60 protein-coding genes and 1 tRNA gene (1 of these 61 only partly in view) are annotated in these 57,381 nt (G+C 53.0%); 41 read left to right on the top strand and 20 right to left on the bottom strand.

Features of this window, described 5'->3' with window-relative positions:
• Positions 1–373, top strand: the 3' portion of a protein-coding gene (locus AC812_RS03165; RefSeq protein WP_061913714.1) for a BtpA/SgcQ family protein. The gene continues 443 nt to the left of window position 1, outside the view; 373 of the gene's 816 nt are visible here — the last part of the coding sequence; its start codon lies off the left edge, out of view; it ends in the stop codon at positions 371–373.
• A gap of 261 nt (positions 374–634) precedes the next feature.
• Here AC812_RS03165 and ptsP read toward each other — a convergent pair whose 3' ends face one another.
• From ptsP to AC812_RS03095, 13 genes are all read right to left on the bottom strand, one after another.
• Positions 635–2,377, bottom strand: coding sequence for a phosphoenolpyruvate--protein phosphotransferase (ptsP, locus tag AC812_RS03160; protein WP_061913716.1), 1,743 nt, complete (start codon positions 2,375–2,377; stop codon positions 635–637).
• Between the two features lie 21 nt (positions 2,378–2,398).
• Positions 2,399–2,689, bottom strand: a complete 291-nt coding sequence (locus tag AC812_RS03155; RefSeq protein WP_061913718.1) for an HPr family phosphocarrier protein — start codon at positions 2,687–2,689, stop codon at positions 2,399–2,401.
• Positions 2,664–3,488 (bottom strand): HAD-IIA family hydrolase, encoded by an 825-nt coding sequence (locus AC812_RS03150; protein WP_061913833.1) that lies wholly within the window; start codon positions 3,486–3,488, stop codon positions 2,664–2,666. The genes AC812_RS03155 and AC812_RS03150 overlap by 26 nt, the downstream gene beginning before the upstream one ends.
• Before the next feature lie 20 nt (positions 3,489–3,508).
• Positions 3,509–4,810, bottom strand: a complete 1,302-nt coding sequence (locus AC812_RS03145) for a ketose-bisphosphate aldolase (protein ID WP_061913720.1) — start codon at positions 4,808–4,810, stop codon at positions 3,509–3,511.
• Entirely contained in the window at positions 4,804–6,246 is a 1,443-nt protein-coding gene (locus AC812_RS03140) for a hypothetical protein (protein ID WP_145962503.1), read from the bottom strand. Before AC812_RS03140 ends, AC812_RS03145 begins: the two co-directional genes overlap by 7 nt.
• Positions 6,247–6,260: 14 nt before the next feature.
• Positions 6,261–7,949, bottom strand: coding sequence for a dihydroxyacetone kinase subunit DhaL (dhaL, locus tag AC812_RS03135; RefSeq protein WP_061913724.1), 1,689 nt, complete (start codon positions 7,947–7,949; stop codon positions 6,261–6,263).
• Positions 7,942–8,787, bottom strand: a complete 846-nt coding sequence (locus AC812_RS03130; protein WP_061913726.1) for a sugar phosphate isomerase/epimerase family protein — start codon at positions 8,785–8,787, stop codon at positions 7,942–7,944. The genes dhaL and AC812_RS03130 overlap by 8 nt, the downstream gene beginning before the upstream one ends.
• Positions 8,788–8,860: 73 nt before the next feature.
• On the bottom strand, positions 8,861–10,141 hold the full coding sequence (gene ulaA, locus AC812_RS03125; RefSeq protein WP_082148928.1) for a PTS ascorbate transporter subunit IIC: 1,281 nt from the start codon (positions 10,139–10,141) through the stop codon (positions 8,861–8,863).
• A 64-nt stretch (positions 10,142–10,205) separates the two neighbouring features.
• The gene (locus AC812_RS03120) at positions 10,206–12,380 is read right to left on the bottom strand and encodes a beta-galactosidase (protein WP_061913728.1); all 2,175 of its coding nucleotides are present in this window, start codon (positions 12,378–12,380) and stop codon (positions 10,206–10,208) included.
• Positions 12,377–12,676 carry a PTS sugar transporter subunit IIB gene (locus AC812_RS03115; RefSeq protein WP_061913730.1) on the bottom strand — a complete coding sequence of 100 codons (300 nt, stop codon included), beginning with the start codon at positions 12,674–12,676 and terminating at the stop codon, positions 12,377–12,379. Before AC812_RS03115 ends, AC812_RS03120 begins: the two co-directional genes overlap by 4 nt.
• A gap of 30 nt (positions 12,677–12,706) precedes the next feature.
• Complete coding sequence (locus tag AC812_RS03110; RefSeq protein ID WP_061913732.1) at positions 12,707–13,144, bottom strand: PTS sugar transporter subunit IIA; 438 nt, start codon at positions 13,142–13,144, stop codon at positions 12,707–12,709.
• 4 nt (positions 13,145–13,148) lie between these two features.
• Positions 13,149–14,105: a sugar-binding transcriptional regulator gene (locus AC812_RS03105; protein WP_061913734.1), complete on the bottom strand. Its 957-nt coding sequence runs from the start codon at positions 14,103–14,105 to the stop codon at positions 13,149–13,151.
• A gap of 1,278 nt (positions 14,106–15,383) precedes the next feature.
• Positions 15,384–15,457 (bottom strand) — tRNA-Arg (locus AC812_RS03095).
• Positions 15,458–15,648: 191 nt separating this feature from the next.
• On the opposite strand from AC812_RS03095, the gene AC812_RS03090 reads away from it, so the two are divergent.
• Positions 15,649–17,970 carry a methyl-accepting chemotaxis protein gene (locus tag AC812_RS03090; RefSeq protein ID WP_061913739.1) on the top strand — a complete coding sequence of 774 codons (2,322 nt, stop codon included), beginning with the start codon at positions 15,649–15,651 and terminating at the stop codon, positions 17,968–17,970.
• A gap of 70 nt (positions 17,971–18,040) precedes the next feature.
• Here the strand turns inward: AC812_RS03090 and AC812_RS03085 are convergent, their stop codons facing one another.
• Both AC812_RS03085 and AC812_RS03080 read right to left on the bottom strand, forming a co-directional pair.
• Positions 18,041–18,892: a PilZ domain-containing protein gene (locus AC812_RS03085; RefSeq protein WP_061913741.1), complete on the bottom strand. Its 852-nt coding sequence runs from the start codon at positions 18,890–18,892 to the stop codon at positions 18,041–18,043.
• 30 nt (positions 18,893–18,922) lie between these two features.
• Positions 18,923–19,564: a M23 family metallopeptidase gene (locus tag AC812_RS03080; protein ID WP_061913743.1), complete on the bottom strand. Its 642-nt coding sequence runs from the start codon at positions 19,562–19,564 to the stop codon at positions 18,923–18,925.
• A 283-nt stretch (positions 19,565–19,847) separates the two neighbouring features.
• Between AC812_RS03080 and AC812_RS03075 the strand changes: the two genes are divergently transcribed.
• From AC812_RS03075 to AC812_RS03065, 3 genes are read left to right on the top strand one after another with little or no spacing between them, the layout of a single operon-like run.
• Positions 19,848–21,524: a tetratricopeptide repeat protein gene (locus AC812_RS03075; protein WP_061913745.1), complete on the top strand. Its 1,677-nt coding sequence runs from the start codon at positions 19,848–19,850 to the stop codon at positions 21,522–21,524.
• On the top strand, positions 21,521–22,600 hold the full coding sequence (locus AC812_RS03070; RefSeq protein WP_061913747.1) for a glycosyltransferase: 1,080 nt from the start codon (positions 21,521–21,523) through the stop codon (positions 22,598–22,600). Before AC812_RS03075 ends, AC812_RS03070 begins: the two co-directional genes overlap by 4 nt.
• Positions 22,600–23,418, top strand: coding sequence for a formylglycine-generating enzyme family protein (locus tag AC812_RS03065; RefSeq protein WP_061913749.1), 819 nt, complete (start codon positions 22,600–22,602; stop codon positions 23,416–23,418). The genes AC812_RS03070 and AC812_RS03065 overlap by 1 nt, the downstream gene beginning before the upstream one ends.
• 4 nt (positions 23,419–23,422) lie before the next feature.
• Here the strand turns inward: AC812_RS03065 and AC812_RS03060 are convergent, their stop codons facing one another.
• The 3 genes from AC812_RS03060 to AC812_RS03050 are packed head-to-tail and all read right to left on the bottom strand — an operon-like array spanning position 23,423 to position 28,168.
• Positions 23,423–25,498 carry an ATP-binding protein gene (locus AC812_RS03060; RefSeq protein ID WP_061913751.1) on the bottom strand — a complete coding sequence of 692 codons (2,076 nt, stop codon included), beginning with the start codon at positions 25,496–25,498 and terminating at the stop codon, positions 23,423–23,425.
• A gap of 17 nt (positions 25,499–25,515) precedes the next feature.
• Positions 25,516–26,280, bottom strand: a complete 765-nt coding sequence (locus AC812_RS17450) for a response regulator transcription factor (protein ID WP_061913753.1) — start codon at positions 26,278–26,280, stop codon at positions 25,516–25,518.
• Positions 26,252–28,168, bottom strand: a complete 1,917-nt coding sequence (locus AC812_RS03050) for a PAS domain S-box protein (protein WP_061913755.1) — start codon at positions 28,166–28,168, stop codon at positions 26,252–26,254. Before AC812_RS03050 ends, AC812_RS17450 begins: the two co-directional genes overlap by 29 nt.
• A gap of 225 nt (positions 28,169–28,393) precedes the next feature.
• Between AC812_RS03050 and AC812_RS03045 the strand changes: the two genes are divergently transcribed.
• The 36 genes from AC812_RS03045 (at position 28,394) to AC812_RS17945 (ending at position 56,274) form a co-directional block, all read left to right on the top strand.
• Entirely contained in the window at positions 28,394–28,600 is a 207-nt protein-coding gene (locus AC812_RS03045) for a flagellar FlbD family protein (protein WP_061913757.1), read from the top strand.
• Between the two features lie 12 nt (positions 28,601–28,612).
• On the top strand, positions 28,613–29,440 hold the full coding sequence (locus AC812_RS03040) for a motility protein A (RefSeq protein ID WP_061913759.1): 828 nt from the start codon (positions 28,613–28,615) through the stop codon (positions 29,438–29,440).
• Between the two features lie 3 nt (positions 29,441–29,443).
• Complete coding sequence (locus AC812_RS03035) at positions 29,444–30,229, top strand: OmpA/MotB family protein (protein WP_061913761.1); 786 nt, start codon at positions 29,444–29,446, stop codon at positions 30,227–30,229.
• 17 nt (positions 30,230–30,246) lie between these two features.
• The gene (locus AC812_RS03030) at positions 30,247–30,852 is read left to right on the top strand and encodes a flagellar basal body-associated FliL family protein (RefSeq protein WP_061913763.1); all 606 of its coding nucleotides are present in this window, start codon (positions 30,247–30,249) and stop codon (positions 30,850–30,852) included.
• 3 nt (positions 30,853–30,855) lie between these two features.
• Positions 30,856–31,908 carry a flagellar motor switch protein FliM gene (gene fliM, locus AC812_RS03025; RefSeq protein ID WP_061913765.1) on the top strand — a complete coding sequence of 351 codons (1,053 nt, stop codon included), beginning with the start codon at positions 30,856–30,858 and terminating at the stop codon, positions 31,906–31,908.
• Between the two features lie 3 nt (positions 31,909–31,911).
• A complete protein-coding gene (fliN, locus tag AC812_RS03020) occupies positions 31,912–32,259 on the top strand; it encodes a flagellar motor switch protein FliN (protein WP_061913767.1) in 348 nt (115 codons plus the stop codon).
• Positions 32,259–32,759: a flagellar biosynthetic protein FliO gene (gene fliO, locus AC812_RS03015; RefSeq protein ID WP_061913769.1), complete on the top strand. Its 501-nt coding sequence runs from the start codon at positions 32,259–32,261 to the stop codon at positions 32,757–32,759. Before fliN ends, fliO begins: the two co-directional genes overlap by 1 nt.
• 7 nt (positions 32,760–32,766) lie before the next feature.
• On the top strand, positions 32,767–33,561 hold the full coding sequence (gene fliP, locus AC812_RS03010) for a flagellar type III secretion system pore protein FliP (protein ID WP_061913770.1): 795 nt from the start codon (positions 32,767–32,769) through the stop codon (positions 33,559–33,561).
• A gap of 10 nt (positions 33,562–33,571) precedes the next feature.
• Entirely contained in the window at positions 33,572–33,841 is a 270-nt protein-coding gene (gene fliQ, locus AC812_RS03005) for a flagellar biosynthesis protein FliQ (RefSeq protein ID WP_061913772.1), read from the top strand.
• Between the two features lie 22 nt (positions 33,842–33,863).
• Complete coding sequence (locus tag AC812_RS03000) at positions 33,864–34,700, top strand: HDOD domain-containing protein (protein ID WP_061913774.1); 837 nt, start codon at positions 33,864–33,866, stop codon at positions 34,698–34,700.
• 8 nt (positions 34,701–34,708) lie between these two features.
• The gene (locus tag AC812_RS02995; protein ID WP_169787250.1) at positions 34,709–35,089 is read left to right on the top strand and encodes a response regulator; all 381 of its coding nucleotides are present in this window, start codon (positions 34,709–34,711) and stop codon (positions 35,087–35,089) included.
• A gap of 106 nt (positions 35,090–35,195) precedes the next feature.
• Entirely contained in the window at positions 35,196–35,954 is a 759-nt protein-coding gene (gene fliR / locus AC812_RS02990) for a flagellar biosynthetic protein FliR (protein ID WP_061913778.1), read from the top strand.
• A gap of 3 nt (positions 35,955–35,957) precedes the next feature.
• Entirely contained in the window at positions 35,958–37,031 is a 1,074-nt protein-coding gene (gene flhB / locus AC812_RS02985; protein WP_061913780.1) for a flagellar biosynthesis protein FlhB, read from the top strand.
• A gap of 10 nt (positions 37,032–37,041) precedes the next feature.
• Positions 37,042–39,153, top strand: coding sequence for a flagellar biosynthesis protein FlhA (gene flhA, locus AC812_RS02980; RefSeq protein WP_061913782.1), 2,112 nt, complete (start codon positions 37,042–37,044; stop codon positions 39,151–39,153).
• Positions 39,154–39,169: 16 nt separating this feature from the next.
• Positions 39,170–40,441 (top strand): flagellar biosynthesis protein FlhF, encoded by a 1,272-nt coding sequence (locus AC812_RS02975; protein ID WP_062158781.1) that lies wholly within the window; start codon positions 39,170–39,172, stop codon positions 40,439–40,441.
• Positions 40,441–40,842 carry a hypothetical protein gene (locus AC812_RS02970; RefSeq protein ID WP_062158779.1) on the top strand — a complete coding sequence of 134 codons (402 nt, stop codon included), beginning with the start codon at positions 40,441–40,443 and terminating at the stop codon, positions 40,840–40,842. Before AC812_RS02975 ends, AC812_RS02970 begins: the two co-directional genes overlap by 1 nt.
• 17 nt (positions 40,843–40,859) lie before the next feature.
• Entirely contained in the window at positions 40,860–41,612 is a 753-nt protein-coding gene (locus AC812_RS02965; protein WP_061913787.1) for a sigma-70 family RNA polymerase sigma factor, read from the top strand.
• Positions 41,605–42,045, top strand: coding sequence for a hypothetical protein (locus AC812_RS02960; RefSeq protein WP_061913789.1), 441 nt, complete (start codon positions 41,605–41,607; stop codon positions 42,043–42,045). The genes AC812_RS02965 and AC812_RS02960 overlap by 8 nt, the downstream gene beginning before the upstream one ends.
• Positions 42,042–42,803, top strand: a complete 762-nt coding sequence (locus AC812_RS02955; RefSeq protein WP_061913791.1) for a flagellar hook-basal body protein — start codon at positions 42,042–42,044, stop codon at positions 42,801–42,803. Before AC812_RS02960 ends, AC812_RS02955 begins: the two co-directional genes overlap by 4 nt.
• Before the next feature lie 13 nt (positions 42,804–42,816).
• On the top strand, positions 42,817–43,560 hold the full coding sequence (locus AC812_RS02950) for a flagellar hook-basal body protein (protein WP_061913793.1): 744 nt from the start codon (positions 42,817–42,819) through the stop codon (positions 43,558–43,560).
• 73 nt (positions 43,561–43,633) lie between these two features.
• A complete protein-coding gene (gene flgM / locus AC812_RS02945; protein ID WP_061913795.1) occupies positions 43,634–43,930 on the top strand; it encodes a flagellar biosynthesis anti-sigma factor FlgM in 297 nt (98 codons plus the stop codon).
• Positions 43,931–43,956: 26 nt separating this feature from the next.
• Positions 43,957–44,475, top strand: a complete 519-nt coding sequence (locus AC812_RS02940) for a flagellar protein FlgN (protein ID WP_061913797.1) — start codon at positions 43,957–43,959, stop codon at positions 44,473–44,475.
• Positions 44,476–44,488: 13 nt separating this feature from the next.
• Positions 44,489–45,898: a flagellar hook-associated protein FlgK gene (flgK, locus tag AC812_RS02935; protein WP_061913799.1), complete on the top strand. Its 1,410-nt coding sequence runs from the start codon at positions 44,489–44,491 to the stop codon at positions 45,896–45,898.
• Positions 45,899–45,920: 22 nt separating this feature from the next.
• Positions 45,921–46,811, top strand: a complete 891-nt coding sequence (flgL, locus tag AC812_RS02930; protein ID WP_061913801.1) for a flagellar hook-associated protein FlgL — start codon at positions 45,921–45,923, stop codon at positions 46,809–46,811.
• Between the two features lie 65 nt (positions 46,812–46,876).
• Positions 46,877–47,167: a carbon storage regulator CsrA gene (csrA, locus tag AC812_RS18250; protein WP_082148933.1), complete on the top strand. Its 291-nt coding sequence runs from the start codon at positions 46,877–46,879 to the stop codon at positions 47,165–47,167.
• A 168-nt stretch (positions 47,168–47,335) separates the two neighbouring features.
• Positions 47,336–49,402, top strand: coding sequence for a chemotaxis protein CheA (locus AC812_RS02920; protein WP_169787249.1), 2,067 nt, complete (start codon positions 47,336–47,338; stop codon positions 49,400–49,402).
• Between the two features lie 10 nt (positions 49,403–49,412).
• Positions 49,413–50,027 carry a chemotaxis protein CheC gene (locus AC812_RS02915; RefSeq protein ID WP_061913803.1) on the top strand — a complete coding sequence of 205 codons (615 nt, stop codon included), beginning with the start codon at positions 49,413–49,415 and terminating at the stop codon, positions 50,025–50,027.
• Positions 50,024–50,509 carry a chemotaxis protein CheD gene (locus AC812_RS02910; protein ID WP_061913805.1) on the top strand — a complete coding sequence of 162 codons (486 nt, stop codon included), beginning with the start codon at positions 50,024–50,026 and terminating at the stop codon, positions 50,507–50,509. Before AC812_RS02915 ends, AC812_RS02910 begins: the two co-directional genes overlap by 4 nt.
• A gap of 21 nt (positions 50,510–50,530) precedes the next feature.
• The gene (locus AC812_RS02905; protein ID WP_061913808.1) at positions 50,531–50,887 is read left to right on the top strand and encodes a response regulator; all 357 of its coding nucleotides are present in this window, start codon (positions 50,531–50,533) and stop codon (positions 50,885–50,887) included.
• A gap of 9 nt (positions 50,888–50,896) precedes the next feature.
• Positions 50,897–52,000, top strand: a complete 1,104-nt coding sequence (locus tag AC812_RS02900; RefSeq protein WP_061913810.1) for a protein-glutamate methylesterase/protein-glutamine glutaminase — start codon at positions 50,897–50,899, stop codon at positions 51,998–52,000.
• Positions 52,001–52,006: 6 nt separating this feature from the next.
• Positions 52,007–52,804, top strand: a complete 798-nt coding sequence (locus tag AC812_RS02895) for a CheR family methyltransferase (RefSeq protein WP_061913812.1) — start codon at positions 52,007–52,009, stop codon at positions 52,802–52,804.
• A gap of 9 nt (positions 52,805–52,813) precedes the next feature.
• Complete coding sequence (locus AC812_RS02890) at positions 52,814–53,668, top strand: HDOD domain-containing protein (protein WP_061913814.1); 855 nt, start codon at positions 52,814–52,816, stop codon at positions 53,666–53,668.
• Positions 53,669–53,702: 34 nt separating this feature from the next.
• The gene (locus tag AC812_RS02885) at positions 53,703–54,218 is read left to right on the top strand and encodes a chemotaxis protein CheX (protein WP_061913815.1); all 516 of its coding nucleotides are present in this window, start codon (positions 53,703–53,705) and stop codon (positions 54,216–54,218) included.
• A 16-nt stretch (positions 54,219–54,234) separates the two neighbouring features.
• The gene (locus tag AC812_RS02880; protein ID WP_061913817.1) at positions 54,235–54,753 is read left to right on the top strand and encodes a chemotaxis protein CheX; all 519 of its coding nucleotides are present in this window, start codon (positions 54,235–54,237) and stop codon (positions 54,751–54,753) included.
• Between the two features lie 40 nt (positions 54,754–54,793).
• Positions 54,794–55,243 carry a chemotaxis protein CheW gene (locus AC812_RS02875; protein ID WP_061913819.1) on the top strand — a complete coding sequence of 150 codons (450 nt, stop codon included), beginning with the start codon at positions 54,794–54,796 and terminating at the stop codon, positions 55,241–55,243.
• Entirely contained in the window at positions 55,240–56,274 is a 1,035-nt protein-coding gene (locus AC812_RS17945) for an HD domain-containing phosphohydrolase (protein ID WP_061913821.1), read from the top strand. Before AC812_RS02875 ends, AC812_RS17945 begins: the two co-directional genes overlap by 4 nt.
• A 100-nt stretch (positions 56,275–56,374) precedes the next feature.
• On the opposite strand, the gene AC812_RS02865 is transcribed toward AC812_RS17945, so the two are convergent.
• Positions 56,375–56,809 (bottom strand): hypothetical protein, encoded by a 435-nt coding sequence (locus AC812_RS02865; RefSeq protein ID WP_061913823.1) that lies wholly within the window; start codon positions 56,807–56,809, stop codon positions 56,375–56,377.
• A 203-nt stretch (positions 56,810–57,012) separates the two neighbouring features.
• On the bottom strand, positions 57,013–57,381 hold a 369-nt coding region (locus AC812_RS02860; RefSeq protein ID WP_062158777.1), incomplete at its 5' end, for a transposase.

Here is a 57,381-nt window from a genome sequence, read left to right as displayed (position 1 = left end):
CGCAAGGAATGTAAAACTGCTTTTCAATATCGTGCCTGAGGCTGCAAAATATCTTGCTGATCGGGATGTGGTGGAAATTGCCCGTTCCACAGTTTTCAATCATCGGCCGGATGGATTATGCGTCTCTGGTTTGACGGCGGGAACTCAAACGGATGTCAGTGTTCTACAAAAGGTGAAAGAAGCCGTTGGCGACACCCCTGTTTTTGCCAACACAGGTGTTCGTCTGGAAAATGTGCGTGAACAATTAAGAATTGCTGATGGTGCAGTAGTTGGCACTACTTTCAAAGTTGATGGATGTTTTGAGAACCACGTTGATCCAACGAGGGTGAAAGTGTTTATGGAGACGGTGAGAGAGTTTAGAAAGAATCTCTAAAATTCACCGAATTCTTCTTTCAGGGATGAGATTACGCTGCGCCATCTTGTTGGCTGTTAATAAAGAGTGCTTAACTAACCCGAATTCGGAATAAAAGGAAGATCTCCAAAATATAGTAGACTTCTTTCACCAAAAAACAAATTAAAATCGTAACATTCTCTCGAGTTCGCTTCAGACAGGAAACGCCGGTCATCGCTCACCGGCGTTTCCTCTTGCAAGGAGAGATCGTCTGTCCCCAGCAATGGCAACTGAGGCGAATTTTCAACGTGGTGTCTGGCTCTTCAAATACTCAATCACATCCGCCGCCAGCCCAAAGCGCAGGCACCCCTGCGCCACTTCCTCCGCTCCTTTCAAACTCCACCGACGAATCAAGTCCTTGATCGTCGGAATGGATGACGGCACCATGCTGAACTCATCCAGCCGCAGCCCCAACAGCAGCGGCACTGCCAGCGGATCACCCGCCAACTCGCCGCACAGACCCACCCACTTGCCGTGGGCGTGCGCCGCCCGGATCGTCATCTCAATCAAGCGCAGCACCGCCGGGTGATACGGACTGGCCAGCACCGATACCCGCTCGTTCGTCCGATCCACTGCCAGCGTGTACTGCGTCAGGTCGTTCGTCCCAATGCTGAAAAAGTCCACCAGCGGCGCAAAGTGATCCGCCAGCAGCGCCGCCGACGGCACCTCCACCATGATCCCAAACTGGACTTTCTCCGGCAGCGCTTTCCCCTGCGCTTCCAGAGCCTTCCAGGCCTCTTCGTAAATCTCGCGCGCCCGCTCCACCTCCGCCACCGAAGAAACCATCGGCAGCATGATGCGCAGGTCGCAGCGAATGCCCGCCGCCGTCACCTGCCCGGCAGCCTGCAACAGCGCCATGAACTGATTTTCCAGCACGTCCGGCCGTTCGCGTATCATCCGGATCGCCCGCCACCCCAGAAACGGATTGGGTTCCTTCTCCGTCCCCAGGTAGGGCACTTCCTTGTCTCCGCCAATGTCCAGCGTCCGCACCACCACCGGCCGCTCGCCCATCACCTCGAACACCCGCCGGTAAGCGCGCACCTGTTCGGTGATGGTCGGCATGGTGCTGCGCTGCAGGTACAAAAACTCGGTGCGGAACAGCCCTACCCCCTCGGCTCCAAACTGAACCGCCAGCTCGGCATCCTCCACACTCCCGATGTTGGCGACCACCTCCGCCCGAAATGCGCCGTCCTTGGTCACCGCGGGCAGCTCCGCCTGACTCAACTCCGCCCGCCGGCGGGCTTCCCATTCCTCTTTTTCCCTGCGCGCCACTTCCAACTCGTGCAGGGTCGGCCCAACGCTGAACAGCCCCGTGCTGCCGTTCAAGATCGCCAGCGTCCCACTGCGGATTTCGTTCAAATCGAACGGCGCACTGACCACCGCCGGCACACCCATCGCCCGCGCCAGTATCGCCGAGTGCGAGGTCGGCCCACCTCGGGCCGTGACGATCCCCAAAATCTGCTCGCGGTCAAAGCGAATCGTGTCCGACGGCGTCAGGTCTTCCGCCACCAGAATGACCGGCTCCGCCGCGCTTTCCACCGACGGATCGTCACCCTCCCCCTCCAGACACTTCATCACCCGCTGGGCAACATCCCGCAAATCCTGCGCCCGTGCCTGAAAATACTCCTCCTCCAATCCCAGCAGCGCTTCGGCGTACTGCTCAAAGGCGTGATGGACGGCGGCTTTGGCGTTCAGCCGTTCTTCCAGCACCATCGTGCGCAGTTTCGCCAGCAGTTCTTCGTCATCCAGAAACAGGCGGTGTGCCTCGAAGATGGCGGCTTCCTCCTCGCCAGCCATTTTGCGGGCACGCTCCTCCAGCGCGGTCAACTGGGTGTGCGCTTTCTGGATGGCCTGCTGCAATTCCCGCCACTCGGCGCGCGGGACGGTCACCCGCTGTTCGGTGAAGGTGACTTTTTGGGTGCGGTAGATCAGCGCCGGGCCAATTGCAATCCCCGGAGAGGCGGGTAGTCCTTGATATCGAGGCATGGGGGCAGTTTCCTTTCTTCCTCAGGAATGAGCGGCTGCCGGCTCGCCGAAATTGCTTTTCACCAGTTCAACCAGCGCGTCAACTGCTTCCTGAGCCTGCTCGCCCTCAGCAACGATTTCGACACTGTCGCCCTGATTGACCCCCAGCGTCAGCACGCTGAGGGGGCTTTTGGCGTTGGCGGGCGGTTTTTCGGAATTGATTTTACGCACACTGATCTTGCAGGGAAAGCGTGCCGCCGTTTTGACAAACTGAGCCGCCGGGCGGGCATGCAACCCGGCCGGGTGATCAATCATGATGGTGGTTGAGACCATTCTTTTCTCCATTGTTTTGTACAAAAAAATTATATAAATCTAATAGACTTTCGACTATTACATCCGGTTTATATGGTGATCCTTCTACATCTTCTAATTTAGTCTCTCCAGTTAACACCAGAATAGTGGTGATCCCAGCCCTACCTAAGGCGATATCCGTATACAACCGATCTCCTATCATTGCAGTATTTTCCAGTGGTAGTCCACTTTTTTCAGAAACAATTTCAACGATTGGAGGATTGGGCTTACCAATGATCACATCTGGCAAACGTGTGGTAGATGCCTGAACAAAGGCGATCATCGCTCCAATGTCCGGCATGGAACCATTTTCTGTTGGACAATTGATATCGGGATGAGTTGCAATATACGGCAATCCAAGCCGAACGTAATTACATAATTTCCACAACTTAGAATAGGTCAGGGTTGTATCAAAACCTAAAACAACCGCCTCGGGTTGATTTTCATCAATCTCAAAGCCATATTGTCTAAATTCCTCTATTAGAGAGTCGGTTCCTACAATGAACAATCTGGCTGATGGCATTGTCTTTTTTAGATATAGCGCAGTAGCTTCTCCAGAAGAAAAAACCCGTTCCTGAGTGATGCAAAGTCCCATTCTATTCAGTTTATCAACATAGTCTCGTTTGGAACGCGAAGAATTATTGGTTAGGAAGTAAAAAGGTATTCCCCCATTTTCTAAATATTCAATGAATTCCACAGCACCCGGCAATAAATGGTTCCCTAGAAAGACCGTGCCATCCATGTCCAATAAGAAACAACGAATTTGTCTTATTTTTCTCAAATCAGATTCTAAATATTTCCTCATGACAAATTCTCCAATAACGAATCCGCCACAGACATTAATACAGGAAGGCAAGTTCTTTCTACCCCTTTATTTTCCACAAATTGCTTTACTTGTTCGGCATCCAAAAAGTTAGTACCAGTCAGGTCAATGCAATGAACCGTAGAATGGCGGGCTTTAAAAGATTCGATCAACTTGGCACCGGAAAAATTTGCCTCTTTGCGCTTTAGACGTGCTGTCGGTAATATAGAGGAGTGACGCGCAGCAATTACTGCTAGGCCACCGAATAATGCACCACATATACCTCCTTGATTGCAAACACCCCCACCTAACAAGCTTTGAATTTGTAATGCATAATCCGAGTAAAATCCTTCTCGTTCGGCAAAAGCCAGATAAATCGCCTCTGCGCAGGTGTAACCTTGTAAAAAAAGAGATCGAATGCGGTTTTTAATAGAATTTCGGAAATTGTCCGCCTTTGCAGCGCTGCCCGATACTGTTATATACTCACCTAAAACCTGATAAATCGCGTATCGCTGTTCTTGCATAAAATTCAAAGGGTCGTCCTCTGGGTGAGCAAGTACTTCTTGCGCACTTTGAACAATCGTCTTGATCAAATCCGAATAAACATTAATTTTTCGAATTCCTAGATCGACGCAGCGGTGTAGTTTTTCTTTACCCGTTCCAGAAGAACCATGCAACACAAGTGGAATCAAAACTCGTTCTCGAATGGCTTGTAATCGGTCAAATTCCAGATTAGGCTCGCCCGCGTATAAACCATGAACTGTTCCAATCGCTACCGCTAAGGCGTCAATTCCAGTTAATTGCACAAAGGCCGCTGCTTCCTGAGGGTCAGTCAACCACCCATGCTGACTAACATCATTGAGGTAACGTCCGCTTGTGGCGACATGTCCCAATTCCGCTTCAACGGAAATTCCCAATGGGTGAGCCATTTCAACCACTTTTTTACTGAGTTCCACATTGGTCTCCCAAGGCTCAGTACTAGCATCAATCATTACCGAAGTAAAACCCAATTGGATTGCCTCATCAATTTCTTTGATGGTATGAGCATGATCAAGATGTAAGGCTACTGGTATGTTCGCCTGCACTGCCATTTCACGGACTAACCGAATGAAATGACTAAAATCTGATAAACCGATAAAAGGCTTAAGCGATGGCGAGAAACTTAATGCTAAAGGAGCGTTATATTGTTCAGCACAACTTAGCAAGGCATCCGCTACTTCTAAATTGGGGAAATCCGGGGCAATAACGGCATAATTACCCACTTCGGCGTCTTCGAGTAATTCCTTTAAGGAAACTAACATGGCAATCCCTGTGCTTTGAGATGGGTGGAGTATTCAATAGGTTTAATTTCAAGGATATTTGCCCATGCAGCCATTTCTAAAAAAGCCTCCTCTACTTCTCCATAAATAACTGGATAATGATGCTGAAAACCACTGGAAAGGAGCGTCTCAGCAAGATCAAGCGCTCGGAGCGGCTTCTTTCGCATTTGAATGTTCTTTAACCAACCTCTGCTACCCCTATAGGAAGGCTTATGAGGATCAATTTCACCTTGGAATACCAATACCTTTTCAAAATCAGCCGTGAAACCCCCTACGGTTACCCTACCTGCTTGCAAGGTAAGATCATTATGCAATCCGATAGGTGTTCCTCCTTGTTGATCAAACAACCATAACGAACCCATTCTTACACCTCGTTGGTCAGCCAGAAGTGGCGAGGTTGGGCCGCAATGCCACAAAAGCACACTATCGTCAGCCGGATCAAGGGTGACCAAATCCATCAGGGTTCTAACGGTACCGCTACTTATCAGCGAAAGCGCTAACATCGAAACTGCCGATGGTACATCGCCTTCACAAGCCGCCGGAACACCAAGAGTATTCAATTCTCCGAGAAGGCTGCACACTGCCACCCCATAATCGGCTTGAAAACGCGGCCAGCACGAAATTGCAAATGCATTAATTCCTTCCTCTTCGGCAATTTGCAAATATGCAATTTGCAAACGAGATAATTTTTCCAAATGCTCATTCAAGCCGATATCAAATTGCACGTTTTCTTTTAGAAAGGAAGATTTTACGGACTCCAATCGTTTATCATCTCTTAATAATTGGGCACGTTCCAGCACTTTTTCAAAATTTAGTTCGACCATTTCTACCCCAAGTTTCCGTTTTAAATCCTCGGGATTAATTATGAGGTTATCAAAACCGGGTGCCACACCTCCGGCTAAGCCAATTCGGCTGCCCTGCAAATTGATAAGCGCTCGCAATGCACGCATACTGATACTGAACCGTTCCCTGAAAGTAGGGCTTTCAGCACGACCAAAGAACCACTTTATGGGATGAGGATAACCCAATCTAGTTCTCAAGAGACTGTTGTAAAGATTAACACCTGTAAAACTATTTAATGGCAATCCACCTTCTTTTGAAGGTACACCTTCGGGTACACCCCATAATCCCAACCGAATTTTAGTAGCAGCAAATGGCTGAATAAACTCACCAGCAGCAAAAGAACTGGATTGTACCAGGATGAAATCAGCACCCCATTCAGCCAACTTAGTTGCAGATTGTTGAGCCTCATCCTTTGTGTAGATACCTTCTTCGATTACTTTCAATTCAAAGCCCAATTCCTCCTGTAATCCCAAAAGGGTTTGCCAATCCTCCAAAAAATAATGTTCTTTATCTCCACGAAATGGAGTGCACATCATTCCGACCAATCCAACCTTCAAATTTCGAATAGTTTTCATTTCGTTCTCCATCATTAGCAAATTACATCCGTAGGCCATCGGAAATGAGCTGACAGTGCTGGTTTTTGCCACCAATATTCCATTTCATCATCTATAGCCAAAAGGGAAAATGAGACCCCCCCCATTTCTAGGGTGGTAAAGAGCGATTCCACCACCGCCCCAGCAATCTGAACACCTTTATCCTTTAAGAATAAATAAGTATTTCGGTAGAGAATATTTAACTCCATATGTGAAGTCCCACCGGCCCCATTCAAAAAAACCAAAACTTTTCTCTGAAGCAAGCCGGCTAAATCATCTAATAAGCGATTGATCACAACTTCAACCACCTGCTCAGCCGGTAGGATAGGCCCTCGATAAACGCCTACTTCCCCATGGACACCGGTTCCAATCTCCATTTGTCCTTTTTGAAGTTCGAATAAGGGTTTTCCACTGACGGGATGAGTTGGTGGCCGGGTCGCGATCGCCAATGTTGCCGTATGCAGGTTGGCCTTTTCCATCAATCGAACGACTTCATTAATTGGCTGTCCCATCTCTGCAGCTGCCCCACCAATCTTGAGAGCAAACAACAATCCTCCTAAACCACGCCGCTTATGGATCTCGGAACGTGGAGCAGTAGCGACATCATCCCCTAAATAAACTGGTTTTACATCAATTCCCCATTCAGCAGCCCGCCTTAACGCCATACGCGCATTTAATACGTCCCCGCTGTGATTGGAAACTAATAAAACAACTCCAGCATGGCGATCCGCCAGCTGAATAGCACGGGCAATTTTAATTCCTGAAGCACAGGTAAAGAGGGGGCCATACACATCGGTATCCAAAAGACCAACTCCTACCAAACCTCCCATTGACGGGGTATGACCACCACCATGCCCAATTGTCAACCCTACCTTCCCTTCAGCTTTGGGTTTTTTTCTCACCAAAATCCCTTCCTCAAGGTATTCAACAATTCCAGGGTAGGCCATTGCTAATCCTTGATTATCCTCGGCGATCATATGTTCAGGGCGATTGATAAATTTACCCGGTGGAATAAAATCTTCCTCTGTTGTATCATCAGTGATCAAAATTTCATCTTGTTTGCCATTCAAAGCATCAAATAAACATTGCATAATGAGTACAAAGGACATCGCGCCTGGATCCGGATGTCCGATAGAACGTTCTCCTAGGAAAGCAGCTCTACCAAATGTTGCCACCATCTGGCGAGTAGCTTCACTACCCCGGTAAGCTGCCTCAAGAGCATTTTTTACAACCATAACCGGCTCTTTGTCGAATTGACTTTCCTTCAAAGCCCGCACCGCTGGTAACAAAGCATCCAATAAGGTTTTCTGGCCAGCCTTAGCCCCCCCTAATTCGCTAATTGCATTTGCACCCCGCTCAAAAAAGTTTTGCAGATCAACAATGTCCCAAAATGTGCGATTTCTAAACAACGTGCCACCTTCTGCAAAAAAAGCCGCTAATAAAGGCCCAATCGCACCACCACCGTTTTCAGCAACTGCACTGGCAACCACATCAAGAAAAATGCCGAGGTCGGTTGGTACGGATTTTTCGATCTCGTAGTTGGCAGAGGCAAATGCTCTGGCAAGGGTGAAGCCATGATCACCATCCCCGATAGCCTGATCTAATTGGTTCAGATAATCTTGTTGTTGTTGAAATTTTGCTGCCAGGAGTTTGAACCATAGACGTAACTCATAGAGGCTATACATTGGCAACCTCGCGCTTGAGAAATTCAGCTGCCGAGCGTGCTTCTAGATCAGGATCATCTGCCAGTGAACGCCATATGAACAATGCATTACCTACTTCACCAGATGGATTTACAAATGCTTCCGTCACCAAATACCCGGAATAACCGATTTCTCTTAAAGCATCTCTAACCTGTCCCCAAGGAATATGACCACGACCGGGAACTTTGCGATTGTTCTCAACGCAATGAAAATGACCAAGATTCTCTCCGGCATGCCGAATGGATGAAGCAATATCGTCTTCTTCAATATTTAGGTGAAAAGTATCTAAATGCAACTTAACAAATGGACTGTTTACCTCTGCTAACAATTCCAGCCCTTCTTCCACAGTGTTAATCAACCACCCTTCAAATCGATTCAATACTTCAAGGCACAAATACACACCGTACTCTTCTGCGATCATTGCTGCTATTTGAAGATTTTCAATTGCATAAGCGCGCCGCAGTTTACGATCTTTTGGTGGTATATCTCCCCAAGCAGTATAAATCACGCCGCCTAAAACCGGGCTTCCTAATATGGCTGCAGATTCTATGCAGGCTCGCAAATGAGAAACACCCGCCTGCCGGATGGAGAGATCAGGACTCGATATATCACGCTTGGTATCCAGTCCAGTCCCACAGGATGCCAACATTCCCTCATGATCAAGGGTTCGGCGGAGATTTTTGAGGTTCAACTTACGCGGTTCTAATATAGGAAACTCAGCAACATCAAAGCCAGCCGACTTGGCTTTACCAATAAGCGGTTGAAGATCGTCTTGCCAGTTAACTTGCCAGTAAGAAAGGTGAATTCCAACGGGCAACATCTTCTCTCCTTAATCCCTATGTAGTCTCCTAATCGGTAATATTACCGATTAGGAGACCAGAATTCGGAACCCTCTAAAAACCAAGTAAGCGGGCTATTCCACCTACAACAATCGCAATAACGGAGAAATCATTTCCTCCAAACGCATTGATAAAACCCGCAGCGGTATTTGCTACAAATGGCAACGAAAGCGCTTGAAGGACTATTAGCATCACGCCTCCAACAGCAGATGCAACGATTGCTCCTCGCCTTCCACCCGTCGCATTTGCAAGTACGGCAGCCGGTCCTACATCGAAGAAAGCGGCAACCACCAATGGCAACAAAACATAACGATACCCAATTGCCCCAAAGATGACCAGCGTGATTAGTGAGGTAATCATCGCAATCGGGAAACCAATTGCGAGGGCGTTTTGTGCGTATGGAAATACCATCGGGCAATCTAATGCTGGTATGGCATCAGGGACAACCTTTTTGGCAATCCCATGGAACGCTGGCACAATCTCCGCTAACATTAGACGAACACCAGTGAGCAAAATGGTTAAGGAAGCACCAAAAAGAATACCCTGGTAAATAATCCAAAGATACCAGATTGGTTGAGAACCGCCCGAGAAAGTTTCGGCTGCCCATGCTGGGCCAGCAATGAAGCCCATTACGAGGTACAGTAAAAACATTATCAGCGAGGTTGAAATTGTCATTGATTTGAGAAAACTCCAATTATCGGAGATTTTCAAATCTTCGGTGGACTTGGATGGATCACCAACCAATTTTCCTAGCCAGGCTCCAATGACGGCCAGAATAGTGGTTGTATGGCCAATTGTGAAATCCTTTGTTCCAGTTAATTTGAAGACAAAGGGAGCGATCAAGGCAGGCAAAATTGTAGATAGGATCCCCTGTATCAAGCTTCCTAGAACAATCAATGCTACGCCCTTAATTTTCCCGGCATCGGCTAATGCGGCTACTACCATAAAGGCATTCCAAAACATGATGTGTCCGGTCAGGAAGACATATTTTAGTTTGGTTAGCCTCGCAAGCACGATGTTAACAAAAAAACCAAATACCATCACCAACACAACGGGAATCCCGTATTCGCTTAAAAAAGCTGTCCAATCTACGCTGATGGGCTCTCCCTGGAAAGCATACACCTTACCAAACATGGTTGAGATAGGTGAGATAACCCCAACCAGGAGATCCACTGCGGAGAATAAGATGATAACTCCCGCCATCGTTTTAATCGTGCCGGCAATGACTTCGCTTAAGGTTTTGCGTTGCAATAATAACCCTATGAGCGCAACCAACCCCAGCATAAATGTAGGTAGTAAACGAGGAACGATACTGAATATTAATCCGACGTCCATTTTGATACTCCTTATTTAGATTTTGGAAATTTGGATGGAAATGTGAAGATTCAGGTTGTGTTTATTATTCGATTAATTCGATTTCAATGACAGACACCTCCTTGGTATTTAACTGAAAATGAATTTGTAAAGAGTCGTTGACCATTTCCCACTCAATTTGTTTAACCACGGGAAAAACTTGTTGAATGGATAATATTTTCTTTTTCCAGTTGGTTGTATTGAGATAAAGGTTAAGATCAACACTCTGTTCGTGATAGTTGCTAATCAGAACTAACTTTTTATTAGGCAGTTCAAGATAATGATGATCAATTCGGCGAGATTTTTTTCCTTTATAATCAATTTGAATTTGCGGCATAATTTTTAATTGTGGCAAAACCCTTTGGAGAACTGCCTTAAGTAGTGGTTGATCAGATTTAAGATAGCCTGAGTCTGCCTGTGTAGCAAAGTAGAGGCCATATCCTCTTCCAAATTGCGATAAGGTCACTGCAGGAAACCGATCATCAAATTCAGCTAAAACTTGGACAGATGCACCAATTTTTAATAGATCTCGATTCCAAAAAGATGGGTACCACTTACCACTGTATAAAATTCGATGTTGGTTAAGACAGTCTGCCTGAACATCTTCAAAACCAAAGACATTTTTCAATGGCGGTACTGGGATCTGGTGATGATACCAACCTTGTTCATTCAACGTGGCAAAACGAGAAAATCCCACCAAAAGACCGCCCTGTTTGCCAAATTCAGCCAGATTTTTAGCCGTCTCAATATCCAATAAACCGATCATCGGTAGAATAATGACCTGATATTCCTGCCAACGACCCTTTGTTATTTCAGCGGCCGTTATAAAGTCCACTCCAAAATCTAATTCCCAAAAGCCACGATAAGCTCCACGTTGAGCCTCAAATAGTGGTTCCTCTTCTCCAATACCACGAAAGAAGATTGCGTTGGACTTGGATTCAAAGATGGCAACTTGACCTCTCGGTGATTGAGCTTTCTTCAATATTCTTCCATATCTTGAAAGGAACTCTCCCCATTGGGTAGCAGTGGTATATCGCTCACTAGGATGACCATCTAGGTCAACTATCGCTCCCCAGCGCAGAGGTTGGTAATCCCATTCTCGCCAAGGCATAAATAAAACGAGTTTAGCATTATGCCCAACCGACTCTATTAGATAATTATTTACATCTTCAGATTTGGTGTTGTAGTCCGGACCCATTATCCAACCGCCAATTGGCCCACTTTCCACCTCATGTAGCCAGAAATCCCGTTCTACGGACTGGCTTACGCTTCGACCGTGATCGAGGAATATCGAAATATGTTCCGGACGAGTTGCTAATTTGTTGCCGCTGCCTGGATAAAGATCATAACCAATATGGTCAACCTCCCTGGCTATCTTCCATTGATCCAGACCCGTGATCACACCGAATCGATCATAGCTTTTGAAATTAAATGTGTTGACTGAGGTTGGGTGGGATGGATCGTGTTGTTTGATAATTCTATGTTGCCAACCCGCAAAATCCGCAAAGGCTTGCTGCCAAAATAAGCGCCAGTCTATCCAACGGGTAACCCCTGCCCAGCCAGAGGGCAAAGCCTCAGGTGCGAATACCTCTTGCCAATCGTTATAAACCAGATAAGTTGTACCCCATCCCCAAGCTTTTGTGAGATGTTCTAAGCTTGGGTATTTGGTTCTAAGCCAGTCGCGAAATCTCTCGACGCAATATGGACAATAACAATAAAGGCTTAGATCATTTTCTCCACGGGCAGGAAGAAATGGGAAACCAATTTCGTTAGATATTTGCCATCCAAAATGGTTTGGGTGCTGGACTGTAAAACCTAACAATGCCTGTAGATAATTTTTCAGGGCTGCCAAGTAGCCAGGATGGTGAATACAAGCCCAGTGATAGGAGGCACCTAGAGGATAACGTTCACCACGGTTTGAAAGGATTACTACATCGGGGTAACGATTTGCTAGCCATAGCGGTGGGGAAGCAGCCCCTGTGCTTATCAGAATTTCGATCCCATATTGAGCAGCTAACCGATAAAAACGCCCCAGTTTTTCAAATTCAAAATCACCCTCGCGCGGTTCGATTAAGTCCCAAGAACCATGTACATCCCCAATGCGAATCAAGTTCATCCCGGCTGCCTGCATCAGCCGCAAATCACTCTCCCATTCGGTTTCACTGAATATCAAGGGGGAATATGAAGCCCCATACTTGAAAGTATCCGAAAAGTCTTTCAAGGATTCAACTCCTCAATTAATTTCCGCAAAACCGGTAATCCCTTATCGAGCACTTCTTGTTTGCTAAGAAAATTTTCGATTACAACTACTGGTTTCGTTGTGTTCTTAAATAAATTAGCCATTTCTTTGGAAGTAAATATCATGTCATACGACTCGCCGCTCGCCGTAGTAGCATCAGCACAGAATGTTTCTGCACCCAAACCATGTTCCTTGAGAACACCATCAACAGTAATCTTTAAAATCATGCTAGAGCCAAGGCCAAAACCGCATACCATCATCACGCGTGGCTTTTTCATTTCTCTCTCCTTTCTTTCATGGGTAAAAAATCAAATGACAGCTGATAATATCTCATCAACCGTTTCAGCCGTTTTCAAAAGTCGTTGATTGTCTTCGTTGATCAGAAATTCTGCAAGCGACTGAAGCATTCCAATATGGCTTTCACGATCTGGAGCACAGAAGGAAATAACCACACTTACAGGATCATTAGTTTCCGAGCCGAATTCCACTGGTGTAGCAAGAGTCACAAGTGAAAGTCCCACCACATCTGCACCATCTTCTGGTCGGGCATGCGCTAAAGCTAAACCCGGAGCCAAAACCATGTAAGGTCCCATTTCCTGCACGGCTCGCACCATAGATTCAACGTAAGATAACCCACATTTACCTGCCTGCATCAGCAATTGACCTCCAGCACGTACAGCTTCTTGCCAATTACTAACCCGTATTCTTAACCGAATGACATCAGGAGTTAAATAATCTGCAAGCATTATTTCAATCCCTTTCGATAAGCAAGTATCGAGCAGTATCTACATTAGTAACAAGAACATTAAAACAGGTGCTTTTCAAAGCTGCCTTAATCACCGGTTTCTTTTCATCCCCGCCCGCAATCAAAACGCTCCATGGTACTTTTTTTAAATCTTCCAGACTAATGCCAATAATACGATTGTCTAAAAAAGTTGAAACCAATTGGCCGTTCTGGTCAAAATAGTGACCCAAAGCATCTCCTACTGCTCCAGAATTCTGGATTTCGTGCAATTCGTCAAGAGTTATCTTCTTTTCTACATACAGAATCGCTGTTTCATCAACCGTCCCCACGCTTTGCAGGATAATATCAGAATGACGAGCGCGCTCCAGTGCTTGCGAAATTGTAGGTTCGTTGAGTAGGCTTTTTTGCAGTTCAGGACTTGAGACCATATTTGGAGCATAAAGAATTTCAGCTTTGCCCCCTGCTAGTTCAGCCATCTTAGAGGTAACGTTGTACTTTGCAAAACCACCGGAATGATCCGAAGCCCCACCAACCACTTCAGTAAATGTGCAATTAATTGGTGAGTCTGTAGAAAAAACTAAAGGCAGATGGGAAATTGTTCGTCCCAAACCTAAACCAACTCGCATACCATTTTTTAGGTTTCGCTTTAACCAATCAGCGGCACCGCGCGCTAATGCCAGATAGATGCTTTCTTCCCCTTCAGGATCAGGAACCACTACCGCATCTCGTAGATTATGGCGAATAATCAACTCTTGTTCAAGGTCGAAATTCTCCCCAACAGTAGCATGTACTTTAATTTCAACAATTCCCAGTTCCACTGCTTTGTTGAGCAATCGGTAAACCGTCACACGGGAAACACCCAGTTTCCAAGCAATTTCATTTTGGGTTAAACCATTTTCATAGTACAGTTTTGCAACTCGTACACACAAACGATATTCTTCGTAATCAATTTGAGTGAGCATGGGAAAATTCCAAAATTTTTTATGTGAGCAAATGCTCATTAAGTGTGCATAAGAACATTATATCAAATTAGGATTCAATTTACAAGATCCGTTATCCTGAAATTCCAGAGCTTTCACAAGAAAGGATTTTTAAGCGAAAAAATTTACTGCAGAGTATACCTTGGTTGAGTACAAAGCACACGGAGGGCTTAGGCGAAACTTGCCAACCCATTGCAAAGACAAGGTAAAACCAGCAGATTATTAGCGTCAGCCCTTCTCGTGCCAAACTTTACACTCCAGACGAAATACTTGACCGACTTCAGGCCAATCCAAATACTCGTTCAGATCGGTGCTGACCAGAATTGGCTTCTTTTCAAGGCATCCATGCTCTTTATGCACCCCAGATACCAAACGGCAATTTTGGGAGAGGGCTGTACCCTGCTTGAGGTTACCTATTTCACGCATAAACAGCCTATGGATTGCCCACTCTGTCCGTGCTTGATACAGATTGTCTCTGCTGTTTTCCAACAACCTGAGCGGAAGTCTCTCGCTGGGCGTGCAAAGCATCTCCGAAGACAATCGCCCCGCCCAAGGTGACTTGTTTGGCTCGTTGGGAGCGACAACAACTCATTTTCCTTGAGGTCCACTTCGGCTTGCACCAGTACTAGCCCTTGTTGAGGAACATAAATGTCTAATGGATGCATGCCCCGCATCTCCCCATGTGGAATCGTCCCTTCGAGGATCTTAACTTCCATGCTGAAAACATAAAACGCATCCAGGGATCCATTGGATGCGTTGCGAGGTACAGGGATGGAATCCCTGTGAAGGTGCCCCCGGCAGGGCTCGAATATTACCCCTCGATGGGGTCGGAGACCTTAAATACAGGGTGCCCCCGGCAGAACTCGAATATTACCCCTCGATGGGGTCGGAGACCTTAAATACAGGGTGCCCCCGGCAGAACTCGAATATTACCCCTCGATGGGGTCAGCGACCTTAAATACAGAGTGCCCCCGACAGGGCTCGAATATCACCCCTCGATGGGGTCGGCGACCTTAAATACAGAGTGCCCCCGGCAGGGCTCAAATATTACCCCTCGATGGGGTCGGCGACCTTAAATACAGAGTGCCCCGACAGGGCTCGAATATTACCCCTCGATGGGGTCGGCGACCTTAAATACAGAGTGCCCCCGGCAGAATGCGAATATCGCCCCTCGATGGGGTCGGCGACCTTAAATACAGAGTGCCCCCGACAGGGCTCGAATATCACCCCTCGATGGGGTCGGCGACTTTAAATACAGAGTGCCCCCGGCAGAACTCGAATCTGCAACCTTTTGCTCCGCAAGCAAACGCTCTGTCCAATTGAGCTACGAGGGCGTGCTGTTAATATACCGCGCCCGCCGCGAATCGTCAAGTGCTGCGCTGACGCCGAATTGAAAATTTTTACCTGTGGTTTATATCCTCTTTACCTGTTTTTTATTCCAATGGTGCTCAACTTGTTTTATGCTAGGTGTACCACATACCTTATCGGGGTGGTAACAATTTTGGGTTGTCTCATGGAGAGGAATATGAAACAGATCAAATGGCCAATTCTGAAAACGGGTAATAAACAATCCAGCCTTCTCTTTCGTCTGGCGCGGGCATTTGTGTTGATGGCGCTAGGGACGGTGCTGCTGGTCGGGCTGATTGCCTATTTCCAGAGCCGGACAGCGCTGGAAGCAGCTATTACCGAGCGTATCGAATCGAGTGCCGAGGCAACCGAGTTGTATGTAAATGAATGGATGCATCAACGTAAGGTTGAATTGGAGACTCTGGCGGGAATTGCGCGGATACGTTCTTTAGACCCGGTAACCGCACAGGAAGCGATTACCCAATATGCCAAACAGTGGAACTGGTACGAAACGCTCTTCGTAACCGGTATGGACGGGATTGCGATTGCCCATTCCAACGGCAATTCCTCCTTGAATGTCAGCGATCGTTCCTACTACATGGCGGCCATGCAGGGGCAAACCGTGATTTCTGAGCCGATGGTTTCCAGAACAACCGGAAATGTAATTATGGTTGTGGCAGCCCCTCTTTATGATCCTCAGAATCCCACCAAAGTTATTGGTATGGTAGCCGGATCATTGCCCACTAGTGCTTTTCAATCTGTCCTTGAAAACTCATGGCTCGGCCAAACCGGCGATGCCTACCTTGTCAACAAAGCCGGTTACATGATCACCCCGCCGCGTTTCACTGAGGAGTTGAGGCAAGCCGGTTCATTCAAAGAACGTCCCGAGTTGGAGGTGAAAGTCCAAACGGTTGCCGCTGAGCGGCTGCTGCGCGGTGAACACGGTGTAGACCGCTATCCAGACTATCGGGGTGTGATGGTCATTGGCGGGTATATGCCGCTCGAAAACGGCTGGGGAGTGATTGTTGAGCAGGACCTTGCCGAGGCAAACGCCCCGGTCAATCAACTTCGCAACATCATCTTCCTGGCGGGGATCGGCGTGCTGGCGCTGGCGGGGGGCATCGGCGTGGTGCTGGCACGCAATCTGGCCAACCCCATCAAGGCGATGGCTCAAATAGCCAGTAAACTGGCCGTGGGTGATATTGAGCAGGAAGTCACCTTCACCAGCCGCGATGAGGTCGGTATTCTGGCCGATTCGTTCCGTGCCCTGATCGGTTATCAGCGTCAGATGGCTCTGGCAGCCGAACACATCTCCCAGGGAGATTTGACGGTGGAGGTTCAACCGGTTTCGGAAAAGGATGTGCTGGGCCATTCGTTTGCCAGAATGATTGCCAAACTGCGTCAGCAGGTGGATCAACTCCAGACCAGTGCGCTCAGCCTGAAAGCGGCCGCCAGTCAACTGGCTGCAGCCTCCAGCCAGGCCGGGCAGGCTACCTCGCAGATTGCTGCAACGGTGCAGCAAGTTGCTGCCGGAGTTGGGCAGCAGACCGAGTCGGTCAGCCGCACTGCCAATGTCATGGATCAAATGGCGCATACGATTGATGGGGTGGCCCGCGGTGCGCAGGAACAGGCTCAGGCGGCTGCCAGGGCAACCCAACTGTCTGCCCAACTGCATCAAGCCATTCAACAGGTAGCCGCGATTGCCAGAGCCGTTTCCGAGGGGGCAGCTGCTGCCTCTCAGGTGGCTGCGCATGGTCAGGAAACCGTACGCCATACGGTGGAGGGCATGCAGTCCATCCGTGAAAAAGTAGACCTCTCCGCTGAAAAAATTGCCGAAATGAGCAATCGCTCCAATCAAATTGGGGTGATTGTCGAAACCATTGAGGACATTGCCTCACAGACCAATTTACTGGCTCTAAATGCCGCCATCGAAGCCGCGCGTGCCGGTGAGCATGGCAAAGGATTCGCCGTGGTGGCTGACGAGGTGCGCAAACTGGCCGAGCGTTCCGCCAATGCCACCCGCGAAATCGGTACCTTGATCAAGGCGATCCAGACGTCGGTCAGTGAGACGGTCAATGCCATGCTGGAAAGCGCGCAGGAAGTTGAAAAGGGAGTTGAGTCAGCCGGAGAAGCCGGCAATTCGCTCCAACAAATCCTGCAAACCGTTGAACAGGTCAATCAACAGGCTCAACAAGCTGCCCGTGCTGCGGTAGAAATGGAAAAAGCCGCCAATGAAATGATTGCTGCTGTCGATTCGGTCTCGGCGGTCATTGAGGAAAACACGGCGGCCACCGAGCAAATGTCGGCCAGTTCTTCGGAAGTGACCATGTCCATTGAAACGATTGCCAGTGTCAGCGAGCAGAACAGCGCCGCCATCGAAGAAGTATCTGCCTCGGCGGAAGAGATGAGCGCGCAGGTTGAAGAAGTCTCGGCTTCGGCGCACTCCCTTTCCGAGATGGCAGAGGTGCTGGAAAAAGTAGTGGTGCAGTTTAAGCTGTAAACCACAACCACCCTGAACGAAACCGGCGGAGTTTCCTCACTCCGCCGGTTTTTTGCATGGGCCAGGGTTATCAACTGCCCAACCGGGCAATGCCTTCGTAAAGTGTGTTCAGTTCCCGAATCAATTCTGCCTGACGCTGAGCCATATATTGATAGAGGGTCAACCGGCTGCTCTCATCCACGGCGCTGATCAACACTCCCAGGCGGTAACGGTTTGCCCCCAATTCAGGTCGGACGTTGCGGATAATCCCGCGCAGGTTCAGAGTACCGGCAGCGGCGGTGGGGGCTAACGAACCGGTCATTTTCTGCGGCTGTCCGCCTTGGGGCAAACCGCGGATGTTCTCACGGCTGAATCGTTCCTCGATCAGGTTTGGGGACGTCAACGGAGCGGTGAGGCCCGACCCCCCTTTGTTCTTTACCGGCAGGCTGAAACGGAGTTGAATCTCACCGCCAATCGGGTACAGGCGCGGGTGATACAGGCTTCGTTCCAGATAAATGCCCAATCCCTGCGTGGAAAGGTCTTTGATGGCAGCATAGACTTCCTGAAAGCCGGATTTGGCGCGCAAGAAGACCTGTACGGCTACTTCCGGCTCAACCCGGATTTGGGCGCGGTGGATGAAAGGCCGTGGAATCGCTTGAAAATCGCCCAGCAGCGCTTTACGGCTGGCCAGCTGAATCCCAATCACGCGGGCTGAAATGGTCAGTTGCAAGGCTTCCAATTCGACTACTGTACTGTGGCTCAGGTACAGGCAGGCAATCTGGTTCTTGTGAGTGCTGATCAGAACTCCATCTCCATCCACGCGTTCAATCCAGCCGTCGTTGATCACCGGCATCCCGCGATAGTGATTGAATAGCCGGATGGGTATCTGGCGGTTGGCGTACTCCCCAAAAATGGGGGTCAGATTTTGGGGATATGGATTCATGCGGCCATCCTCTGCCAGCGGTTACTCTCCTTACCAGCGCGGCGGACGGTTGAGAGTCACATCGGTTGGATCAATGGCTTTTTGATTGATCCGAATTTCGTAGTGAAGATGCGGGCCGGTGGAGTTGCCGGTATTGCCCGAAAGTCCAATGACCGTGCCGGCGCTGACCTGTTGACCGACAACAACCGGGATACTGGATAGATGAGCGTAATAGGTACGGTAAGCGCCATTTTCCACAATCACCAGATTCCCATAGCCCTGATCGTTCCAGCCGGCATACACCACTCGCCCATCCATGGTCGAGCGAACGGGAGTGCCCACCGGCACGCCGAAATCAAGTCCGTTGTGATGGGCGTGGTAAGCCTGAGTCAGCCGCCCGCCTACCGGTCGTCCCCATGGCACGGGCGAGGGTTCACCCGTACCAAGCGGCGTAAATAACGCTCCTGCATAAGGCGTACTGCCCGCAATTGTGCCGGTTGAAGGGGTCTGTTCGGTTTGAAGAGCAATTAACCGCTCCAGCAACACCAGCAAAAGCGGGGTGAGCAAATCACTGCCGGCTGCCGGGCTGCTGCCCAGCCCGCCACCGGAAAACATCATGGCAGCCAGCAGGTTCTGGAAATCGCTGCTTTGAGATGAAGAAGCCGGCTGCGTGAGCGCAGGACTTGGGTTCATCCTGCCGGAGGAATACACCGGTAAGAGTGGTGAAAACGGAGAATCACTCATGACGCGTTCAGTTTAACGAATTGAAGCGCTTTCGTCTGTAAATATGACGTTAAAAACAGATCATCCTTGCATAAAAAAGCGTCGTTGGTTAGGATTACCGCTCTTTATCCGTTCTTTACGGGATTTTCAGCAAGCTTTTATTGGCATTTTGTACCCAGAAGATTAAGATGAGAGTGCAGATTAGAGTGCCGGATAATTGGGTATTGATTCGAGGAAAGGTTCAGGAAACGAGATGGTGGATTCTCTGCCTGTGGTCAGCGCCCCGGATTTGAAGATCCGCAAAACACTGGGGCGTTCCTATTTAGACGAGAATCGGGTGGAAGAAGCTGCGCAACTGTTCAGCGCAATCTTGCAGGATTACCCCGACGATGTCGATTCGCTGGTGGCAATGGGTAATCTCTATCTGGCAGCTGGCGAAGGTGGACAGGCCCGCCGCTTTTACGAACGTGCCTTGTGGTTAGACCCTCACAACGAGGAACTCCGCCGTCAGATCGAAAAAGCGTGGAGCGAATCGTGGAATCTGCAAAATCAGCCCTTGCCCAACGATCCGGTTTTGGTGGGGCGGCTGCTGCAACGGTTGACCGGCCGGCGGAAAGAGATTGACGAGGATGACCTGAACCGCGCTGCCGGCATCCTCTACCGTATTCTGCATGCCGAAAATCCCGCCAGAGAAATCGCCGAACGCCTGGATGAGATGGATGAAATTTTGCCGGCACTGCTCGAAATCAACATCCGGCAGGCGCAGGTGGATGGGAATGTCGAGATCGAACAGGCTTTACGCGCCTTGCAATCCGCCATTCAAACCCAAATGGCAGAACGGGATCAATCAGCCGCTTGCCCGGAAGAGGATGCCCAAAAACTCTCTTTTACCCAGTGGAAAGTCCTGCTTTTGGAAAGTGAAGCCTTTGGGCGGGCAAACCGCATGGGATTGCTGGAAGCCGCTCTTCAACAGGCCGGGGCGGTTGTGGAGCGCAGCCTGAGCCAGTGTTTGCAGGAGGGGCAACAACCGGATTTGATCGTTGCTCCTAACCCGCACCTCAGGCCCGAAAACCTGGAAGGCATTGTTCGCCTGACCGGTTTGGGCGTACCCCTGCTGGTTGACCTGGAAACCGACTTTGAACAACTGCCGGTTAATCATCCGCTTTATGCGCAGTTCGGTCTGGGAACACCTGCGCGCGGCAAAGCTTATGCTGCGGCGTTGCTGCTGGCCGACTGCATAACCGTTCCCTCCCCGTTGCAAGCCGACTCGCTGCGAAGTGCCGGAAGGCCGGCCGTGTATGTGCCGGATGGGTGGACGCGCACCAATTTTCTCTGGCTGCAGGAAGGCGAACCGCGTCAGACCATTCATCTCGGCTGGGTTGCCAATCCCAGCCAGAGTGAAGACCTGGCTTCGATCCGCCGCGCCGTTGTGCGGGTGATGCGTGAGTTCCCCCACACCCGCCTGGTGGTGATTGGGGATTATCAGGCCTACCATCTCTTCGATATTCTGGCCGAAAACCGGCGGATGTACCTGCCGATGACCGGCGTGGAGGAATTTCCCTATCTGCTTGAGCAGGTAGATATTCTGATGATTCCGTTGCGCAACCACCCCTATAACGATTCGATTTCGGATCAGATTCTGGTGGAAGCCGGTATTAAAGCCATCCCATGGGTTGGCAGTCCGGTTGTGCCGTTCAGCCGTTGGATGGCCGGCGGCCGCCTGGCCGGTTCGATTGACGAATGGCATCTTCACCTGCGTGAGCTGGTCATGGACGGCGATCACCGCAAGGGCATGGGGCTGATGGGACAAAAGATGGCCCTCAGCCGCGAGTCGAGTGAGGTAACCCTGCTGTGGCTACGGACGCTGGAGAAAGCCATCCGGTCTGCTCAAACCTCCAAAGCGGCTGAAGCAGGGAGGCTAACCACGTGAAGATCACTTTTGTCCACTCTACCCTGCCGGAGGATCAGTACCGCGTTCACATCCGCTGCCAAAACCCGGCGGCAGCCTTGCAAGCCAGCGGGCGTCATGTGGTTAATTTGCTGACGCTGGAAGATTTCATTCATAACCGCCCACCCGCCGTTGAGGTGTGTGCAGCTGCCGACGTGATTGTGATCCACCGTTACCTGTTTGAAAACACGCTTGCAGCGGTTGCCCGTTGGCGGGCGCGCGGTAAAAGGGTACTGGTGGACCTTGACCTGAGCGTTGAGCATCTCGAACCCGACCGGCCGGGTTATTCCTTCTGGCATAAAGGTATCCTGCCGCAACCGTACCTGAATGGCTCGCGCCCGGTCTATCCTCCGCCTGCCGAGCAGTTGAAGTGGTTATTCAAAATGGTGGACGGCATCCTTGTGCCTACCCCGCAGCTGGCGCGGGTTTATTTTGCGTTTGGACGGGTACAATTGCTGGCGGATTATCTGAACATCAACGAATATCTGGTTGTGCCGCATCATAAACCGGATGACAGGCAGTGGCTTGGCTTGAATCTGAGCGGGCAGGCGTTCAGTTCGTTGTATCGTAGCGGCGTTCTGGAAGGGATCGAGCAGGCTCTTTCTCGATCGAGCCGTTTGAATGTGCTGGTAACGGGGGGGGATTCTTCTGCTATGCACTGGTTGAACCGCTTGCCAGCCGAACGAGTGGAGGCAGTGCCGGTATTAGCGGTTGAAAACTATCCGGCGGTGTTGAGCAGAGTGGACATTGGACTGGTGGCTGGGTGGGGAGAGTTTGAAGCTCACCAGAGTCCGCTGCCGGCATTGGAATATATGGCCATGAAAATCCCGTGGATTGCCAGCAATCAACCGGGCTTGCAGGGGCTGGCGGAATACGGCTGCCTGATAGAAAATTCGGCAGCCGAGTGGACCAAGGCAATCTTAAGTATGGCTGAGCATCTCGAATCAGCCCAACAGCGGGCTGCCGGTGCAGCATATCTTTACGCGCTCAGTCAAGATGCAGCAGAAAATATTGAGAAAATCGAGCGAACCATTCGAGCGTTCGAGGAGGCAGGTTAATGGCAGCGCAGCATTCACTTCCAAAAGATCAAAATTGGGCAAAGGCGGCTGCCAACCGCGTGCGGCTGCCGATCATGATTCCGATCCCGGCGGGCGAATTTTTGATGGGCACCAGCGATGAAGATATCAAACGCCTGCAGGTCAAAGAATCGGACTGGGCGTATGAGTGGTACGACAATGATCTTTTCGACGCTGAACAGCCCCAGCATGTGGTCTGGCTGGATGGGTACGAGATCGCCCAGTATCCGGTAACGAACATGGAGTATCATCTTTTCATTCAGGATACCGGCTATCGCTTACCCAAGGGCTGGAACGGTTTTCGTTACCCGCTGGAACAGGCGCTCCACCCGATTGTAGGGGTGTCCAAACTGGATGCCATGGCGTATATCGAGTGGTTGAACAAGTTGACCGGTTCAAACTACCGTTTGCCGACCGAAGCCGAGTGGGAACGCGCCGCCAGGGGAGAGGACGGGCGGATTTATCCGTGGGGCAATACCTTTGACCCGTGGCGCTGTAACACGGCCGAAAGCGCCAAGAAAGGCACCACGCCGGTGGGTTCCTACTCGCCGGGCGGGGACAGCCCTTGTGGTGCGGCGGACATGGTGGGAAATGTGTGGGAGTGGACCAGCACCCTTTACATGCCTTACCCGTATGACCCTGCCGATGGCCGTGAGGAACAACGCCCGGACGGGCGCTATGTGATCCGCGGCGGGGCGTGGTATTACACGCGTAAACTGGCGCGCTGTTCGGCGCGGGAAGGCATGGCGGCCACCCATCTTTCGCCGATGATCGGTTTTCGGTTGGCGCGTAGCCTGTGAAGCCTCATCCGCGCGGAATATCCGGCAGGGTGATGGTGATTTTGACGCCCTGCCCCGGCTGACTTTCAATGCGGATGTCCCCCTGATGTTCCTTGACCACCCGTTGGGTGATTGCCAGTCCTAAACCCGTGCCGCGTCCAGCCGCTTTGGTGGTGAAGAACGGCTCAAAAATGCGGGAGAGGTATTCCGACGGGATGCCCTTGCCGTTGTCTTCAAAGATGATGGTGAAGTTGTGCTCGGCGTAACGGGTCGTGATCGCAATCCGTCCATTGTCTTTGTCCATCGCGTCCATGCTGTTGACCAGCAGGTTAATCCAGATACTTTGCAGGTGATTTTTGCTGGCCATCAGCGAAGGCATTTCCTCTTGAAAGTCGGTAACGACTTCGATCGAACGCCGAATTAAATCATGATGTACCAGTGCCAATGCAGCACGGATGCTTTCATTGAGCGAGAGTGGTTCAAATTCGTATTTGTTTTCCTTACGGGAAATGCCCAGCAAACCGCTGACCACATTGGCTGCCCGCAGGCCGGCGGTTTCGATCAGTTGCAGCGTTTCCATGAAATCCGCCGAGTCGTTGAGTAGTTCCCGCTTCAACAACTGGGTGTTGGCAATAATCGCTGCCAGGGGATTGTTGATCTCGTGAGCGATGCCGGCGGCCAGTTGCCCGACAGCCGCCATCTTTTCGGATTGGATCAGGTTGGCTTCCAGGCTGCGTTTTTCGGTAACATCTTGTTCAAAGATGATTACCTGATGGGGAAGGTTGTTTTTTTCCTGGATGGGGTAGGTGGTAATTTCCCAATCAATAAAACGATCACCCTCCAGCCACTCGTGGACTGAGCGGGTAGTGGTGACCGCCTGGGTGAATGTTTCCATGACCCGGCATTCCGGGCAAATTTCACCCCGGTTGTACAGGACTTCGTAGCATTTTTTACCAACCAGCTGGCGCGGGTCGCTGTGGGCGCGCTGACTGCGCGGCATATTGATGGCAACGATGCGGTAGGAACGATCAATGATATATATAGATGAAGGAATACTGTCGAATAGGGTGCGCAGGGTATTGCGCGATTTGGTAATCTCCCATAAACGCGCTTCCATCTCAGCGCTGGTAATTTTCAGGCGGGTGGCCGTCTGTTCTTTGATTATCCAGTTAGTGAGCGAATTGACCAGCAGGATAAAGGCTGAGTGAACCAGCGGGTTCTTAAGGTCGCGCTGCGGATTGATGATTTGCAGCACGCCCAGAGTCGTCTCGCCGGTGGTTAATGGGGCACAAATCAGGTTTTCGATTGGCAGGTCCGGAAAGCGGTCAATCTCGCTGTGAAACAGCGGGTGGCTGTTGTGTTTGGCTTGCACAATCTGGCGGCTTTCCAGGGCGTGGCGGGTGAGGCTGTCTTCCAGTCGCAGGCTGATTTGACCGCTCCACATCCTGCCAACCCCCAAACGTCGCTTGATGGCCAGATGGGGATTGGCGCTATCGGTAAGAAGCAAAGCGGCGTCGTCGGCGTTCATCAAATCACGGGCAGCTGCCGTAAACTGGGCTGTGACTTGATAAACTTCCCCCGCGGAGGAATTCAGATGAATTTCGTTGAGGAATTGATGAACCTGCAAGATGAGCCGGTCGGCTTCCGTAAAGTTGGGGCGGTGGTCGTTGGCCAGCATCCGGGCGAAGGGCTGAATTCGCTGCTTCCAAAGGGGAATTTCATCGTCTGCCAACGGCGGTGTGGTGAGAATTAATGCACCGAGAACTTCTTCTTCCTGTTGAATGGGTAGAATGGCACCGATTTCGTTGTTGGGTGGCTGCAGAATTGCCTCGCCGCTGCGGATTGATTTCTGAATCAGAGCCGGCAGTGTGCCGCTTTGCAAATGAACCTGCTGATCCCACGAAAGCGGACAATTCAGGCTGACCCATTGCGGTTCGGGGGATTCCAGCCAGATTGCCGCACCCCGCTGCTGATTTTGCATGAGCAGGTTCAATCCCTTCCTCAGGCGGTCTTCCAGAGGTGCGGGTGTACTTAACGCTTCGTAAATTTTTGCGATATTTTCCCAGACGGCAAATTCGACCGATAAATTTTCTGGCTGCATAAAGGTTAAATTCCCCGCTATCCTTCCTCAGGAAGTGGAATGGTGTAGCCGTAGCCCGGTACGGTTTGAATAAAGACCGGATTTTTTGGATCGAGTTCGATACGTTCGCGCAGGTTTTTGATGTGCACCCGCACCAGATCGGGACTACCGGCATCGCTGGGGTAGTCCCATACCTCATCCAGCAGGCGGTTGGGTGAGAAAATTTCACCGGGATGAGTCATCAGGTGATAGAGCAAGTCGTATTGCACCGGCGTCAGGCGGAATTTCCCGGTTTGCGGGCTGTAAAACTCGAAGGTGCGGGTGTTGAGGGTGTACTCGCCGATGCGGACGATCCGCTCCGGCGCTTCTTTCCGTGGGCTGGCTTCGGCGGCCGGCCCGGCTGGCTGTGCGCTTTCCTGTTTCATGCGTTGGGTGCGGCGCAAAATGGCTTTGATGCGCAGCAATAATTCATCCACATTGAAAGGTTTGCCAAGATAATCGTCCGCACCGGCTGCCAGTCCGGTGATCTTATCATCGTCTTTGGTCTTGGCGGTCAGGAAGAGAATGGGCACTTCGGCAAGCAGAGTATCCTTCCGCATTTCTTTACAGACGGTATAGCCGTCCATGCCGGGCATGATTACATCCAGAATGACCAGATCGGGCACGTCACGCCGGGCGGCCTGAAGCCCCTCAACTCCGCTGCTGGCAATGGTGACGCGGTATTCACCACCGCGCAGACAGCGTTCAATGGTGCGGGCAACAATGTCATCATCTTCAATTATCAAGATCTTCTTCCCGTCCATTTCCATCCACTCCTGAAGGCAAGCAAATTGTAAAAACTGTTCTTCCCTCTTGACTGCTGACTTGAATAGAGCCTTCGTGCTGGCGGACAATCTCCCGGCACAGGCTCAGCTCAATGCCGTTGCCCCTTCCGGTACCGCGCGGAATCAGTTGGGGTTCAAAGAGGGTTTCCATTTCCTCGGCGGAGATGGGTTGGCCATCATCGCTGATGGTTACAAGAATATCCCCCTCCACGCTGCGCGATTCGATCCAGATGTTGCGGGGTGATTGATTGGGATCCGCAGGGTGTTCCGCAAGCAATAAATTAACCCACAAATCCACCAGACGTTGTTCAAAACCCAAAATCAATGGGGAGGGTTCGCTGAGGTTGAGATGCAGATCAATTTGTGCGGAACGTAAATGAGATCCCGCCAGTAAAATTGCTTTACTAATTGTATCATTAATTGATAATATCTGTCTTGTGCTGCTGCTCGGCTGTGAAAATTTCATTAAGAGATCAATCACTTCCTGCATCCGCCAGCCGGCCGAAAGAATGGCTTTCAAGGAATCGGCTTGCTCCTCGTCCTGCGGCAAACTGCGCAGCAGCAGCTGGGAATCGGCGATGATGGTGGTCAGGGGATTGCTGATCTGATGGGCAACGCTGGCCGCCAGTTGACCGATGGCCGCCATGCGCGCCGTCTGGGTAACATACACCTGAGAAGCGCTCAGTTTTTCTTCCATCTCTTTGCGGGCGGTGATGTCCTCGCAGATGCCGATGATTTCGACCGGGTTACCCACCCCATCCAGCGAAAAGATGGTTTCAACATTACGCAGCCAGCGCCACTGGCCGGCAGCATTCTTCAAACGGTATTCGATGGTCAAAGCTTGCAGGGGCGGCTGTTTGAGGTAGTTCTTGTAATGCTGCCGGACGCGTTCGCGGTCTTCCATATGTACACCGTCGAGAATCTTATGGAAGGGGATGGCTTCGGCTTCTTCGATCGAGTACCCCAGCAGATCCTTGACTTTGGGACTGACGTAGCGCAGTTGATTTTCCCGCAAGTGGATGATGTAGATGATATGCGGGATGGTTTCCAGAATGCGTTTGATGAAATGCTGGCTTTGAGCCAGCGATTCCTGTTCCTGCTTGGTCAGGGTAATGTCGCGCACCACATCCATCGTGCCGATCAGTTGATTGCCATCTTCGCCGCCGTATAGCCGGCTGATTTGCGAACTGACCCATATCATACCGCGCTGGGGGTGGCGGAAGCGTCGTTCGCCCAGCAGAGTCACATTTTCATCGGCAGCGCTGCGGCGCTGGGGCTGCTCGAACAGTGAAAAATAGGCTTCGAAAACAGGTTTTCCCAGCATGTACTCGGCTGAAAAACCGAATAATCGTTCGGCTGCCTGATTCCAGTAGGTAATAATGTTGTTCAAGTCCCAGCTGATGATGGCATCACGGGCGTTGTTCAGCAGCATCGCCTGATATTCTACTTTTTGCCGCGCTTCTTGAATGGCCTGTTGCATGGCGCGGCGCTGAGCGGCTTTTTCAATCAGGGCTGGCAGCATTTCAAACGATAATTCGGTCTTGACCAGATAGTCCATTGCCCCGGTCTGAATGGCGCGGGCTGCGACTGTTTCGCTGCCTTCGCCGGTCATCATGATGACGGGCAGATGGCGGTAACAGGGATTCTGGTAAAGCCGTTCCAGAATTTCAATGCCGTTGCTGCCGGGGAGTTTGTAATCCAAAAACAGCACATCAAAATCGCCGCTTTCCAGCGTTCCCCATAAATCATCTGGATGATCAAGATGAACGACCTCACACTGGCAGGCATGCGCAATGAAATCGCGCAGCATGGTCCCCAGCGCGCCATCGTCATCCAAAATCAGAACCCGTTTATCCGGATGCGGCATGTGTGACCTTTGGTTTACCTCCTGCACGAGTATTATACATTCGGATAGGCATCCTTCACAATGGCGGGTAATTAATGAAAATGAAAGGTGAGGGGGAATTTTTAGATGTTCTTTACAGGGCTTTCACGGCATCTTTATGTCCATGAAAGGGGCAATATGTTAGATTCTTGCGTGGGAGAACTGATTTAAGGCGTTTCGATGGCTGATGTTTAGAAAGGTTGTGATGTGATTCGGCTGACTCGGCTCAATGGAACGGAATTTTACCTCAACCCGGAGTTGATTCAAAGCGTGGAAAGAACACCGGATACCGTGGTCACTCTGATCAACGATAAAAAACTGGTGGTGCGCGAATCACCAGAGGTTATCCGTGAACGCTACATCGAATACCGACGGCAAATTTCGCAGCCCTTGTTTACCAATCAGGACAGATAGTGAGGTAATGCGATGGATCTGGCAACAATCATCGGTTTGATCGGCGCGGTTATTGTGGTGGTGACCGTCATGATTTTGGATGGAGGGACACCGGCAGAGTTGTTTGCCCATCCCTCGGCGATTATGATCACGGCTTTGGGAGCCATCATGGCAACTACCATCACCACCTCCCTGAAAATCGTAACTAAATTGCCGGTTTTGATCAGCAAGGCCATCATGGGAGCCAAGCATGATGAACATGAATTGATTGAATTGCTGGTGAAGATGGCTGACCGCGCCCGGCGAGACGGTCTGTTGGCCCTGGAAGAGGACAGCAAGAAAATCACCGATAAATTCTTGCAAAAAGGCATCATGATGGTGGTGGACGGCGTGGATCCGGCTCAGGTGCGCTCGATCATGGAGATCAATATTCAACAGATGCAAGCCCGTCACCGCGCCGGCTACAGTTTCTTCACTGCCGCGGGCGGTTTTGCCCCCACTTTCGGCATTATCGGTACGGTTATGGGGCTGATCTCGGTACTGCAATCGCTGGATGATCCCAACAAGCTGGCAAAGTCCATTGCGGGCGCGTTTCTGGCGACTCTATGGGGCTTGTTGAGCGCCAACCTGATTTTCCTGCCGATTGGCGCAAAACTCAAAGCCAAGAGTGATGAAGAGGCTCACCTGCGCTACATGCTGCTGGAGGGGATTTTGTCCATTCAGGCTGGTGAGAACCCGCGCATCGTGCGCGAGAAGTTGAACGCCTACCTGCCTCCGTCGGCAGTCAAAGGCGAAGAAGACAAAGGGGCTGAAAAGCCCGCCAAGAAAGCGGCGGCAGCCGCGAAAGAAGCAGGAGCGTAAGCCATGGCACACGGTGGCGGCGGCGAAGGCGGCGAAAACAGCGAACGCTGGCTGGTCAGTTACGCGGACTTCATCACCTTGTTGATGGTGTTGTTCGTGGTGCTGTACTCGATGGGGCAGATTGACGTGGAAAAGTACAAACGACTGGCCGAGAGCATGCGGGCGGCCTTTTCGCTGGGCGGCGCGGCGCGTGTGGTGGATGTCCAGATCAACCAGAGTGGCGGCACGATTGAAAACGGCCAGCCCAAACCGATTGTTGTGCCGGGCATCCCCGAAGCCCCTCCCAAGTCTGAGGAAGTGGCCGGCCAGTTGACCCGCATGTTGTCCGGTACCCAATTCGGCAACGAGATCAGCGTGCAGACCAACATCGAGGGGGTGCTGATTTCGTTGAGCGAGAAGCTGGTGTTTGCGCCGGGGCGGGCAGAACTTTCCCCCTCGGCCCTGGAGGTGCTTCATACCATTGTGGAGATGGTGCGGCCGATCAGCAATCCAATTCGATTGGTTGGACACACGGATGATTCCCTGCCTTCCGATTCGCCCTACCGAAATAACTGGGAACTTTCACTGGCGCGGGCGATGAGCGTGGCCGACTTTTTGATGCAAAACGGCATTGCTCCCAGTCGCCTGATCATCACCGGCCGAGCGGAATATGACCCAATCTTTCCCAACGACACACCCGCACATCGCGCTTTGAACAGCCGGGTAGATATCATCATCGTTTATCCAATCGAGAACAGTGTCATCGGGGTTGAAAATCTCAATGTAGCCCCCAGTGTCCCGCTACCTTAAAGTAAGGAGCAAGAACAATGAGCAAAGTCCTGAATATTCTCAACATTGTAACCAAGGTGATGACCTTTCTGGTGGTGACGGCGATTGCTGCCATTTCACTGGCAACCGCCTACATCATGTTTGCGCCGGATGATTTCCCCAAACCCTTCCACCTGGTTTACGATTATTCCCGCAGTACTCTGCCGTTGGGCTCGGTGGAAGCCGCTGTGGAACCAACCCCCACCCCGCATGTGTATCAGCCGGGGGAAGGAATTATGGTCAATATGTCCACCAAAATCATCAATCTGGCTGATCCCAGCGGGCGCAAGTACATCCGTCTGACGGTTGTGCTGGAATTTGCGCCGGAGGAAGCCCCGGCGGACGAAAAATCGGCTAAAGCATCCGGGGGGCATGACTCAGGGGAGGCTGCTGCGGCCGGCAATGATTTTGAAACCCGCATTCAGTCGCGCATGCCGGTGATGGACGATGTGGTGATCACCCTGCTTTCCACCAAGACGTTTGAGGAACTTTACACTGCTGAGGGCAAAGAACGCCTGCGGCAGGAATTGATGCAGGCCATTCAGCAGCGCCTGCCGGAATTTCACCTGCTCTCCGTCTATTTCACCGAGTTTGTGGTGCAGTGAGCCATGTTATCCCAGTCCGAAATTGACGCACTACTCAAAGGCGCCATTGAGGTTGACCAGAAAGACGGTCAGGAAAGCGTCAATCTTGCCGAACTGATTAACCAGGGCGGCGAGCAGCGCGGGCGCGCTGAGACCGAAGGCGGCAAGAAGGTAACGTCCTACAACTTCTGGTCGCCGGACCGCTTCTCCAAGGAGCAGATGCGCGCGGTGGAACTGGTGCATGAAGACCTGACCGAGCGGCTGACTACCTCACTGCCGACCTTTTTACGCACCAATTTACGCCCGCGTCTGGTGCATACCGAACAGGGACGTTTCCACGATTTTCTCAAAGATTTTCCACCCAACTCCCTGTTTCACATGATCAACCTTGCACCGCTGCCCAGTCAGGTGGTGATCACCATGAGCCCCAACATCAGTTACCTGATTTTGGAACAGCGGCTGGGTGGGAAAATCGAGGGACGCTATCAGGATCGTCCGTTAACCGAAATTGACCAGTCCTTGCTGCGCGGGCTGGTGGAACACATGCTGGGTGATATTAAGGCGGCCTGGAGCAAGGTGGTTTCGGTGGAACCCACCCTGGAGGACTCCACCACCAATCAACACTGGGTACAGATGATCATGGGCAATGAGCGGGTGATGCTGCTCACCTTTGAGTTGAACATTCAAGGTACCACCGGTACGATGAGCCTCTTTATCCCCTTCAACACGCTCAAACCGATTGCCAATGTGCTGAATCCCCACATCTGGATTGCCGGACGCAAGGAGCAGCAGCAGGACTACACCACCCGTGAGAAGGTTCTGCAAAATATGCAGCGTGTCACCCTTCCCATCCGGGTGCCGCTGGGACAGGCTGAATTACGCCTGCGGGAAATTCTGAATCTGGCTGTGGGAGATGTCATTCAACTGGATACTTCCATCCGCGAACCGCTGGTGGTGGAAGTGGCCCGCCGCAAGCGATTTACCGGACGGGTTGGACGCAGCGGTCGAAATATTGCCATTCAAATCAACGGGGTCATTCGCGAACCGGCTGACCCTACCGATGAGATCGAGAGGTGAACGATGAACGAAAACGATCCGGTCGAATTTGAAAATGCGCCGGCACCTGCGCGCCCGGCAACCACTGCAGCGGTGAAGACCACCAGCCGGGAAAGCGCCAGCATTGATCTATTCATGGATGTGATGTTGAAGGTGACGGTGGAATTGGGGCGCACCCGCATGACTTTACAGCAGGTTTTGGACCTGCAAAACGGTTCGGTGATTGAACTGGACCGGTTGGCGGGCGATCCGGTGGATGTGTTCGTCAATGACCTGTTAATTGCCCGCGGCGAAGTGGTGGTGGTGGATGATAAGTTCGGTGTGCGCATCACCGAGGTCATCAGCCCCGAAAATCGCAAAGGAAACCTGTGATGACGGCATTGCGAAACCGCCTTCAGCAGTGGTTTGCGGCTGCCAGCCGAAAACAGAAAATTCAGGCTGTGCTGCTGCTGGTAGGAGTACTTGCCAGTTTTGGGCTGGTCATCAGCGGCGGGGCTGCCCCTCAGCAGCCAGCGGATGAACCCTCGACCCTCTATTTTGCGGGCGTGGTGGTGAAACTGATCGGCGTTTTGCTGCTCATTGTCGGCTGTGGGGTTATCGTCATGCGCTGGGCGCGTAACCCGCGCCGCTTGAGCCGTGGCGGCCAGATGATGGTGGTTGAAACCATCCGCCTTTCACCCAAGCAGGCTTTGCATCTGGTGCGGGTAGGCGGGCAGCAATTCCTGGTCGGCGCCACCGATCAGAACATTTCGCTGATTTCACAGGTCGAACTGGCCGATCCGGCGGATGATGAACAACCCATCCCCATTGGTCAAGATTTCAACCGACTGTTACAGGGCTTTTTGCAGGTCAGGTCGAGTGGAAAGGAATAATTTCGCCATGAAAATCAAAGCATGGTTGACCGGTCTTTCCCGCCGTCAAAAAATGTTGATGATTCTGGCCGTGCTGCTGCTTGTTTCGCTGGTGTTGAGCGGATGTGTGGGCGATCCCAACCTCAGCGTGCCGGGGGTCACCCTGACGATTGAACCGGAGGGACAGCCAAAGCAGGTAACCAGCGGGGTGCAGTTGCTGGTTTTACTGACCGTGCTTTCGCTTGCGCCGGCCATCCTGATTCTGGCAACTTCGTTTACCCGGATTGTGATTGTGCTTTCCATGCTGCGCAGCGCCATCGGCTCACCGACCATTCCGCCAAATCAGGTGGTCATTGGCTTATCTCTGCTCTTGACCTTTTTCATCATGTCTCCGGTCTATCAGCAGGTGGATCAAACCGCCATTCAACCCTACTTGAAGGAGGAAATTGATCAGGAAACGGCCTTCAAGAAGGCGGTTGAACCGGTGCGGGCTTTCATGTTGGCGCATACCCGCGAAAAAGACATTCAATTGTTTTTGGATTTGAGCGGCGAGCCGCAGCCGCAAACCGTGGAGGATATTCCCACGGTTGCCCTGTTTCCCGCCTTTGTCATCAGTGAACTGCGCACAGCTTTTACCATGGGTTTTGTCATCTTCATACCCTTCTTGGTCATTGATCTGGTGGTTTCCAGCGTGCTGCTTTCGATGGGTATGATCATGTTGCCGCCTTCGCTGGTTGCCCTGCCGTTCAAGCTCTTGTTATTTGTGATGGTGGATGGCTGGTATCTGGTGGTGCGCAGTCTGGCGTTGAGTTTTTTGCAATGAGGAGGATGCCATGACCGAAGCCTTTGTCATGACGCTGGCCCAAAAAGCGATCACCATGGCGCTGATTCTGGCCGGGCCGGTCATGCTGGTCAGCCTGCTGGTGGGCAGTCTGATCAGTCTGGTGCAGGCGGCTACCCAGATCAACGAGCCGACCCTTTCGTTTGTCCCCAAGATGATCGGCATTATTGTCGTCCTGGTTGTTTTGGGTTCGTGGATGCTGCAACAAATTCTGGTCTTCACGAGCGAGTTGTTCAACTCCCTTCCCAGTCTGACACCCTGACCATTTTCAACGGAGCGACCCAATGCTGACTCAACGTGTACAGGCCATTCTTCAATCGGTCAATCATCTTCGTCCAATTCCCTCCAATGTCACCCGCGTGCTGAAAGAATTGGAAAATCCCAAGGTAAGCCTTGGGATGATTGCCGAGTATATTGGTCTGGATCAGGCATTGGCGGCGCTGGTACTGCAGATGGCCAATTCGGCTGTACTGGGATACGGACGTTCCTGCTCTTCGTTGAACGATGCAGTGGTGCGGATTGGTGTCAAGCGTTTGAAATCGTTGTTGCTGGCTTCGGTGGCGGTTGATTCGATGAACCGCCAGCTGAGCGGGTATCGGTTGGGGGCCGGGGAGTTGTGGAATCATTCGGTCGGAACGGCCGTCACCGCCGAATGGGCAGCCCGGGCGCTTTCTTACCGTGATCCTGAGGAAGCCTATGTTGCCGGATTGTTGCACGATATCGGCAAGCTGCTGCTGGACCAATACGTGCTTTCCGATTACAGCCAGATTATTTTGTATGTGAAGAAGTACAATCAGCCGCTCTGGCAGGTGGAAGAAAAACTGATTGGGATTGACCATGCCCGGGTCGGCGGTTTGATCGCCCAGCGCTGGGGCTTCCCCACCGTCTTGATTGATGCCATCTCGTTTCATCATTATCCATCAGCGGCACATGCCAATCCGGTTTTACCGGCAATTGTCAACCTGGCCAATTACCTGACCATCAAGGTGCAGGGTAGCCAGCAGGGTTTATTTTGCGATGAGATTCACCCGGATACCTTTGCCATTCTCTCGCTGGACGATGTGCGGCTGGAGCGCTTCCAGCAGCGAGTTATGGATGTGTTAGGGGTTTCGGCATCATGAGCGGTGCGATGACTGAGCAGCGGTCGAAACGGATTGTCTTGCTGATACCGGATGCCTTGCAGCGTGATCTGGCCGGGCTGGCGTTGCAACGCACCGGATTTGAAGTGGTGATGGCGCGGGAAGCAGCCGATTTGCCCGACCTGCTTGCCCGTCATCATCCACAGGCTTTGCTGCTGGACCTGTTCCTGCCCGGCGCCAATGGGCTGGATGTTTTAGAACAATTGCAGGCGGATCGGGCGCTGGGGGAAACAAGAGTATTTGTGGTTTCTCGTCTGGCTTTCCCCGAAGTGGTGCTGCGTGCGCGAGAGTTGGGGGTGGCCGATTTCTTTGTCAAGCCATTGGATGCCGATGCGCTGACCAAGCGGATTGCGTCTGTTTTACAAAAATAAAATTTTTTACGCCGTATTTAGACAGGCTTCACTCCGCCTTTACGGAATTTTTTGCCCAAATCCGTTATCCTGAAACTAAGTTCTGCCGTGGGAGAGAACGATTGTGATGGTTTCGGTGGCGCAGGCTCAGTTATATTTCCTTGCCCTGACCCGTATTCTGGCTATGATGATTGCCGTGCCGGTTTTGGGTGGGCAATCCATTCCCCTACAGGTGCGGATTGGATTGGGCCTGATTCTGGCAGCCGTTTTGCTGCCGTGGCAGCCTCTTCCACCGCAGACCGAGTGGATGGACGGGCTGGCTTACGCGGTGATGATCGCCCGAGAAATTTTGATCGGAACGCTGGCCGGGTTTGCGGCCCGCCTGACTTTTGGCGCGCTGCAAATCGCCGGGGAAGCCATGGGGCTGGGAAGCGGCTTTGCTTCCAGCCGACTGTTCAATCCTGCCATTGCGGAAAGCTCGACCGCACTGGATCAATTCTTCATGATGGTGGTGATGCTCTATTTTCTGGTGATTGACGGGCATCACCTGTTTTTGATTGGAGTCAAAAAGACCTTCGATGTGCTGCCGCTGATGGCGCCCCTCCCGCTTGACCGAATGGATGCTCTCATGCAGACCACCGCCCAGTTGATTCTGGCGGGCGTCCATCTTGCCCTGCCGGTGATGGCTGCTCTGTTTCTCACCGATTTGACGCTGGGACTGCTGGCGCGGGTTGCGCCGCAGGTGCAGGTCTATTTTCTCGGCCTGCCGCTTAAAATCGGCGTTTCGCTGATTGCAATGGGCATGGTCATTCTGGTAGGGCTGCCGTTGATCGGCAACCTGTACCGTGAAATTGCTCCGCGCATGTTGTCGTTGATTGGGAACTGACCGATGAGCAACAAAACCGAAGCCCCAACCCCGCGAAGAATTGAGGAAGCGCGCAAGGAAGGTCAGGTGGCGCGCAGCCAGGAACTGAATACGGCTGTGCTGCTGCTGGCGGCGGCTTTTTTACTGCGCGGCCCGGGCAAGGAAATTAACACTTCTTTCACAACCCTTATTACCCAATCGCTGGTGCAAATCCCCAGTGTCGAAATCGGGGAAAAATGGCTGCTTCAATTGGTCTATTCGATTGGCGTTCAGGTACTGCCGCCGCTGGGTTTGATGCTGGTTGCCCTGATGTTTACCGCCATTGCCGTGACGATGGGACAAACCCGCTTTTTGTGGACAAGTAAAAAAATCGGCTTTGATTTCAAGCGCCTCAATCCGATCAACGGCTTCAAGCGCATCTTTTCATTGCGTGGGTTGGTGGAAATCATCCGCGCCTTGCTGAAGATACTCGTGGTCGGGTGGGTGGCATACAGTTATCTGCGCGGTCACATTGAAGACCTGGCCGTTTTGCTGCAAACCGATTTTCGCAGTGCGCTGAGTTTGTTTGCCGACCTGGCAGTCAACCTGATGCTGCGCGTGGGGGCGGTTTATCTGGTGCTGGCGGTTGCCGATTACGCCTACCAGCGCTGGGATTGGCTGCGCAATCTGCGCATGACCAAAGAGGAACTCAAAGAGGAATATAAACGTTCCGAAGGGGATCCCTTCTTGAAGAGCCGGATTCGCGCTCAACAGCGGCGGATTGCCCGCAACCGCATGATGGCCAAAGTTCCCAAGGCGACCGTGGTGGTGACCAACCCGACTCACCTGGCAATTGCGATTGAGTATCACGAAGGGATGAACGCCCCGCGGGTGATTGCCAAAGGCGCCTTGCGCGTAGCCGAAAGAATTGTCGCCATTGCCCGTGAACATAATATTCCGATTGTGCAAAATATCCCGCTGGCGCGGGCCATGTACAAGACAATTGAGATTGATCAGGAAATTTCGCCGGATCTGTATCTGGCTATGGCGGAAGTGCTGGCGTATGTATACCGCCTGCGCGGTCGGCGCACGGCTCAACCGCAGAGAGTGGGAGGATGAGAGGTAAGAGATGACCACAGCAACCCGTACTTCAAACCCGATGATCCAATCCCTGCAGAGTTTGCTGCGTTCAAAAGACATTGTCATGGCGTTTACGCTGGTGGTGATCGTCGGCTTGATGCTGGTACCGCTGCCGCCGCTGCTGGTGGACCTGTTGATTGCTTTCAGCATTGCAGTTTCCATCGGTATCATGCTGCTGACCATGTACATTCGCCAGCCAATGGAATTTTCGGCGTTTCCAACGGTTTTGCTGCTGGTTACGCTGCTGCGGATGGGCATCAACATCTCGGTCAGCCGGCTGATTTTGCTCAACGGCGAAGCCGGAGCGATTGTGGCAACCTTCGGTAACCTGATTGTCGGCGGCAATTATGTGGTCGGGTTCGTCATCTTCCTGATCTTGATGATCATTCAATTTGTGGTGATCAATAGCGGCGCCGGGCGGGTGGCGGAAGTGGCGGCGCGCTTCACCCTGGACGCCATGCCCGGCAAGCAACTGGCGATTGATGCCGACCTTAACGCCGGTTTGATTGATGAAAGCGAAGCCCGTCAGCGCCGCAAAGCCATCGAGGCTGAGGCCGATTTTTACGGGGCAATGGACGGCGCCAGCAAGTTTGTGCGCGGCGATGCGATTGCCGCCATCATCATCATGCTGGTCAACATCATCGGCGGCTTTGTCATCGGGGTGGTGCAGCGCGGTTTGCCACTGGCGGATGCCCTGCAAACCTACGTGCTGTTGACGATTGGCGCCGGTCTGGCGGTTCAGGTGCCGGCTTTGCTCGTTTCCGCGGCTGCCGGTCTGATTGTGACCCGTTCCACTTCCGAGTCCTCGCTGGGCAACGAACTGTTCGGTCAGATTTCCAATTTCAACGTGCTGGCGGTGGGTTCCATTCTGGTGGCTTTGATGATGCTAGTACCGGGACTGCCTAAACTGCCGTTCGCCTTGATCAGCGTTGGGTTTGGGGTGGGGGCTTACTTTGTCAACAAGGCCCGCCTGGCAGAACAGGCCGCTCAGGTGATGACGGCCGCCGCGCCGGTTGTTACCGAGCCGGAGACGCCGGAGCAGATGCTGGAAATGGTGGTGGTTGACCCGATTGAGCTGGAAATCGGCTACGGGCTGGTGCCGTTGATCGAGGAAGACGCTCAGGATAATCTGCTGCGACGGATTACCAGCATTCGCCGCCAGTTGATGGCCGAACTGGGGCTGGTGTTGCCGGTGGTGCGCATCCGCGATAACCTGCGCCTTGCGCCGAACGCCTACCGCATCAAGATTCGCGGTCAGGAGGTTTCCAGCGGCGAGTTGATGATTGACCGGATGCTTGCGATTCCCGGTTCAAGCGTAGATGGGGAATTGCAGGGCGTTCAGACCATTGAACCGGCTTTTGGCCTGCCGGCGGTGTGGATCAGCGAGGCCGAGCAGAATCAGGCCGAGTTGAAGGGTTACACGGTTGTTTCGCCGCTCTCGGTGCTGAGCACGCACCTGACGGAAACGGTGCGCAACCATGCTCCGGATTTGCTCAGCCGCCAGCTGGTGCAGGAAATGATCAACCAGCTGCGCCAGAAGTCGCCGGCTTCGGTGGAGGGCGTGGTGCCGGATTTGTTGACGCTGGGCGAGGTACAGAGTGTCCTGCGCAATTTGCTGCGCGAACGCGTCCCGATTCGCGACCTGAGCGGGATTTTGGAGGTGCTGGCCAATCACGCCGGTGTAACCCGCGACCCGAACATTCTTGCCGAAGCCGTGCGCCAGACGATGGCAAACACCATTTCGGCTCAGTACCGAGACGAGAACAACACCCTGCATGTGTTCACCCTCTCGCCGCAGGTCGAATCGCTGTTGCGTAGCGCCCTGGTTTCTACCGACAGCGGCCCGGCGCTTTCGCTGGATGCTGGCCTGGCGCAAACCCTGTTGATGAAAACCGGCGAACAAATGGAAGCACTGGCGCAATTGGGTTATTACCCGATTCTGTTATGCCCGCGCGAATTGCGGCTGGCGTTCCGCCGGCTGGCAGCCCAATCACTGCCGAATCTGGTGGTGCTGGCCTTTTCCGAAGTCAGCCCCGGCACGCGCGTCAAGGCGCACGGAATGTTGGATTTAGGCGCCGTGTTGAGCAACGGTCAAAATTAGGTGAGGTGGAGAGACGATGATGGAAACGCGTAAGTATCAGTGCGAAACGATGTTGGAGGCTCTCCAGCGTATACAGGCTGAACTGGGGCCAGATGCGATTGTCCTCTCGGCGCGTGAAATTCCAATGGGGCCGGTCTGGAATGTGTGGCGCAAAAAGGGTGTTGAGGTGGTAGCCGCTCCGCCGTTGAACAGTCAACCTGCCCAGTCCTCCCAGACCAGGAGCGTCCTGCGGCGCAGCGCCGATGGCGCTGGGATTGAGTTTGAAGAACAACCGCCCGAAATTGAGTGGGTGGGCGGGCAGCCGGCTTTTCCGCCGGGTGAAAAGACGGCATCTTCTCAGCCGCAGCGCTGGTCACCGCCGCATCTCAGCCGGGCAGAAATCCGGGCTGCCCAGAAGCCGGCCGCTCCGGCGGTTATTGCGGAAACGGTCAAAGAACCCGAAAATCAGCCGGCCGATCATCCGCCGGCTGTGGAAGCGGAGGTGCAGCTGCTGCCGGTCAGTTTGCAGCGCATTCAGCAGCGGCTGCTGGACCAGGGGGTTGAAGCCGAATTTGTGCGGCGAACGTTGCAGCGCCTGAATCAGACTCTGGGTGCTGCCATGCTCAAAGAGGAAAGTTTATGCCTGCGTTATGTGCAGGAAGTGCTGGCGGCCGACCTGCGCCTGCCAGCGCCGGGAGCTTTGCGCCTGCCCGGACGCTGGGTTTCTCTGGTCGGAGCCAGCGGCAGCGGTAAAACCAGCACGACCGCCAAACTGGCATTGCTGTACAGTCAGCACCTCGGCAAAAAGGTGGTGTGGGTGTGTGCAGACACCATCCGCACCGGTGCAATCGCGGAAGCCCGCGCTTATACCGATGCACTCAACATACCGCTGAGGCTGGTGTACCAACCCCAGGATATTCAAATCATTGCCGATGAGATGCAAGAGGTGGATGTCTTTCTGGTGGATACAGCGGGTTTCAATCCCTGCCGTGAAGAACCACTGGCTGAACTGGGTGAACTGCTCAGCCAGATTCCTCAACGGGTGACCTGGCTGGTGGCATCGGCGTTGACCCGCGAGAGCGACCTCCGGCAGATCAGCGCGGCGCTGGGCGTTTTCCGCCTTAATGGAATGATTTTTACCCGCATGGACGAGACGCTTACCTTTGGCAGTGTCTACAACTTTGCCCGGCAGACGCCCTATCCATTACGTTATTTTGCTTACGGCAAAGAAACCGCCGGTAAATTTCAGGCTGCCGAAGCCTCGCGCCTGAGCGCAGCACTCTTTGGGAAAGGATGGAATCAGGACTGATGGCGAAGGACAAAGAACCCAAACCCGAAAAGGGAAAAACCCCCAAAAAACCACCAGCCAAAAAGAAAAACGCGCAGCCAGATGTGACCCTGCCGTTGTTTGCCGAGGTGTTCTTCTCATTTTCCACCATGATTCTGCTGCTGGTGACACTGGTGATTGCGCTGGTTTCGTTCATGTCAGGCGCAACTTTGTTGGAGGTCTTTCTGCGAGCGGTGGTCGGGGTGGTGTCGTTAGGTACATTATTGTGGTTTCTCACCTATCAGGTGTCCGCCGGTTTGGTCAATGCCCGCACAGCCGAACAAACCGTCCGGCAGGAGCAGGCAACCCATTCGTCAGATTTTCAGAGTGGAGCCGGCAGCGAGGTACGGAATCAACCGAATGTCGGTGAGGTGAAGGAGTAATTAAGGAGTAATTTTAGATGGCTGTGCAGGATATTTCGACGGCAGCACTGGAAGTTTATCTGGCTACTCGCAGCCCCGAAGCCCGCGAGCAGCTGGTGCTTCAATCGGTGCCGTTGGTACGCTACCTGCTCAGCCGTCTGGGCATCACCCCTGAGCTGGGCAGCGAGTACGAGGACCTGCTCCATCAGGGCCTGCTCGGCTTGATCGAGGCAGTTGATCGCTACGATCCGCAATTCGGTACACGCTTCAGCACTTATGCTGCCGTGCGCATCCGCGGCAAGGTGCTGGATTACCTGCGCTCGGTGGATTGGATGAGCCGGACGGCCCGTCAGCGGGTGCGTGCCATTCAGAAGGCGGTGGAGGAATTGTGGCTGAAAAATCAGCGCGAGCCGACCGACGAAGAAATTGCGGCACACCTCAAAACAGACGTAGATACGGTTCAGCGTGGGTTGATGGATTCCAACCGCTTCCTGCTTTCGCTGGATGCGCCGACCGAAATGGACAACGAAGACAGCGACCTGCATGATCGGTTGGGCGACGAACGTCAGATTGACCCGCAGGAACTTTCGCTGGATGAAGAACTCCGCCGACAACTGGCAGATGCAATCCGCACCCTGCCGGAGCGTGAGCAGTTAGTCCTTTCGCTGTATTACCACGATGAATTGAATTTCAAGGAAATTGGTAAAGTGCTGGGTATTTCCGAATCGCGCGTGTGTCAACTCCACGCGCGGGCATTGATAAACCTGAAGGTGGTGATGAGCCATGAGTAATATCCCGCGAGTTTCCCTGGAAGACACCTACACACTTTTGCAGTTGATGCGCGAAACCGCACTGATGAAGGGGCGGCAGGCGCAAGCCGAAAAGCTCAATCCGGTCACCGAGCAGATGCGCACGCTGGTGGAAAACAGCCGTAAGACCGATCAGGCTGCTGTGCCGCTCAGTCAGCCTTCGGCAGGTATTCTCGGACAGGCTGATTTCCAGCAATTGCTGGAAGTTTCCAGAAACCGGCCGATGACTCAGCCGCCGGGTTCACCTGCCGGTGACCCGACCGAGCGCAATCGGATGATTGCCGCCATGGCGTCTGCTCAAATGTCGGAGGTGGATATTGCCCGCCAGTTGGGGATGACCCGCGAGGAAGTGCGGTTGGTGTTGAGCGTCCAGCAGCGTAGCAACCCCGCCGGGAATGGAGGATATGTACGATGATTAAAGGAATGTATTCAGCCGTATCAGCCATGATCATGAATGCTGCCCGTCAGCAAATTCTGGCGCACAATGTCGCCAACATCGAAACACCGGGCTTCAAACAGATCCTTACCAATGCGCAGGATTGGGCGCAGACGCCAGTTTTGTACTCACCCGGCAATCTGCTTCAAAACCAGCGGCTGAGTTATGTTGGCCTGCTGGGGCTGGGTACCGAACTGGGTCCGCAGGTAACCGATTTTACGCAGGGCGGCCTGCAATTGACCCAAAATCCGCTGGATCTGGCCATTGAAGGCGAAGGCTTCTTCCGGGTGCGGACACCTGAGGGTGACCGTTACACCCGTGACGGGCGGTTTCTGCGCGATGCCCAGAACAATCTGGTGACGGTGGACGGTTACTTTGTGCTGAGTGATGGCGGGCAGCCGATCCGACTACCGGATGGTCAAGTGATGGTGCTGCCGGACGGCACGATTCAGGTCAACGGCGCGCAGGTGGCGCGGCTGGGGCTGGCGCGGTTTGAGGATCCGCGCGCCGAACTTCAACGCGAGGAAGGCAACCTGTACAGCGGCCCGGCAGCCTCTACCCAGCAGGGACCCGTCCGGGTGGTGCAGGGCGCTCTGGAGATGTCGAACGCCAACCCGACCCAGTTGATGACCCAGCTGGTTGAAGTGGGGCGGGCTTACGAAGCCGCCTTGAAGATGGTGCAAAATCAGGACGAACTGCTTGGTAAGACGATTGCCTCACTGGGCAGAATTGGATAGGAGCGCAGCGCTTATGTCATCTTCTCTGTTTCACACCCTCAACATCTCGCGTCAGGATATTCTCAGCCGATTACTAGACCTGGATGTGGTTTCCAATAATCTGGCTAACATGAATACCGCCGGTTTCAAAGCCAGCCGCTCAAACTTTCAAGAATTGCTCAATCAGCGCACGCTGGAAGGCATTACCCTGGCCAGTACACAAGGGTTGATGCAGCAGGGAGCCCTGCGCAATTCGGCAAATCCGCTGGATTGGGCGATTCAAGGCGAGGGTTTCTTTCAGGTCAGATTGCCGGATGGGACGATTGGTTACACCCGCGACGGCCAGTTTTTGCTGGATTCCAGCCGCCAGCTGGTCACGGCAGCCGGTTACCGGCTGATCTGGAACGGCCAGATACCGGACGGCACCACCGATGTGTACATTCAGCCGGATGGCAGCGTTCAGGTTACCCTGCAGGATGGCACACGTCGGATTGCCGGGCAGGTGCAGTTGGCGCGCTTTGTCAATCCCAGCGGTTTGATTGCTCAGGGACACAATGTCTGGCTGGCGAGCGAAGCCTCCGGGGCGGCTCAGGTGGGTACGCCCGGCGCGGCTAATTTCGGCATGATTGCCGCTCATGCTGTTGAACAATCCAATGTGGACTTATCCAGCGAAATGACCCGCTTGATGTCCTTGCAGCGTGCCTTTCAGATGTCGGTGCGCACTTTTCAGCAGACCGATACGATGATTGCCCAGGCTTTGAATCTGCGTAAGGGGTAAAGTTTGAGCCAAAACATCCGATACTGTAAACACGTGATTTATCTGCCGTTTTTGGCTCCCGGAGGTATGACCGATGAAGATTGAGAACAATGGGATTAACCCGCTTGCCCCCCAGGGCACAGACCCGATCCAACGGGCTGACCGAAAGCCCGCCAACGAGATCAACAGCCTGGCTCAACGACGCGACAGCGTCGCCCTTTCGGCGGATGCGCGCTTGCTGGCCAAAGCCCGTGCAGCCGCAGACAGCGCACCAGAATTGGAAAACGAACGTCTTAACCAAATCCGCCAGCGAATTGAAAGCGGCGATTACACCGTTCAGGTGGAAGAAATCGCCCGTAAACTGGCTGCCCGAGCCTACTTTAATACTTAGTGAGGAATGAAACGGGGAGAAACGGTATGGTAAATCACGATCACTTCTGCGAATATCTGATTGAACTGGAAGATACACTGGTTGAGCAATTCCGCCAGATTCAACGCTTGATTGAATTGACCATGATGGAGCGTCAGGCATTGCTGGAAAACAGCGATGACCTGATGAATATCGTCGAAGAGAAGGAAGTGCTGCTCGACCGGTTGGGTGTGCTGGAAGACAACCGCCGTAAAGCGGTTCAAAAAATGGCCCTGGAACGCGGCATTGTTTCCGACGAAACCTCGATTGCCGAATTACTGCCCCACCTCGAGGCGAATGATGCCCGGCGGGTGAGCCGGCTGGCTGAGGGAATTACCAGTCTTGCGCGAGAAGCCCGCCAGTTGAATGATTACAATCAGGCACTGGCTGTCACCCGTCTGGACTGGCTGCAAGCCGCCCAGGTCTTTCTGGTGGGTGTGGTACAACCGGAGCCAGCCTATGCGCCGCCTTACAAGGCTCGTCCGGCAGGTGAGGCAGCCAACTTCGGCATGGATTACCGCGCCTGAAGGGAGGAGATAGATGCCGGGAATCTCTTCAGGAATTCACATCGCCTTACAGGCCATTCTGGCGCATGCTCAAACCATTGAGGTGATTGAGCATAATGTTGCCAATGCCAATACGCCGGGCTATCGCCGCCAATCGGCAATTTTGGAAGCCACCGTCCCCTCTCCCATCCTGGCGGCACACAAGGGAATGGGAGCAGGTATGCGCGGCGGCGGGGTGCGGGTTGCCCAGATTCAACGATTTAACCTTGAATTTTTTGACGGGCGCTACCGTTCGGTATCAGCCAGCGCCAAATATTGGGAAGCCCGCCGGGACATCTTGCTGCAAATCGAAGCCACACTGGCGGAAACCTCGCAGGATGGGTTGATCAACAAACTGGATCAGTTTTGGAACGGCTGGCAAAATTTAGCGGGCGATCCTGCCAATCTCAGCCTGCGGGTCAGCTTGCTGGATGATGCCCGTGTCCTGGCGGAGGGATTCAACCGGCGCTGGGAGCAATTGCAGCAGATTAGGCTGGATCAAAATCAGGCCGTTACCAGTCAGGTGGAGCAAATCAATGCCTATGCCGATGAAGTAGCCCGCCTGAACAGGGAAATTGCGCGGGTGTTCTCCACCGGTGAACGCCCGAATGACTTGCTGGATCAGCGCGATCGGGTGCTGGACAAACTGGCGGAATTGAGCGGCGCAGTTGCCCACGAACAAAAAAACGGCGAAGTGCTGGTTTCGATTGGCGGGCATGTACTGGTAATGGGCGTACAGGCCCTTCACCTGACCACCCGCCCCAAAGCCGGTGATACCCCGATGGTAGAAGTGGTCTGGGAGGCCGACAGTCCGCCCCAAACGGTCAACCTGCCGAGCGGTTCGCTGAAGGGGATATTAGAGGTCAGGGATCAGGTCATCCCGCAGCAGATTCAGGGATTGAACACCCTGGCGGACCAGTTGATTCAGCAGATCAACGCGCTCCACAGCGGTGGTTACGGTTTGAACGGCGCGACCGGTTTGCCACTCTTTACCGGCAGCGATGCTATCACGATGAAATTGAATCCGGCGGTGGATGCCGAGAGTCTGGCAGCCGCTGATGCAGCTGGTCAGCCCGGGAACAATGCGGTAGCAATGGCGATTGCTGCGCTGCGCAATCAGGCGATTGCCGGGCTTGGGAATGCCTCTCCAAATGAATTCTACAACGGGCAGATTACTTCTTTTGGCATATTGACCAACAATGCCACCCAAAACAGCTCCACCCACGGATTGGTGGCCAAAGCCCTCAACGATCAACGTGAGGCGGTGGGCGGGGTTTCGCTGGATGAGGAAGCCGCCAATCTGGCCAAGGCTCAACGCGCCTATCAAGCCGCCGCGCGGGTGTTGACGGCCTACGACGAGATGCTGGATCGCATCATCAACGGGCTGGGACTGGTTGGACGGTAATCGGAAAGGCAGGGATGAGGACATGCGCGTAACCCATCAAGGAATGATCAACAATACCGTTTCTCATTTATCGAGTAACATGGAACAAATCTCCCGCCTGCAAAGCAAAATTGCCTCTGGAAAGAAGAATCTTTCGCCTTCGGAAGATCCGGTAAACACTTCCCAAAGCCTGACAATGCGTTCCACGCTGAACAACCTGCAAGCCTACCGCAGCACAACCGAATTGAGCCGGGAATGGATGGAAGCCAGCGATTACAGCCTCGAACAGTTACAGACGATTGGGGTACGGGCGATTGGCCTGATTACCCGCGGTTTGAGCGATACGATGGGCAGCGATGAGCGTCAGCACGCATTGGCTGCCGAGATTGATGGAATGATCGCTCAAGTGGTGCAAATTGGCAACACAACTCACAAAGGCGATTATATTTTCGCGGGTTTCCAAATTCACACCCAGCCGTTTGTGATGAGTGATCCAAATACGCTCGTCTATCAGGGGGATAATGGTCTCATGCAGCGGGCGATTGCACCCGGTCAATCGGTGGTCATCAACCTTTCAGCCGAAGCCGTGTTTCGGCCGTTGATCGAATCGCTGGTTGCTGCCCGAAATGCGCTGCAAAACACGAACTTTGACCGCAACGCTTTACAAACTGCCTTTGACCAGTTACAATCGGCGCTGGATACAGTGGATGCGCAGCGCACCGGGCTGGGCGCGCGGATGCGGCAGGTAAAGGCAGCCAGTGATGGGATTGATAAGACCGAAATTGAATTGAACAGCCTGCTTTCTAAAAGAGAAGACCTGAACATGGCTGAGGCCATCACCCTGCTGCGTGGTCAGGAAACAACTTATCAGGCAGTCCTGGAAGTCAGCCGGCGTGCCATTTCTGCCCTTAGCCTGTTTGATTACCTGCGCTGAAAAAGAAGGCGCTGTCCCTGCGGGGAGACAGTGCGGCCATTCCCACAAGATAAAGGATACCGGCTATGTTAGTGCTGACCCGTCGGGTAGATGAAAGTATTGCCATTGGTGATTCGATCACCGTCACGGTGCTGGCTGTGGAAGGTGACCGAGTCAAGCTGGGGATCACGGCTCCCCGTGATGTGTTGATTTTACGCCAGGAGGTCGCCGAGGCGGTCAAGGAGCAGTCTCGTTTGCAGGAATTGCTGGCAAGCGGCCCTGAGCCGGAATCTTTCGAAGCGCTGCGTAAACTGCTGGCGGACGAAACCTCCGAAGAAAACCCCCCGGCATCTTCCGAAAAACCGAATCAAGCATAAGTTTCTTAACCGGCTCATCACTGCTGACCGCCTGAGGTCAGCAGTTTTTGTTTAAATTTTCATGCGTTCTTTGGCTATATTTTACGCGCTCTTTACTGAACGCCGGCTTGCCTTATGTTAATCTTACTCCAGAGCGTATGGATTTTAACTTCGATACGGCGGGTTGCTATGCAAATGGTTTTTGACATCAGCCAAGATGAACTTCCCATCTTTCTGGCAGAGGTGGATGAACACCTCCAGACGTTGGATGAAACGCTGGTGGAACTGGAACACCGCAGCGATGATTCCGACCTGTTACAGAACGCCTTTCGGGCGGCGCACACCCTCAAAGGTATGGCCGGTATGATCGGTCATCACCGCATGACCAACCTGACCCACGCGCTGGAAACAGCCTTTGATGGCCTGCGAAAAGCCCAGTATTCGGTCAGTACCGCGCTGATTGACCTGTGCCTGGATGCGGTGGACGGATTGAGAGCCTTGCGGGAAGAAGTCATCAAAGGCACCCTCAGTGATTATGATCCGCAGCCTTTGATCGAAGCCTTTGCGGAATTTAATGCGGTGGGCGAGCATCAGCCCAAAGAGAAACGGGTTGAGATACCCCCGGCGCCGGCCGTGCCGCAATCGCCACCGACGCATTCCAATGGAAAAAAAGAATTTCACATTCAGGCGCGGATTGACCCGCGCAGTGTGGCTTCGGCGGCGCGCGCCTTTCAACTGATGATGGCGCTGCAGGAACTGGGTGAGATTGTTTCGATGCAGCCCACACTGGAGGAGATTGAAACCGCCCAACCCGTGCAAACTTTTTGGGCGCAATTGATCACCCCTGCAACCGCGGATCAGATCTTACAAAAACTGGGTCAAATCTCCGAGATTGAGAAGATTGATGTTCAGGCAGATGGGGATGGCCGCTCTCTGGCTGCAATTAACGAATCGAAAACCACGCCGCCTGAGCAAACATCACCAGCCGAAAAGCCGGAGGCACAGGCGCAGGCTGCCCCTGTCAGCCAGCCGGGCCGCAGCCGTTCCAACGGTTCTGGTGGCCGTGGGGTGGAAATGACCGTGCGTACCAGCGTTGAACGGCTGGACAGTCTGATGAATCTGGTAGGTGAATTGATTACCGACCGCAATCACCTCTTTCAGGTGCGCAACAAACTGGAAGCCCAAGCCCATAATGATCCTCTGGTGGAAAATTTAGCCGAGACGGTTGCTCACATCAGCCGCATCACCGATCAACTGCAAGAGGAGGTGATGCGCATCCGCATGTTGCCGATTGGCAATCTGCTTCACAAATTCCCGCGCATGGTGCGCGATATGTCTCAAAAGGCCGGCAAACTGGTGGATGTGGTCATCCACGGTGAAGATACCGAACTCGACCGCTCGATGATCGAAGAGATCAACGATCCGCTGATTCATCTGGTGCGCAATGCGATTGATCACGGCATTGAACCACCCGAAGAACGCCGCGCAGCCGGTAAACCAGAGCGCGGTACAGTGACGCTGAACGCCTGGCACGAACAGGGACGCATCATTCTCACCGTTTCGGACGACGGGCGCGGAATTGACCCGTCCGTCTTACGCAAGAAAGTGGTGCAAAAAGGACTGATGACCGCCGAAGAAGCCGCAGCCCTCAGCGACGAACAGGCGGTTGACCTGATCTTCCTGCCCGGCTTTTCCACTGCTGAAAAGGTCACCGATATATCCGGGCGTGGGGTGGGCATGGATATTGTCCAGACCAACATCCAGCGGGTCAACGGTACCATTCACATCGAAACGGCCGTGGGTCGCGGCACGACCTTCCAGATTGTGCTGCCGCTCACGCTGGCAATTGTTCCGACTCTGCTGGTACGGGTTGGTTCGGCTACTTTCGCCATCCCGTTGGTGATGGTGTTGGAGACCCTGCGGCTTTCCCCCGCGGATATCAAAACCATCCGTCAAAAACCGGTTACCATGCTGCGCGGGAGTGTGCTCCCCCTGGTTTACCTGAGCGAGTTGTTCAACATCCCGCAGAACGGCACGCAGCGCAAACGGCTGTTTGCGGTGGTCATCCAATCCGGTAAACACCGGGTTGGACTGGTGGTGGACGGCTTTATGGGGGAGGAAGAAGTGGTGGTCAAGTCGTTGGGCAAGCTGGTTGGAGAAATTCCGGGTATTTCCAGCGCAGCCATACTGGGTGACGGCAGTATTACCTTGATTGTGGATGTGCCGGCGTTATTGCGGCTGGCTGGTATTCATTGAAAGGAGCAAGATGACGACCGCGATTGAGTTTGATGAAAAACTGGTGGACACGCTGCGTTCAATCACGACCATTGGCATTCACAATGCCGTGCGGGGGTTCTCCGGCTTGCTGGGTCACAAACTGGAATTCGGCGATCCGGATGTCAAGGTTGTGCCGCTCACTCAGATTCCAATGATGGTTGGCGGTCCGGAAAACGAAGCCGTCGGTATTTACCTGCGCGCCGAGGGGGATTTCAACGCTCAAATCATGATGATCCTGCCGCTGGAAAAAGCCTTTCAACTGGTGGATCTGCTGATGGAACAGCCGGAAGGCAGTACAACCTTTCTTGGCTCGCTGGAACGTTCCGCGCTGGGAGAGGTGGGTAACATGACCGGCACCTTCTTTATGAATGCGGTGGCTAACGCGCTCAAGCGTGAAATCCGTCCCACACCGCCGGCAGTGATGGTGGACATGGTCGGTGCGATTTTGGACATCATCGTTGCCACAACTGGCGGGGTCAGCGATCAGGTATTGCTGATCCAGACATGCTTTAAGGATGGCAGCCGCTCGGTATTGACCGATTTCTGGGTCATCCCAGATGCTCAGTCCCTGCAAGCCCTGCGACAGGTTGAGAAGCGCGAATGAAAGAACCGATCAGCGTGAATCTGGGTGAGGTGGTCGTTTCCAGCGATCCGGCGGATGTGCTGGTGGCTTATGGGCTGGGGTCGTGTCTGGGAATTACCATGGTGGACAGGCAGCGCCACATTTGCGGCTTGCTCCACGCGGTTTTACCTCACCGTTTGAACGGGGCTGATCCATATTGTGCCAAATACGTGGATAGTGGGATTGAGGGTTTGTTGGATGCCATGCTGAAAGCCGGGGCAGACCGGCGGAATTTGATCATCCGTATGGTGGGTGGGGCTAACATGTTGACCACTGCCGGACTTTCCAAAACCTTCGATGTCGGCACGCGGAACATCGAAAGCGCGCATGAAACGCTGCAACGTCTCAACCTGCCGCTGCATGCGGAGGAAACCGGCGGTCACAGCGGGCGAACCGTGCGAGTTTACGTCGCTACCGGACGGGTTACCGTACGAGTGGTCGGCGGTGTAGAAAAGGATTTGTAATATTTTCAGGAGGAAGGACGAATGACCAAGATACTCATTGTGGATGACGCTGAATTTCTCCGCGTTCGGATCATCAAAATGCTCACCGGGCAGGGTTTTGAGGTCTATGAAGCGGAAAACGGCGCCAAAGCGGTAGAAAAATATAAAGAGGTGCGCCCGGATGTGGTGCTGATGGATATCACCATGCCGGAAATGGACGGTCTGGCGGCGTTAAAAGAGATTCGCGCCTTCGATTCGCAGGCCAAAGTGGTCATGTTGACTGCGTTGGGGCAGGAATCGGTGGTGCTGGAAGCCGTCAAATCCGGCGCGCGCGATTTCATCGTCAAACCGTTCGAGCATGACCGCGTGATGAGCGCCATTCACAAACTGGCGGGCTAGGTTTTCTTCATGGTACCCCTGCCGTCATCCTCGAATGCTTCGGTTTCCACTGCCCAACCGGTGCGGGTACTGGTGGTGGATGATTCGGCGTTTATGCGCTTTTCGATCAGCCAGCATCTCAACGGGCGGGATGGCATTCAGGTGATTGCAACCGCCCGCGACGGACAGGAAGCCCTTGAGCTCATCCCCACCCTCAAGCCGGATGTGGTGACGCTGGATGTGGAGATGCCGCGTCTGGATGGCATTTCGACTTTACGGGAGATCATGACGCGCTTTCCCCGCCCGGTAGTGATGTTGAGCAGCCTGACGCGCGAGGGCGCAGTAACCACCATTCAGGCTTTGACATTGGGGGCGGTGGATTTCATCACCAAACCGGACCGCCAATTGGACATCCAAACCGTGATGGATGAGGCTGCTGCCAAGATCAAGCGCGCAGCCAGTGCGCGGGTGCGCCCATTTGCCCTGGTGCGTTCTGTTTCGCAAAACAAACCAGTGGCAGAAAAACCGGTGCGCCCGTTGCGACCGAACGAACCGATTGTGGTGATTGGCAGTTCCACCGGTGGACCACGGGCGCTCAATGAGGTGGTGACGGCTTTACCGGCGGATTTACCGGCGGCGGTGGTGATTGTCCAGCACATGCCGGCCGGGTTCACTCATTCGCTGGCAGAACGGCTCAACGGTCTATCAAAACTGCTGGTGCGCGAAGCCCAGCCAGGCGACCGCCTGATGGCGGGTCAGGCGCTGCTTGCGCCGGGCGGATTTCACATGGTGCTGGATGAAAATGAGCAAATTGCCCTCAACCAGAACAGCCCGGTACACGGTGTCCGTCCGGCCATTGATGTGACCCTCACCTCGCTGGTTCAGCGTTACGGAAAACGAGTCATCTCGGTTATTTTGACCGGCATGGGCAGCGACGGGACAAACGGGTCGGTCTTGCTACACAGTCTGGGCGGGACGGTGATTGCCGAACATGAGTCAACCTGTGTGGTGTGGGGGATGCCGCGCAGCGTGTTGGAGAAGCAAGCCGTGGATGTGGTCGCGCCGCTGACGGATGTAGCCGACGCCATTCAAAAAGCCGTTCGAGAAAACCTTTTGACTTTGAGCGGGAGTTAAGGGAGTATGGAAGCCGAAATCTATGCCCAAATCAAAACCTCGGTCAAAAGTTTGCTCAATATTGACTTGAATCATTATAAAGAAGAGCAGATGAAACGCCGACTGGACTCGTGGCTGGCGCGTTCGCGGGCTTCCTCCTGGAACGATTACTTTTCTCTGCTGCGCGAAAACAAAGATGAGCTAGAAAAATTCCGCAATTACCTGACCATCAATGTCACCGAGTTTTTCCGCGATCCCGAACGTTGGGCTGCGCTGCGGCGGGATATCTTGCCGCGTTTGCTGGCCGAATCCGAGCGTGACCCGCAGCGGCGTGGCAATTTGCGGGTGTGGAGCGCCGGTTGTTCGGTGGGTGTGGAAGCCTACACGCTGGCGATTCTGCTGGAAGAGGCCGCTCCGGGGAAATCCCACTATCTGTTAGCCAGTGACCTTGATCGCGGCGCGCTGACCAGAGCCCGAGCCGGCGGGCCGTATCTGGCTGAAGAAGCCCGTAATCTTACCCCTGAGCAACGTATCCGGTTTCTTTCCCCGTCGCCACCCTTCTTCGTGAAACCGGAGGTGGTGCGTAAAGTGACTTTCCGCGAGCAAAATCTGCTCAATGACCCTTTCGAAAGCGGTTTTGACCTGATCGTTTGCCGCAATGTCATTATCTACTTCACCAACGAAGCCAAAACCCTGCTTTACCGCAAGTTCCATGAGGCGCTGCGTCCCGGCGGTGTCTTGTTCTTGGGCGGGACGGAAATCATGCCGCGCCCATCTGAGCTGGGTTTCCGCAACGCCGGCATTTCCTTTTACATGAAGGAATAAGAGGTCAAAATGATGCGTTACACACTGGACGACCTGATTCGAGAAGCGGGCAAACTGCCCCCGCTGCCGCAAGCCTCCCAGCGGGCGCTGGAACTGATGCGCTCACCCGATTGCAATCTGAGCGCTGTGGCGGATGTGTTGGCGGTGGATCAGGTGCTTTCCGGTGTGGTGCTGCGGGTGGCCAATTCGGCATTTTACGGAATGCCCAACCGGATTGCCACCGTGCATCAGGCGGTCGTGGTCATCGGCTTACAGGCGCTGTATGAGATTATTCTGGCAGCCAGTTTGGGTAGTTTTCTTAACCGCCCGCTGCCCGGTTACGAACTACGTAAAGGTGAACTGTGGAGACATTCGCTGGGTGTGGCAATTTGTGCCAGAACCATTGCCCAGAAGCGCCAGTGGAAGAATATCGAGGAGTTTTATTTTGCCGGTTTGCTCAGTGATATTGGAAAACTGGCACTGGAAAAATTACTGCGCAGCATGGTGTTCAGTTTGAACGAGTGGCAGTCAGCCTCGTTTTTGGAGATTGAGCGCTCTTATTTTGGAATTGATCATGCCATGCTGGGGGCCGAGATGGCGCGTCGCTGGCGATTACCGGAGGGATTGGTGGCAGTCATTGCTCATCATCACAACCCGGCAGCTGCCGGGCCGTATCAGGCTCAGGCCTATGCCGTCCATATCGGTGATAGCATCATGATGATGTTGGGAATTGGGGTGGGGAGGGATGGGCTGCAATATGCGTTGGATGAACGCGCTGTGGCGGCTCTTAACCTGACGGAAGTCGAACAGGAAGAACTGGTTTCAACCGTAATGGATCAAATCGAAATGGCGGAGATGTTAATTACACTGCCCGGCGCCGGATGAATTGGCCGTGCGGTGATTGAGGAGGCTTGAATGTATGGATGTTAAGTTTTTGAACCCCTTTGTAGAAGCAGCCGTAGAAGTGTTGAAGGCCGAAATCGGCGTCAATGTCCAGCGCGGCAGTCTTTCCCTGCATCAATCTGCGCTGACCACCGATGATGTCACCGTGCTGATTCATCTGGTCGGGCAGGTTTACGGTGTGGTCATGTACGGGATGAACACCGAAACCGGCATCCGTTTTGTGACGCAAATTTTGGGGCAGGAATTTACCGAGTTTGACTCGCTGGCGCAGAGCGGTGTTGCCGAACTGGGCAATGTCATTTCCGGGCGGGCGACGATCAAGTTCTCGCAGGCTGGTTATGCGTCCAATATCTCACCGCCAACCCTGATCAGCGGTAAGGGGATTCAGATCTCCACCCTCGACTTCCCGCGCATTGTGGTACCGTTGCAGACCAATCTGGGTGAGTTAACCGTTCACCTGGCCTTGCGCGAGAACCGCAATGGGAAGCTGGAAGAATTTGTTGCGCTGACCCCTGCGGCTAAAGGCAGTTGAGCAGAAAGGATTTGCCATGAACGTTAAGTTTCTCAATCCTTTTGTGGAAGCGGCTTACGAGGTGCTGCGTGCTGAAACCGGTATGGAAATCAGCCGTGGCGAACTGCGTCTGGAACAGGGGATGTATGTCACGGATGATGTGACGGTCATCCTTTCGCTGGTGGGGGCGGTTGAAGGCACCGTGTTTTACAGCATGAACCGCTCGGCTGCCGTGCGTTTTGCTTCCATTATGATGGGAGAATCGCTGATCGAGCTGGATGGGCTGGCGCAATCGGGCATTGCTGAAATTGGCAATGTCATCACCGGGCGGGCGAGCATGAAACTTTCGGAAAACGGCTACGAGTCGAACATTTCGACGCCTTCCCTGATCCTCGGCAAAGGCGCTTCTATTTCAACGCTGGATTATCCGCGGCTGGTTGTACCGTTGGTAACCGATGCCGGTTCGGTTGAAATTCATCTGGCACTGCGCGAGGGGAAGCGCGGCTTGAAAACGCCCCAAATTGCGGTTCCCAGCGCTAAAGCCGTCAGTGGATAACTTTGATCAAAAAAATGTAAAGAAAGGAGTGTAATCAGCAATGGAACATCAACTGGTGGTTTTTGAACTGGAAAACGAAAAATACGGTGTGGATATTGCCTCGGTTGAAGGCATTATCAAAATGCAGGAAATCACTCGCTTGCCGCATGCCCCGGAATTCATCGAGGGAATTACCAATCTGCGCGGGACGATTGTGCCGGTGGTGGATCTGCGCACGCGGTTTGGTTTGCCGCGCAAAGAGCCGACCCGCGATACCCGGATTGTGATTGCCAACATGGACTCCAGCAAGGTTGGCATCATCGTTGACGCTGTTACTCAGGTGATTCGGGTGCCGGAGGACAAAATCGAACCCCCGCCGCAGATGTCGGTAACGATCAATTCGGCCTTCATCAAAAACATTGCCAAATTAGAGAGCGAACTGGTTATCCTGCTGGATTTGGGCAAGGTGCTCTCTACTGAGGAGCGGGAAGCTTTAACGGTAATGGCATGATCCCCCGCTTTCGCTCCAACACTTTCCGCTCTACGGCACTGACTCACTGGCGGCAGAAAACCGGCCAGCGCGCAGCCGCTCGTTTGCCTGCGCCGAATCTGCTGGAAATTTTGCTGGATGGTTACTGTGTGCTGGATGAGAACGGTTGCATCCAGCACACCAACCCGGCGTTGGAAAATCTACTGGCTTGCCCGGCTCAGCAATTGACCGGCAGTCCGTTGATCCAATTCATCGAGCCGGTCTGTCAGACGGATTATGTTTCGCTGCTGGAATTGATGAAATACAGCCGCAGCCGCATGGGGCCGCTGGAAATCGAAATGAAATCGGCCGCTGGGGAGCCATTGTCCGTTTTTCTAACCCTGGCGCCTTACCCCAATGGCAGCCGTGAGATGATCCAGGTTCTGCTGCGGGATGTGTCCCAGTGGCGACAGGTGCAAAACGAACTGGTTGCCGTAAATTTGATGCTGGAGCAATCCTTCACCGACACGCTGGAAGGCTGGGCAAAAGCGCTGGAATTACGTGATTATGAAACACACGGGCACACCCAGCGGGTAGCCGAAACCACGGTGCAGCTGGCTTTGGAGGTGGGTTTTTGTCTGGAAGAGGTGCTGAACGTGCGCCACGGGGCTTTGCTGCATGATATTGGCAAGATGGCGATCAGTGATACGATTTTGCTTAAACCCGGCCCGCTTGACGAAACTGAATGGGAGATTATGCGCCGCCATCCGGCGTATGCCGAACAACTGTTGCGCCAGATTGATTACCTGCGCCCGGCCATCCCCATTCCTTACTGCCATCATGAAAAATGGGACGGGAGCGGATATCCGCGTGGTTTGAAAGGGGAACAGATTCCGCTGGAGGCGCGTATTTTTGCGGTCATTGATGTGTATGATGCCCTGCGATCCAGCCGGCCGTATCGCCCTGAGCCGTGGAGTGAAGAACGCACCTTAGAATATATCCATAAACAAGCCGGCACTCATTTCGATCCGGATGTGGTCAGGGTATTCTTGAAAATGAAGAACTTTGGTTGATGCTTATCTTTCAGTTAAAAACAACCCCCGTGAAATGGGATAAAGCGAGCCACTCCCGCTGACGCTTCCATACAGCGGGAGTGGCTCAATTGATAAAAGGTCAACTTTTCGGGGAAAGCCGATAATAAATCAAACCGGCAATCACGCCGTAGATCAAGTGTCCCAGCAGGCTCATCCACTGGGCTTGCCCAATGACAAACACCATATCATTCATCCCCAGCATCAGCGGCATCATGATCAAAGCTCCCAACACCCACCATACGATACCGTTGAGTGCTCCTCCAAGAAATGCAGTGGATAGCTGATTGGGGAAGCGAGCGATCACAAAACCGTAAACCGCACCAATGAAAGCGCTGATGCCCATGTGAACGATGAATCCAATTACAGCGTTGTCCTGTCGTACCAGCATGCTGACCATCGGCAGCATGCCCATCATTGCCATCATGATGCCAAAGACCACGCCGCCTGCCAGACCGCCGATAATGCCGTTGACGACGGACTTTGAAGAACTTGTGCTAACCGTTATCGTAGTCATTTTTTTCCTCCAAATTGATGGATTGGAGAGAGTTGAAAAATCAAGCGTAATACGCCGAGCAGGCTGTTTGAGGGGTGGAAAAGCCGCACCCGATGGGGTATCCACCCTAAAATAAAGGGGCTGTGTATCTTGATTTGACCTCTTCACTTCCATTTTTTCTGGATTTTTGACCACCAGCGACACTTCACCCTCCGCATGGGAGTTCACCCTTGGATGGCGGCCCCAGCCGGGGTTTTGAACCCGACGCCAAACAGGAGCTTGACCATTCGTTTCAAGTTGAGCGCTATCGCCGTCAAAAAGGCTTGCACCGCAAAGCCCATTTTTCCCAAATACCGGCAGCGTCCCAACCCATGCCACTGTTTGGCTTCCCCAAATTTGCGTTCGATTTTGTAGCGCTGTTTCAAGCCTTGACGGTACGGTTGGGTCTGCTCCAAGGCCAGCCAGCTGTCTTTGTTGGCGTCTTTCTTCTGCGTGCGCGTCTTTTTCAAGCGAATTGCCGAGTGTAAGCCGTGCAGTTCTAAATAGAAGTGATTGTTGCCGTCATCATAGCCTTTATCCGCCGCATAGGTCTC

Origin of the sequence: Bellilinea caldifistulae, from assembly GCF_001306055.1 — a bacterium.
Classification (GTDB): Bacteria; Chloroflexota; Anaerolineae; order Anaerolineales; family Anaerolineaceae; genus Bellilinea; species Bellilinea caldifistulae.
Note: the sequence above shows the minus strand (reverse complement) of the source record. Positions and strands in the feature narration are given on the sequence as shown.

Coding starts and splice junctions, on each gene's coding strand:
- ptsP (WP_061913716.1), bottom strand. CDS start 2,377: ATGCCTCGATATCAAGGACTACCCGCCTCTCCGGGGATTGCAATTGGC.
- AC812_RS03155 (WP_061913718.1), bottom strand. CDS start 2,689: ATGGTCTCAACCACCATCATGATTGATCACCCGGCCGGGTTGCATGCC.
- AC812_RS03145 (WP_061913720.1), bottom strand. CDS start 4,810: ATGTTAGTTTCCTTAAAGGAATTACTCGAAGACGCCGAAGTGGGTAAT.
- AC812_RS03140 (WP_145962503.1), bottom strand. CDS start 6,246: ATGAAAACTATTCGAAATTTGAAGGTTGGATTGGTCGGAATGATGTGC.
- dhaL (WP_061913724.1), bottom strand. CDS start 7,949: ATGTATAGCCTCTATGAGTTACGTCTATGGTTCAAACTCCTGGCAGCA.
- AC812_RS03130 (WP_061913726.1), bottom strand. CDS start 8,787: ATGTTGCCCGTTGGAATTCACCTTTCTTACTGGCAAGTTAACTGGCAA.
- ulaA (WP_082148928.1), bottom strand. CDS start 10,141: ATGGACGTCGGATTAATATTCAGTATCGTTCCTCGTTTACTACCTACA.
- AC812_RS03115 (WP_061913730.1), bottom strand. CDS start 12,676: ATGAAAAAGCCACGCGTGATGATGGTATGCGGTTTTGGCCTTGGCTCT.
- AC812_RS03110 (WP_061913732.1), bottom strand. CDS start 13,144: ATGCTTGCAGATTATTTAACTCCTGATGTCATTCGGTTAAGAATACGG.
- AC812_RS03105 (WP_061913734.1), bottom strand. CDS start 14,105: ATGCTCACTCAAATTGATTACGAAGAATATCGTTTGTGTGTACGAGTT.
- AC812_RS03090 (WP_061913739.1), top strand. CDS start 15,649: ATGAAACAGATCAAATGGCCAATTCTGAAAACGGGTAATAAACAATCC.
- AC812_RS03085 (WP_061913741.1), bottom strand. CDS start 18,892: ATGAATCCATATCCCCAAAATCTGACCCCCATTTTTGGGGAGTACGCC.
- AC812_RS03080 (WP_061913743.1), bottom strand. CDS start 19,564: ATGAACCCAAGTCCTGCGCTCACGCAGCCGGCTTCTTCATCTCAAAGC.
- AC812_RS03075 (WP_061913745.1), top strand. CDS start 19,848: ATGGTGGATTCTCTGCCTGTGGTCAGCGCCCCGGATTTGAAGATCCGC.
- AC812_RS03065 (WP_061913749.1), top strand. CDS start 22,600: ATGGCAGCGCAGCATTCACTTCCAAAAGATCAAAATTGGGCAAAGGCG.
- AC812_RS03060 (WP_061913751.1), bottom strand. CDS start 25,498: ATGCAGCCAGAAAATTTATCGGTCGAATTTGCCGTCTGGGAAAATATC.
- AC812_RS17450 (WP_061913753.1), bottom strand. CDS start 26,280: ATGGACGGGAAGAAGATCTTGATAATTGAAGATGATGACATTGTTGCC.
- AC812_RS03050 (WP_061913755.1), bottom strand. CDS start 28,168: ATGCCGCATCCGGATAAACGGGTTCTGATTTTGGATGACGATGGCGCG.
- AC812_RS03040 (WP_061913759.1), top strand. CDS start 28,613: ATGGATCTGGCAACAATCATCGGTTTGATCGGCGCGGTTATTGTGGTG.
- AC812_RS03035 (WP_061913761.1), top strand. CDS start 29,444: ATGGCACACGGTGGCGGCGGCGAAGGCGGCGAAAACAGCGAACGCTGG.
- AC812_RS03030 (WP_061913763.1), top strand. CDS start 30,247: ATGAGCAAAGTCCTGAATATTCTCAACATTGTAACCAAGGTGATGACC.
- fliM (WP_061913765.1), top strand. CDS start 30,856: ATGTTATCCCAGTCCGAAATTGACGCACTACTCAAAGGCGCCATTGAG.
- fliN (WP_061913767.1), top strand. CDS start 31,912: ATGAACGAAAACGATCCGGTCGAATTTGAAAATGCGCCGGCACCTGCG.
- fliO (WP_061913769.1), top strand. CDS start 32,259: ATGACGGCATTGCGAAACCGCCTTCAGCAGTGGTTTGCGGCTGCCAGC.
- fliP (WP_061913770.1), top strand. CDS start 32,767: ATGAAAATCAAAGCATGGTTGACCGGTCTTTCCCGCCGTCAAAAAATG.
- fliQ (WP_061913772.1), top strand. CDS start 33,572: ATGACCGAAGCCTTTGTCATGACGCTGGCCCAAAAAGCGATCACCATG.
- AC812_RS03000 (WP_061913774.1), top strand. CDS start 33,864: ATGCTGACTCAACGTGTACAGGCCATTCTTCAATCGGTCAATCATCTT.
- AC812_RS02995 (WP_169787250.1), top strand. CDS start 34,709: ATGACTGAGCAGCGGTCGAAACGGATTGTCTTGCTGATACCGGATGCC.
- fliR (WP_061913778.1), top strand. CDS start 35,196: ATGGTTTCGGTGGCGCAGGCTCAGTTATATTTCCTTGCCCTGACCCGT.
- flhB (WP_061913780.1), top strand. CDS start 35,958: ATGAGCAACAAAACCGAAGCCCCAACCCCGCGAAGAATTGAGGAAGCG.
- flhA (WP_061913782.1), top strand. CDS start 37,042: ATGACCACAGCAACCCGTACTTCAAACCCGATGATCCAATCCCTGCAG.
- AC812_RS02975 (WP_062158781.1), top strand. CDS start 39,170: ATGATGGAAACGCGTAAGTATCAGTGCGAAACGATGTTGGAGGCTCTC.
- AC812_RS02970 (WP_062158779.1), top strand. CDS start 40,441: ATGGCGAAGGACAAAGAACCCAAACCCGAAAAGGGAAAAACCCCCAAA.
- AC812_RS02965 (WP_061913787.1), top strand. CDS start 40,860: ATGGCTGTGCAGGATATTTCGACGGCAGCACTGGAAGTTTATCTGGCT.
- AC812_RS02960 (WP_061913789.1), top strand. CDS start 41,605: ATGAGTAATATCCCGCGAGTTTCCCTGGAAGACACCTACACACTTTTG.
- AC812_RS02955 (WP_061913791.1), top strand. CDS start 42,042: ATGATTAAAGGAATGTATTCAGCCGTATCAGCCATGATCATGAATGCT.
- AC812_RS02950 (WP_061913793.1), top strand. CDS start 42,817: ATGTCATCTTCTCTGTTTCACACCCTCAACATCTCGCGTCAGGATATT.
- flgM (WP_061913795.1), top strand. CDS start 43,634: ATGAAGATTGAGAACAATGGGATTAACCCGCTTGCCCCCCAGGGCACA.
- AC812_RS02940 (WP_061913797.1), top strand. CDS start 43,957: ATGGTAAATCACGATCACTTCTGCGAATATCTGATTGAACTGGAAGAT.
- flgK (WP_061913799.1), top strand. CDS start 44,489: ATGCCGGGAATCTCTTCAGGAATTCACATCGCCTTACAGGCCATTCTG.
- flgL (WP_061913801.1), top strand. CDS start 45,921: ATGCGCGTAACCCATCAAGGAATGATCAACAATACCGTTTCTCATTTA.
- csrA (WP_082148933.1), top strand. CDS start 46,877: ATGTTAGTGCTGACCCGTCGGGTAGATGAAAGTATTGCCATTGGTGAT.
- AC812_RS02920 (WP_169787249.1), top strand. CDS start 47,336: ATGCAAATGGTTTTTGACATCAGCCAAGATGAACTTCCCATCTTTCTG.
- AC812_RS02915 (WP_061913803.1), top strand. CDS start 49,413: ATGACGACCGCGATTGAGTTTGATGAAAAACTGGTGGACACGCTGCGT.
- AC812_RS02910 (WP_061913805.1), top strand. CDS start 50,024: ATGAAAGAACCGATCAGCGTGAATCTGGGTGAGGTGGTCGTTTCCAGC.
- AC812_RS02905 (WP_061913808.1), top strand. CDS start 50,531: ATGACCAAGATACTCATTGTGGATGACGCTGAATTTCTCCGCGTTCGG.
- AC812_RS02900 (WP_061913810.1), top strand. CDS start 50,897: ATGGTACCCCTGCCGTCATCCTCGAATGCTTCGGTTTCCACTGCCCAA.
- AC812_RS02895 (WP_061913812.1), top strand. CDS start 52,007: ATGGAAGCCGAAATCTATGCCCAAATCAAAACCTCGGTCAAAAGTTTG.
- AC812_RS02890 (WP_061913814.1), top strand. CDS start 52,814: ATGATGCGTTACACACTGGACGACCTGATTCGAGAAGCGGGCAAACTG.
- AC812_RS02885 (WP_061913815.1), top strand. CDS start 53,703: ATGGATGTTAAGTTTTTGAACCCCTTTGTAGAAGCAGCCGTAGAAGTG.
- AC812_RS02880 (WP_061913817.1), top strand. CDS start 54,235: ATGAACGTTAAGTTTCTCAATCCTTTTGTGGAAGCGGCTTACGAGGTG.
- AC812_RS02875 (WP_061913819.1), top strand. CDS start 54,794: ATGGAACATCAACTGGTGGTTTTTGAACTGGAAAACGAAAAATACGGT.
- AC812_RS17945 (WP_061913821.1), top strand. CDS start 55,240: ATGATCCCCCGCTTTCGCTCCAACACTTTCCGCTCTACGGCACTGACT.
- AC812_RS02865 (WP_061913823.1), bottom strand. CDS start 56,809: ATGACTACGATAACGGTTAGCACAAGTTCTTCAAAGTCCGTCGTCAAC.